The organism is Corynebacterium pyruviciproducens ATCC BAA-1742 (assembly GCF_000411375.1).
GTDB classification, from domain to species: Bacteria; Actinomycetota; Actinomycetes; order Mycobacteriales; family Mycobacteriaceae; genus Corynebacterium; species Corynebacterium pyruviciproducens.
Genome location: NZ_KE150446.1, coordinates 380,899 through 438,569, shown reverse-complemented (window position 1 = coordinate 438,569; position 57,671 = coordinate 380,899). Strand labels below are relative to the sequence as shown.

At 60.4% G+C, this 57,671-nt stretch carries 44 protein-coding genes, 2 tRNA genes and 1 pseudogene (1 of these 47 running past the window's edge); 12 read left to right on the top strand and 35 right to left on the bottom strand.

All coding sequences use genetic code 11. The annotated features are described in order from the left end of the window. From HMPREF1219_RS01955 to HMPREF1219_RS01935, 5 genes are all read right to left on the bottom strand, one after another. Positions 1 to 2,289, bottom strand: the 5' portion of a protein-coding gene (locus HMPREF1219_RS01955) for a DEAD/DEAH box helicase (RefSeq protein WP_040426764.1). The gene continues 459 nt to the left of window position 1, outside the view; 2,289 of the gene's 2,748 nt are visible here — the first part of the coding sequence; it begins with the start codon at positions 2,287 to 2,289; its stop codon lies beyond the left edge, outside the window. Positions 2,290 to 2,509: 220 nt separating this feature from the next. Beyond that, positions 2,510 to 3,670 carry an ABC transporter ATP-binding protein gene (locus HMPREF1219_RS01950; RefSeq protein WP_016457333.1) on the bottom strand — a complete coding sequence of 387 codons (1,161 nt, stop codon included), beginning with the start codon at positions 3,668 to 3,670 and terminating at the stop codon, positions 2,510 to 2,512. A gap of 33 nt (positions 3,671 to 3,703) precedes the next feature. Further along, positions 3,704 to 5,020 carry an ABC transporter substrate-binding protein gene (locus HMPREF1219_RS01945; protein ID WP_016457332.1) on the bottom strand — a complete coding sequence of 439 codons (1,317 nt, stop codon included), beginning with the start codon at positions 5,018 to 5,020 and terminating at the stop codon, positions 3,704 to 3,706. 58 nt (positions 5,021 to 5,078) lie between these two features. After that, positions 5,079 to 6,110: a carbohydrate ABC transporter permease gene (locus HMPREF1219_RS01940; protein WP_016457331.1), complete on the bottom strand. Its 1,032-nt coding sequence runs from the start codon at positions 6,108 to 6,110 to the stop codon at positions 5,079 to 5,081. After that, positions 6,111 to 7,058: a carbohydrate ABC transporter permease gene (locus HMPREF1219_RS01935; protein ID WP_016457330.1), complete on the bottom strand. Its 948-nt coding sequence runs from the start codon at positions 7,056 to 7,058 to the stop codon at positions 6,111 to 6,113. Positions 7,059 to 7,479: 421 nt separating this feature from the next. On the opposite strand from HMPREF1219_RS01935, the gene HMPREF1219_RS01930 reads away from it, so the two are divergent. Further along, entirely contained in the window at positions 7,480 to 7,680 is a 201-nt protein-coding gene (locus HMPREF1219_RS01930) for a hypothetical protein (RefSeq protein ID WP_016457329.1), read from the top strand. Between the two features lie 421 nt (positions 7,681 to 8,101). On the opposite strand, the gene HMPREF1219_RS01925 is transcribed toward HMPREF1219_RS01930, so the two are convergent. The 3 genes from HMPREF1219_RS01925 to gltX all read right to left on the bottom strand — a co-directional run bounded on the left by HMPREF1219_RS01925 (position 8,102) and on the right by gltX (position 9,937). Beyond that, positions 8,102 to 8,174: transfer RNA gene (locus tag HMPREF1219_RS01925), tRNA-Glu, on the bottom strand. Positions 8,175 to 8,231: 57 nt separating this feature from the next. Then, positions 8,232 to 8,303: transfer RNA gene (locus tag HMPREF1219_RS01920), tRNA-Gln, on the bottom strand. 152 nt (positions 8,304 to 8,455) lie between these two features. Further along, the gene (gltX, locus tag HMPREF1219_RS01915; protein WP_084594625.1) at positions 8,456 to 9,937 is read right to left on the bottom strand and encodes a glutamate--tRNA ligase; all 1,482 of its coding nucleotides are present in this window, start codon (positions 9,935 to 9,937) and stop codon (positions 8,456 to 8,458) included. A 33-nt stretch (positions 9,938 to 9,970) separates the two neighbouring features. Between gltX and HMPREF1219_RS01910 the strand changes: the two genes are divergently transcribed. Next, positions 9,971 to 11,071 (top strand): isochorismate synthase, encoded by a 1,101-nt coding sequence (locus HMPREF1219_RS01910; RefSeq protein ID WP_016457327.1) that lies wholly within the window; start codon positions 9,971 to 9,973, stop codon positions 11,069 to 11,071. A 14-nt stretch (positions 11,072 to 11,085) separates the two neighbouring features. On the opposite strand, the gene HMPREF1219_RS01905 is transcribed toward HMPREF1219_RS01910, so the two are convergent. From HMPREF1219_RS01905 to HMPREF1219_RS01860, 11 genes are all read right to left on the bottom strand, one after another. Beyond that, positions 11,086 to 11,883, bottom strand: a complete 798-nt coding sequence (locus HMPREF1219_RS01905; protein ID WP_040426762.1) for a fumarylacetoacetate hydrolase family protein — start codon at positions 11,881 to 11,883, stop codon at positions 11,086 to 11,088. A gap of 208 nt (positions 11,884 to 12,091) precedes the next feature. Continuing rightward, on the bottom strand, positions 12,092 to 13,117 hold the full coding sequence (locus HMPREF1219_RS01900) for a 3-isopropylmalate dehydrogenase (RefSeq protein WP_016457325.1): 1,026 nt from the start codon (positions 13,115 to 13,117) through the stop codon (positions 12,092 to 12,094). 285 nt (positions 13,118 to 13,402) lie between these two features. Next, positions 13,403 to 14,998: a phosphoglycerate dehydrogenase gene (gene serA / locus HMPREF1219_RS01895; RefSeq protein WP_016457324.1), complete on the bottom strand. Its 1,596-nt coding sequence runs from the start codon at positions 14,996 to 14,998 to the stop codon at positions 13,403 to 13,405. 122 nt (positions 14,999 to 15,120) lie between these two features. Beyond that, positions 15,121 to 16,587, bottom strand: a complete 1,467-nt coding sequence (locus HMPREF1219_RS01890) for a hypothetical protein (protein ID WP_040427093.1) — start codon at positions 16,585 to 16,587, stop codon at positions 15,121 to 15,123. A gap of 574 nt (positions 16,588 to 17,161) precedes the next feature. Further along, positions 17,162 to 18,967 carry a GmrSD restriction endonuclease domain-containing protein gene (locus HMPREF1219_RS01885; RefSeq protein WP_016457322.1) on the bottom strand — a complete coding sequence of 602 codons (1,806 nt, stop codon included), beginning with the start codon at positions 18,965 to 18,967 and terminating at the stop codon, positions 17,162 to 17,164. A gap of 24 nt (positions 18,968 to 18,991) precedes the next feature. Continuing rightward, positions 18,992 to 19,843 carry a cation diffusion facilitator family transporter gene (locus HMPREF1219_RS01880; protein ID WP_245554374.1) on the bottom strand — a complete coding sequence of 284 codons (852 nt, stop codon included), beginning with the start codon at positions 19,841 to 19,843 and terminating at the stop codon, positions 18,992 to 18,994. A 5-nt stretch (positions 19,844 to 19,848) separates the two neighbouring features. Next, a complete protein-coding gene (locus tag HMPREF1219_RS13350) occupies positions 19,849 to 19,971 on the bottom strand; it encodes a hypothetical protein (RefSeq protein WP_281166636.1) in 123 nt (40 codons plus the stop codon). Between the two features lie 333 nt (positions 19,972 to 20,304). Then, entirely contained in the window at positions 20,305 to 20,502 is a 198-nt protein-coding gene (locus HMPREF1219_RS13150) for a hypothetical protein (protein ID WP_245554373.1), read from the bottom strand. A gap of 528 nt (positions 20,503 to 21,030) precedes the next feature. Continuing rightward, positions 21,031 to 22,047: a ketol-acid reductoisomerase gene (gene ilvC / locus HMPREF1219_RS01870; RefSeq protein WP_016457319.1), complete on the bottom strand. Its 1,017-nt coding sequence runs from the start codon at positions 22,045 to 22,047 to the stop codon at positions 21,031 to 21,033. A 68-nt stretch (positions 22,048 to 22,115) separates the two neighbouring features. Beyond that, positions 22,116 to 22,643: an acetolactate synthase small subunit gene (gene ilvN, locus HMPREF1219_RS01865; protein WP_016457318.1), complete on the bottom strand. Its 528-nt coding sequence runs from the start codon at positions 22,641 to 22,643 to the stop codon at positions 22,116 to 22,118. Further along, positions 22,636 to 24,507 (bottom strand): acetolactate synthase large subunit, encoded by a 1,872-nt coding sequence (locus HMPREF1219_RS01860; protein ID WP_245554372.1) that lies wholly within the window; start codon positions 24,505 to 24,507, stop codon positions 22,636 to 22,638. Before HMPREF1219_RS01860 ends, ilvN begins: the two co-directional genes overlap by 8 nt. 587 nt (positions 24,508 to 25,094) lie before the next feature. On the opposite strand from HMPREF1219_RS01860, the gene HMPREF1219_RS01855 reads away from it, so the two are divergent. From HMPREF1219_RS01855 to HMPREF1219_RS01845, 3 genes are all read left to right on the top strand, one after another. After that, positions 25,095 to 25,646: a PH domain-containing protein gene (locus tag HMPREF1219_RS01855; protein WP_016457316.1), complete on the top strand. Its 552-nt coding sequence runs from the start codon at positions 25,095 to 25,097 to the stop codon at positions 25,644 to 25,646. 532 nt (positions 25,647 to 26,178) lie between these two features. After that, entirely contained in the window at positions 26,179 to 28,014 is a 1,836-nt protein-coding gene (ilvD, locus tag HMPREF1219_RS01850; RefSeq protein ID WP_016457315.1) for a dihydroxy-acid dehydratase, read from the top strand. Between the two features lie 214 nt (positions 28,015 to 28,228). Next, positions 28,229 to 29,572, top strand: a complete 1,344-nt coding sequence (locus tag HMPREF1219_RS01845) for a glycosyltransferase family 87 protein (protein ID WP_016457314.1) — start codon at positions 28,229 to 28,231, stop codon at positions 29,570 to 29,572. A 144-nt stretch (positions 29,573 to 29,716) separates the two neighbouring features. Here HMPREF1219_RS01845 and HMPREF1219_RS01840 read toward each other — a convergent pair whose 3' ends face one another. Next, positions 29,717 to 30,742 (bottom strand): DoxX family protein, encoded by a 1,026-nt coding sequence (locus HMPREF1219_RS01840; RefSeq protein WP_016457313.1) that lies wholly within the window; start codon positions 30,740 to 30,742, stop codon positions 29,717 to 29,719. Between the two features lie 129 nt (positions 30,743 to 30,871). Between HMPREF1219_RS01840 and HMPREF1219_RS01835 the strand changes: the two genes are divergently transcribed. Further along, positions 30,872 to 32,029: a glutathione S-transferase family protein gene (locus HMPREF1219_RS01835; protein WP_016457312.1), complete on the top strand. Its 1,158-nt coding sequence runs from the start codon at positions 30,872 to 30,874 to the stop codon at positions 32,027 to 32,029. Positions 32,030 to 32,322: 293 nt separating this feature from the next. Here HMPREF1219_RS01835 and HMPREF1219_RS01830 read toward each other — a convergent pair whose 3' ends face one another. Beyond that, a complete protein-coding gene (locus HMPREF1219_RS01830) occupies positions 32,323 to 33,222 on the bottom strand; it encodes a LysR family transcriptional regulator ArgP (RefSeq protein ID WP_016457311.1) in 900 nt (299 codons plus the stop codon). Between the two features lie 99 nt (positions 33,223 to 33,321). On the opposite strand from HMPREF1219_RS01830, the gene HMPREF1219_RS01825 reads away from it, so the two are divergent. Then, complete coding sequence (locus tag HMPREF1219_RS01825; RefSeq protein WP_245554371.1) at positions 33,322 to 34,062, top strand: LysE/ArgO family amino acid transporter; 741 nt, start codon at positions 33,322 to 33,324, stop codon at positions 34,060 to 34,062. Positions 34,063 to 34,277: 215 nt separating this feature from the next. Here HMPREF1219_RS01825 and mgrA read toward each other — a convergent pair whose 3' ends face one another. From mgrA to HMPREF1219_RS01800, 5 genes are all read right to left on the bottom strand, one after another. Then, the gene (gene mgrA / locus HMPREF1219_RS01820) at positions 34,278 to 35,351 is read right to left on the bottom strand and encodes an L-glyceraldehyde 3-phosphate reductase (protein WP_040426758.1); all 1,074 of its coding nucleotides are present in this window, start codon (positions 35,349 to 35,351) and stop codon (positions 34,278 to 34,280) included. A 74-nt stretch (positions 35,352 to 35,425) separates the two neighbouring features. Further along, positions 35,426 to 36,745, bottom strand: coding sequence for a YkvI family membrane protein (locus tag HMPREF1219_RS01815; protein WP_016457308.1), 1,320 nt, complete (start codon positions 36,743 to 36,745; stop codon positions 35,426 to 35,428). Positions 36,746 to 37,143: 398 nt separating this feature from the next. Continuing rightward, positions 37,144 to 38,649, bottom strand: coding sequence for an Asp-tRNA(Asn)/Glu-tRNA(Gln) amidotransferase subunit GatB (gatB, locus tag HMPREF1219_RS01810; RefSeq protein WP_016457307.1), 1,506 nt, complete (start codon positions 38,647 to 38,649; stop codon positions 37,144 to 37,146). A 241-nt stretch (positions 38,650 to 38,890) separates the two neighbouring features. Further along, on the bottom strand, positions 38,891 to 40,249 hold the full coding sequence (locus HMPREF1219_RS01805) for an MFS transporter (protein ID WP_016457306.1): 1,359 nt from the start codon (positions 40,247 to 40,249) through the stop codon (positions 38,891 to 38,893). Between the two features lie 12 nt (positions 40,250 to 40,261). Further along, positions 40,262 to 41,017 (bottom strand): glycerophosphoryl diester phosphodiesterase, encoded by a 756-nt coding sequence (locus HMPREF1219_RS01800; protein WP_016457305.1) that lies wholly within the window; start codon positions 41,015 to 41,017, stop codon positions 40,262 to 40,264. 388 nt (positions 41,018 to 41,405) lie between these two features. On the opposite strand from HMPREF1219_RS01800, the gene HMPREF1219_RS01795 reads away from it, so the two are divergent. After that, positions 41,406 to 41,924: a GNAT family N-acetyltransferase gene (locus HMPREF1219_RS01795; RefSeq protein ID WP_016457304.1), complete on the top strand. Its 519-nt coding sequence runs from the start codon at positions 41,406 to 41,408 to the stop codon at positions 41,922 to 41,924. Here the strand turns inward: HMPREF1219_RS01795 and HMPREF1219_RS01790 are convergent. Beyond that, complete coding sequence (locus tag HMPREF1219_RS01790; RefSeq protein ID WP_016457303.1) at positions 41,905 to 42,957, bottom strand: sialidase family protein; 1,053 nt, start codon at positions 42,955 to 42,957, stop codon at positions 41,905 to 41,907. The two genes, HMPREF1219_RS01795 and HMPREF1219_RS01790, sit on opposite strands and share 20 nt — an antisense overlap. A gap of 145 nt (positions 42,958 to 43,102) precedes the next feature. After that, on the bottom strand, positions 43,103 to 44,431 hold the full coding sequence (locus HMPREF1219_RS01785; RefSeq protein WP_051120501.1) for a YkvI family membrane protein: 1,329 nt from the start codon (positions 44,429 to 44,431) through the stop codon (positions 43,103 to 43,105). Between the two features lie 228 nt (positions 44,432 to 44,659). Between HMPREF1219_RS01785 and HMPREF1219_RS01780 the strand changes: the two genes are divergently transcribed. Next, positions 44,660 to 46,246, top strand: coding sequence for an aspartate:alanine exchanger family transporter (locus HMPREF1219_RS01780; protein ID WP_040426755.1), 1,587 nt, complete (start codon positions 44,660 to 44,662; stop codon positions 46,244 to 46,246). Positions 46,247 to 46,316: 70 nt separating this feature from the next. Next, on the top strand, positions 46,317 to 46,997 hold the full coding sequence (locus HMPREF1219_RS01775; RefSeq protein WP_040426753.1) for a 6-carboxyhexanoate--CoA ligase: 681 nt from the start codon (positions 46,317 to 46,319) through the stop codon (positions 46,995 to 46,997). Between the two features lie 126 nt (positions 46,998 to 47,123). Here HMPREF1219_RS01775 and HMPREF1219_RS01770 read toward each other — a convergent pair whose 3' ends face one another. The 5 genes from HMPREF1219_RS01770 to gatC form a co-directional block, all read right to left on the bottom strand. Beyond that, positions 47,124 to 48,155 carry a 6-phosphofructokinase gene (locus HMPREF1219_RS01770; protein WP_016457299.1) on the bottom strand — a complete coding sequence of 344 codons (1,032 nt, stop codon included), beginning with the start codon at positions 48,153 to 48,155 and terminating at the stop codon, positions 47,124 to 47,126. Positions 48,156 to 48,165: 10 nt separating this feature from the next. Further along, positions 48,166 to 48,804 carry an MFS transporter gene (locus HMPREF1219_RS13145; RefSeq protein ID WP_245554370.1) on the bottom strand — a complete coding sequence of 213 codons (639 nt, stop codon included), beginning with the start codon at positions 48,802 to 48,804 and terminating at the stop codon, positions 48,166 to 48,168. Between the two features lie 30 nt (positions 48,805 to 48,834). Beyond that, positions 48,835 to 49,086 (bottom strand): hypothetical protein, encoded by a 252-nt coding sequence (locus HMPREF1219_RS13140; protein ID WP_245554369.1) that lies wholly within the window; start codon positions 49,084 to 49,086, stop codon positions 48,835 to 48,837. A gap of 176 nt (positions 49,087 to 49,262) precedes the next feature. Next, positions 49,263 to 50,759 carry an Asp-tRNA(Asn)/Glu-tRNA(Gln) amidotransferase subunit GatA gene (gene gatA / locus HMPREF1219_RS01760; protein ID WP_016457296.1) on the bottom strand — a complete coding sequence of 499 codons (1,497 nt, stop codon included), beginning with the start codon at positions 50,757 to 50,759 and terminating at the stop codon, positions 49,263 to 49,265. 3 nt (positions 50,760 to 50,762) lie between these two features. Further along, positions 50,763 to 51,056: an Asp-tRNA(Asn)/Glu-tRNA(Gln) amidotransferase subunit GatC gene (gatC, locus tag HMPREF1219_RS01755; RefSeq protein ID WP_016457295.1), complete on the bottom strand. Its 294-nt coding sequence runs from the start codon at positions 51,054 to 51,056 to the stop codon at positions 50,763 to 50,765. Positions 51,057 to 51,357: 301 nt separating this feature from the next. Between gatC and HMPREF1219_RS01750 the strand changes: the two genes are divergently transcribed. Continuing rightward, positions 51,358 to 52,038, top strand: a complete 681-nt coding sequence (locus HMPREF1219_RS01750; protein WP_016457294.1) for an ACT domain-containing protein — start codon at positions 51,358 to 51,360, stop codon at positions 52,036 to 52,038. A gap of 152 nt (positions 52,039 to 52,190) precedes the next feature. Here HMPREF1219_RS01750 and ligA read toward each other — a convergent pair whose 3' ends face one another. Further along, entirely contained in the window at positions 52,191 to 54,263 is a 2,073-nt protein-coding gene (gene ligA, locus HMPREF1219_RS01745; protein WP_040427085.1) for an NAD-dependent DNA ligase LigA, read from the bottom strand. A gap of 227 nt (positions 54,264 to 54,490) precedes the next feature. On the opposite strand from ligA, the gene HMPREF1219_RS01740 reads away from it, so the two are divergent. Then, positions 54,491 to 55,162 (top strand): 3'-5' exonuclease, encoded by a 672-nt coding sequence (locus tag HMPREF1219_RS01740; RefSeq protein ID WP_016457292.1) that lies wholly within the window; start codon positions 54,491 to 54,493, stop codon positions 55,160 to 55,162. A 223-nt stretch (positions 55,163 to 55,385) separates the two neighbouring features. Here HMPREF1219_RS01740 and HMPREF1219_RS01735 read toward each other — a convergent pair. Further along, a pseudogene (locus tag HMPREF1219_RS01735) lies at positions 55,386 to 57,671 on the bottom strand (hypothetical protein); the annotation flags it as partial.

The window sequence follows — 57,671 nt, the reverse complement described above, 5'->3', positions numbered from 1 at the left end:
CAGGCCGGTGGCAACAATGTCGTCCACGTGGGCGCGGAACGAGGTGGCAGGGTTCGCCTCCTCACCATAGGCGAGGTAGAGGCCACGGAATTCCTCGGAAAGGAACCACCTGCCATCGCGTTCGACGATGAGAGGCGTGGTACCAAAGCTCGCACCCTGCTGCTTGGCGGAGTAAAACGCGAGCGTAAGCACCCGGAATACCGACCTTCTCGCCAGCGGTGAGTGGAGCAGAGCGGAAGGGTCGATGCCACCGCCCTCCGAGGCGCGGGCGAGCAGGGCCTGAAGCACCTCAAGTTCCTGGGGGCGGATGGAATCGAGAAGCTCCCTGGAAAGGAAGGTGAGGAAGTGATCCTCAGCCTCCGTGGGGGCGGTATCCACGGCGCCAAACGAGGAAAATAGGAGCCTCCAGTAGTTCTTCCTGCGTACCACCACGTCCGGGTCCATCGTGTCAAAGCGCAGAAAATCCATGAGCCGGGGGATGGTGCCCAGGCGGTGGCGCAGATCCGTAAACGCGGCGCGGATCTCCCGCATGCCGTCGATCGTGCTCGTAGAGATCGCGTCGAGGATCCGCCTGGTGGAGATCCGATCAAAACTCACCGACGAGCCCGCGGGCACGCCCTCGCCCGTCAGTACCTTCCTGCGCAGGCTTTCCTTGCTGCGCGACTGATCGCCCATGAGCGCCATGGGGATCATGTAGTTATTGCGGTAGTTGCCGATGAAATCGATGACCCGCAGGTGGTCCTTCCCCTTCGCCTTGCGCAACCCGCGCCCCAGCTGCTGGGTGAAGACAATGGGAGACTGCGTTTCGCGCATGAGCACGATCTGGTTGACGCAGGGAATATCGATGCCCTCGTTGAAGATGTCCACCGTGACGATGTAGTCGATCTCCCCCGCCTCCAGCCACGCCACGGTCTTCTCGCGGGTCTCGATGGAATCGCTGCCGCTGAGCGGCACAGCCGGGATACCGCGAGCGGTGAGCTCACCGGCGAGCGTGCGTGCCTCCTTCACCGTGGAGGAGAAGACCAGACCGTGGACATCCTCCACCCGCCCGTACTGGTGAAGCACCCGCACCACATCGTCCACCCTGCCGGTATCGGCAATGCCGTAGTAGTGAAACGGCACGAGCATGTTCTGGTCGAGCGCTTCGCCCAACCGAATCTCGTAGGGCACGTTGTAATCGAACAGTTCAAAGATGTTGAACCCGTCGGTGCGTTCCGGGGTGGCGGTGAGCCCGAGCAGAAACTCCGGCTCAAAGTAGTCGATGACCTGCTTGTACGTCGCCGCACCCGACTTGTGCACCTCGTCGATGACGATGTAATCGAACCTCCCGCGCGCCAGCCGGTGGAGGTTGCGTGACAGGGTCTGCACGGAGGCGAACAGGTAGTCGGCCTCCCATTCGGACTTTCCGCCCACGGCCATGCCGTACTTCTTCACCCCCAGGACCTGCTCGAACTCGGCCCGCGCCTTCACCAGGATCTGCTCCCTGTGCGCGACAAAGAGGAACCGCGCCGGGTTCTCCTGCCGCACGGCCAGGGCCGCGAGGATGGTCTTGCCCGTCCCCGTCGCCGAGATGACCACGGCGCGCCGCTCGCCCGACTCGCGGCACTCGGCAATATCCTCCAGCGCCACCTCTTGCATCGCGTTGGGCAGGATTTTCTCCCCGGCGCGCGGTTGGTTGCCATCAAAGACGATGGGCCGCCGGCGTCGCCGCTCGTACCGGGCGATCCACTCCTCCGTCAGCCGCACGCACCGGTTACTTTGCTTGTCGACGGCCCGTCGCAGCTGGTCTGCCACGTCACCGTCGCCTGTGGTGGAGAACTTGAAGTTCCACTCCTCGTTCTCAGCCAGCGCCGCGTTAGTGAGGTTGGAGCTTCCCACAATCGCCGTGGTCACGCCCTCAGCGTGCTCAAACACGTACCCTTTGGGGTGAAAGCCACGCTGTTCATCGTCGTGGACGTAGACGTCTACACCCCGAATGCGCAGGAGCTCGCGCAGCGCCTCCGGCTCGTTGAAATCGAGGTAACACGATGTGACGATGGTGTTCGTTGTCCCCGCTTCACACGCCCTGCGTCCAGCCTCCACCAGCGCCTGCTTGAGGGCAGCGATACCGCTGGTGTTGACAAAAGCGACGGAAAAGTGGAAGCTTGCGCACGTCTCGAGTTCGCCGCGCAGCACCTCGAGCATGGGGTGACTATCGTTTTCCACCAGCATGGGGTTGAGCGGTGAGGCGGATGCCGGATGCGCGGAGACGAACCCGTATCTCACAGCGGTAGCCAACTCACTTCGCATGGTTACCACACTACGGGCCCAGAAGGACCGGTGTGGGAACCGCGGCCGAAGCCTCTGACTCCGATATCGCGTGCACCCACACACAGTTGCCGTGGGAAACGTTGCAGGCCGGCATGAGATAACTTCCACCGGACGATGTATCCCTGAGAAGGCCCACGCGAGACTAACCTGACATGCCCCGGTGAGTGGGTGCTCACCGGGGCAGTCTCGTGTGAAGTAGCTAGCTTGCTACCGGCTGGTTCTCCACCGCGGGCAGGTAGTTGAGGTTGATCTCGCTCTCCGGCTCGAAGAACACGCAACCGTCCGGGATGGGGCGGACCCAGATCTGGTCGCCTTTTTCAATCACGTCATCCTTGCCAGCGCGCACGGTGACCATGTCGCCGCGCACGCTCACCGGTGAGTTCGGTGTCATGTGTGGGTGGCAGTAGGCGTACACCTCGGCGCCGAGGTGCTCGACGATTGCTACATCGAGTAGGAGGCAGAACTCCGCGGGCTCCTCGTTGACGGAAACAATCTCCCAGTTCTCGGGGCGTACACCGACGACGACGGTGTTCCCCGTTAACTTAAGCGCGTTTTCGCGGGTGAGGTTGAGATCCATGCGGTGGCCTTCGCCGATCACGGCGCGACCCTCTTCCACAGCGACGCCGTCGAGAAGCGTCATCGACGGGGAGCCGATGAACTGCGCCACAAACGTGTTGCCGGGGTTGTTGTACAGCACCTGAGGCACATCGACCTGCTGGAGGATGCCATCTTTGAGCACGCACACGCGGTCACCCATAGTCATCGCCTCAGTCTGATCGTGAGTGACGTACACCGTGGTGACGCCGAGTTCACGCTGCAGGGCAGCAATCTGAGCACGGGTGGAAACGCGCAGCTTCGCGTCAAGGTTACTCAGTGGCTCATCCATGAGGAACACCTTGGGCTCGCGCACGATGGCGCGCCCCATGGCGATGCGCTGGCGTTGTCCGCCGGACATCGCCGCTGGCTTTTTATCCAACAAATCCTCAAGCTGCAGCATCTTCGCCGCGAACGCCACGCGCTTCTCAATCTCCTGCTTGTCCATCTTCTGGTTTTCCAGCGCGAAAGAGATGTTCTGACGCGCGGTCATGTTGGGATAGAGGGCGTAGGACTGGAACACCATCGCCACGTCCCTGTCGCGGGCGCGGGATTCGCTCACGTCCGCACCATCGATGAAGATCTGTCCCTCATCCACCGGCTCGAGCCCCGCGAGCATGCGCAGGGTGGTGGATTTGCCACAGCCGGATGGCCCCACGAGCACGAGGAATTCCCCGTCGGCGATGGTGAGGTTCACCCGGCTCACCGCCGGTGGCCGGGCAGGATCGTAAATCCTGGAGGCTTGTCTAAACTCCACAGTTGCCATAAGTACACGCTTCCTTTCTTTTTCTACCGGGTGCTAGAGCAGCGGGGTGATCTGCTGGTCGATGGTCTTCTGCGTATCCTTTTGCAGATCCTCAAACACCGCGGTGACGTCCTCCTGGCCTACGGTGATTCGGTCCAGCGCACCACCGATGCGCTGCCCGCCACCGGGGACAAAGACGCGGGCGTAATCCTGGGGAGCGGTGTTTTCGGTGAGCTGCTCAATCGCAGTCTTGGCGTTCGGGTTCTCGCTCAGGTACTTCTGCTCATCCGGGTGGTCAATCGCGTCCTTACGCACGGGCATGTAGCCGGTGGCCTGCGAGAACTTGACGGTGTTCTCGGTGTTCGTCATGAAATCGATGAACTTAACGGCCTTTTCTTTCCGCTCGTCGGAGATGCCGTTGGCCACAGCGAGGCCAGCACCACCGGTGGGGCAGCCGGGCTTGGGCCCGGGAAGGTAGGTGGTGATGAACGGGATCGTCGCCGTCTTCTTCAGCCCGCCGAGCGAGCCCGTCGATTCCAGCAGGCCTGCGGCGTTGCCGGAGCCGAACTGAACCGTCGGGTCGGTGGCGATCTCGATGTACTTCTTCCCCACCATCTCCTTGAGGAACTCGCCGGCCTCGATGGACTTCGGATCCGTGAACGTGGGCTCCCACTCCTTAGAGTAGGCACCACCGAAGGTCCAGATCATGCCCTGGAAGTACCAGTCAAGGTAATTGGAACCATCCGGGACTACCAGTGCAGGCTTTCCACCTCCTGCTTCCACCAGCTTGGGTGCCCACTCCGCAAACTCCTGCCATGTCGCGGGCCCGCGGTCGGTGGGAAGGCCGGCCTTATCCAGAATGTCCGTGTTGAAGTACATGAGGCAGGTGGACCTGGAGTAAGGCACACCGTAATGCTTGCCGTCCAATGCGTAGTCCTCGCGCAGGGTATCGACGTAGCTGTCCGGATCCGTGCCTGCCTGCTTCCACAGGTCATCCAGGGGCGCGGTGGCCTCGTTGAAGGCGAAGTTGAACCAGGTGACGTCGGAGGCGACGATGACATCCGGGAGGTCGCCACCGGCCAGTGCGGCATTGAACTTCTGGGCCAGCTCTTCATAGTTTGAACCGGCGCTGACAAGTTCAACGGGGATATCGGGGTTTTCCTGCATGAAAGCATCGATCATCTCCTGCTCCAGGTCCTTGGAGCTACCCGGGTGGTTGGACCAGAACTGCAGCTTGCCGCTGCCTTCCTGGCCTCCGCCACTGGCACTGGTGCTGCCACCCGCGCACGAGGCAAGGCCCAGCGCGGTTGCAGAAACGACGCCCAATCCGAGGGCCTTGCGACGACTGATTTCGATGTTCAGTGGGTTCATGGTGATTGTCTCCTTTGTGAGTAGTTGGTGTTTGCGTTGGTGGAGGTAAATGCTGGGGTTAGCCCTTCACTGCTCCTGCGGTCAAGCCCTTGATCATCTTCTTCTGAAGGACAAGGAAGCACGCGAGCATGGGGATTGTTGCCAGGACTGTTCCCGCCATCACCGGACCCCAGTTGGTCAGGCCTTCAGCATCTTGCAAGCGAGTCAAGCCCACGGGCAACGGTGCCGTGGCCGGGGTGTCCGTGATGAGGAACGGCCACAGGTACTGGTTCCACTCGCCTACCACGGTGATGAGCACGAAGGCGGACAGCGTGGGCCAGCTCATGGGCAATACCACCTTGAACAGGGTGGTGAAGAAGCCGGCGCCATCCATTTCTGCGGCCTCCATGATCTCCTTGGGCAGGGACATGAAGTGGTTGCGCATGAGGAAGGCGCCGAAGGCCACGCCTGCAAGCGGAATGATGACGCCTGCGAAGGTATTCCTCCAACCGAGGGAAGCGACGAGCGCGTAGTTGGAAATGATGGTGATCTGGTTAGGCACCATGAGGGTGGCAATGACTAGCAAAAAAAGGACGTTGCGGCCAGGGAACTTGAGGAACGCGAAAGCGTAGGCGCTCATCACTCCGAGTGCCACCTCGATCACCGTGAGAATTGACGTGATAATAACCGAGTTACGCAGGTAGAGGTTGAAGCCCGAGGTCTCCATGACGTAGGAGTAGTTCTCCGGCGCGAAAGGGTTCGGCCAGAAGGTGATGGGGTCCGAGTACACATCCTGGAACGTCTTAAACGAGGTAACAACGATGAAGTACAGCGGCACAAGAATGACGAGCACTGTCGCTGTGAGGGCAAGGTAGCCGAAGACCTTGGCGATCACCGAGGTGTGCTCCACTCCGCCGCCACCCGCGGCTAAGCGCTTGCGCTGCGCGTCAGTGATGACTGGCTCGCCTTCGCCCTGCGAACCGGGAACCGGCGGCAGATCCTTGCGCGGTTGCACAGAAGTTTTCACAGGCCGGAAGCGGCCGCTGGTGAGCCGACGTTTCTTGCGTTGCGACCCCTTCTGGGCTTCATCGATGTTGATTGCACTGGACATCTATTTCTCCCCCTTTTCTTGGTAATAAACCTGGATCGCGGTGATGACAAGCACCACGAGGAACATGATCGTGGCCACGGCCGCGCCGTATCCCGCCCGGTTGTTGACGAATGTCTCCTGGTACACCTGGAACACCATGGTCGACGTGCCATATCCAAAAGGTCCGCCCTTGGTCATAGCGTTGATGATGTCGAACACTTGGAACGAGTTGAGCAGCACGGTGATGGACAAGAAGAAGGTTGTACCGCGCAACTGTGGCATGACCACGCGGAAGAAGCGACGCAGTGGCGGGGTCCCGTCGATCTCCGCCGCCTCGTCGAGATCCTTGCGCCTACCTTGCAACGCGGCTAGGTAAATGACGAAAACGTAGCCGACGTTCTTCCACACGTAGGTAATAGTGATCATGGACAGGGCCCACTTGGATTCCTGGTAGAAGTTCGGCGTTTCGATTCCGACCATGCCAAGGAAGTACTGGATAAGCCCGTAGTTGGGGTCAAAGACGAACTGGAACGCCACGCCGATGGCTGCGCCCGCGATGACGTAGGGGGCGAACACCATGGAGCGCACGGCTGCTCGGCCGAACAGCTTCTGGTCGAGCAACAAGGCAAGAGCTAGACCGATCACCATGGATCCTGCGACGGCAAAGAACGTGAATACGACGGTGTTGAAAACCACCGTCTTCGTCTCCGGTGCCGTGAACCACTCGATGTAGTTATCGAGCCCCACGAACTTCATTCGCGACGACGAGATATTCCAGTTGTAAAACGAAATACGGATGTTATCTAGTAGCGGCCTGTACGTAAATACCACGAGAAGCGCGAGGTTGGGCAACACCAGTGCTGCTGCGAGAAGCAGTTGCTTGGCGCTGTAGTGGACAGCCCGCTTCTTAGAAGCAAAACTCTCCGAAACCGTCGGCTTCTCGCTTACCGCGGGGATGAGCGTAACCATGGCTGAGACACTAAATGTCATACGTAAACGAGCAGTTACTTTTGGTGTCCTAGGAGGTGAACAGTCGGTAAATAATCAGTTTTCTCCCGAGGGCCTCACGGCTCATACCAGCGCGCTCTACCCCCGAAAAGAGGGAATCTGAAGACGTATTTGAAATTACACAAAAATTTTCTTGTTGCACTATCCACATTTTCGACTCACAGAAATCACCCCTATTTACCTGCAGAATTTCGGAGAAAAGTTAGTTTTCCGACAAAACTTATTAATTGCTAAGAAAGTCATGAGAACCGCTTAAGGGGGGCACTCACCAGAGTAGAGGTTCCGATACGACTAAGGAAAACGACCGTGCTCTGCTACTATCTGGAATCGCGCCACAAACCGTGGCACTGTACAAGTCTAAGAAGGAAAGAAGGACCAGAAAATGGATCTCTCCACTACCCTCAACATCGTCAAGTCCATCGTCAAGGCTCTCAAGGGCATCGCCAACGGCGACATCGACTTCGAGAACCTCTCCTCCGGCCTGGACAAGCTCAGCTCCATGTTCGACTCCGTCGAGGGCTCTTCCGAGAAGGAAGGCGCCGAGAAGGTTGCTGAGACCAAGGATGCTATCTCCGGTAAGTAAAAACTTACTTCTTTTCAGTGGCACGCACCTCCGCGGTGCGTGCCACTTTTTTGTTACTCCCCCTTGAGGCGGAACTCCCGAATGCCCTACAGAGCCTTGAAAGTCGTCGGAAGTATCGGCGGCAATGTGGAAGGTATGCGGTTTGCTTTGAGGCCCGTATTCCCGAGCGCCCTACACCACTACAACTGCGTAAAAGAACGATTTAGCGCACAGCCTTCACAGAGTCCGTCCGCACCACCTTTTCCACCTAACTTGCCAGACTCGCCTTTACCCCTTAACCCCCACAGCCCCCGATCAACCATCTGCCGAACCGACCACCCGTATTCTGCTAATAACCTAAACCGCAGGTGCGCCCCCAGGTTCGCCGCGACCACTCCACAGAAAAATAAAAGCGCCACCCTTATCAGGTGGCGCTTATCTGTACCCCGCACGGGATTTGAACCCGTGCCGCCGCCGTGAGAGGGCGGTGTCCTAGGCCGCTAGACGAGCGGGGCATATTTATATTTCACACGGAGCTTAACACCGTGATACTTCATCTATAAGACGAAGAGCTGGCCTACCAGGACTCGAACCTAGAATGGCGGTACCAGAAACCGCTGTGTTGCCAATTACACCATAGGCCATCTGTTGAACCGACTTCCTTGCCGGCAACGCAGATAACTATAACCATAACCACGTAGCTAGACAAATCGCCAGCTCATACACCCCTTTAATGAATCACAACGACGCAATTAGAGGGAGCTTCCCCCACGCAGGCGGGGGAAGCGAAAGAGCCCTACTGCTGGGGCTCAGCCTGCCACGGGGTGACCTTTTGGGCGGCTCGGATGCGTCCCAGGGTCCGCTCCCGTCCGAGGAGCTCCATGGACTCAAACAGCGGCGGGGACACGGCCTCGCCGGAGGTTGCTACGCGCAGCGCACCGTAGGCCTTGCGGGGCTTCATCTCCAGCTCGTCGATAAGCCGGGTTGACAGTGCCTTCTCAATGTTCTCGGTGGTCCACTCGTCCACGCCCTCCAGGACCGTGAGGCCCTCTTCGAGTGCCTGAACCGCGTCCTGCTTGAGGTTCTTGCGGGCAGCCTTCTCATCGAGGGTGAACTCGTCCTCGCTCACCACGAGGAACTTCAGCAGCCCGTAAGCCTCCGAGAGAGTCTTGATGCGCGTTTGCACGAGCGTTGCGGCGAACGCGAAGTCCTCATCCGGCAGGTGGAAATCGTAGTGCTCCGCCAGGAAGGTCTTGAGACGCTGCTCAAAGTCCTTCGGGTCGAGCATGCGGATGTGATCGGCGTTGATTGCCTCAAGCTTCTTCTGATCGAAGCGGGCGGGGTTACCCAACACGTCGTGCACGTCGAAGGCCTTGACAAACTCCTCTACAGAGAAGATGTCCTGGTCGCCCTTGAAAGACCAACCCAGAAGGGCCAGGTAGTTGAGCATGCCCTCGGGGATGATGCCAGCATCGCGGTGGTTGAAGAGGTTCGACTGCGGGTCGCGCTTGGAGAGCTTCTTGTTGCCCTCCCCCATGACGAACGGCAAGTGGCCGAACTCCGGGGTTTGCTTGGCAATACCGAGCTCGATGAGTGCCTCGTACAGAGCCAGCTGACGCGGGGTGGACGGCAGGATATCTTCGCCACGCAGCACGTGCGTGATGCCCATGAGGGCATCATCGATCGGGTTCACGAGCGTGTACAGCGGGGAGCCGTCGGAGCGGGCGACGACATAATCGGGCTGGGTCTCCGGGGCGAAGGAGATCTCGCCGCGAACCATATCGTTCCACGTCCAGGTGCGGTGCGGCATCTTGAAGCGCCACACAGGCTTGCGCCCCTCGGCCTCGAACTGCGCGATCTGCTCGTCGGTGAGGTCGCGGTCGTAGTTATCGTAGCCGAGGTGCGGGTCGCGTCCAGCCGCCTTGTGACGCTCCTGCACCTCCTCGTTGGTGGAGTACGCCGGGTACACGTAGCCGGCCTTCTTGAGCTTCTCTAGAGCGTCGAGGTAAATATCCCCGCGCTGGCTCTGGCGGTAGGGCTCGTGCGGGCCGCCCTTGACCACGCCCTCATCCCAATCGAGGCCGAGCCACGTGAGCGAATCAATGATCGCCTGGTAGCTCTCCTCAGAGTCGCGGGCCGCATCGGTATCCTCGATGCGGAAGATCAGCTTGCCGCCGGTGTGGCGGGCATATCCCCAGTTAAATAAAGCTGTGCGCACCATGCCGACATGGGGCGTGCCGGTTGGTGACGGACAGAAACGTACACGTACATCAGACATGGTGTAAAAGTCTACCCGCTACAATTTCTCACCATGCGACTAAGCAGACCCGTAAGACCTAGCACAGCACCCGACTTTCTTCTCTCGCGTTCGCACGGATCCGTCCGCACCCAGGGACGGCGCGCGTTTTATACGTCCATCGACGAGGCGATCAAGGCCTTGAAATCGACGGAACTCATCGTGGGAGCCATCCCCTTCGACCCGAGCGCACCCGCGGCGCTCACGGAACCGGAGTCGGTGATCTGGGAAGAATCGTCCCTCCACCCCCACCCGTACTACCTCACCGGAGAGGGGTCCACGCTTCACGCACGCATCGCGGGTTTTGATCCCTCACCGGAGGAGCACCTAAAGAGGGTGACCCGGGCCGTCGACAAGCTAATAAAGGGTGAGCTCAGCAAGGTAGTACTTGCGAGGGCCGTGGACATCAGCTTTGATGAGCCGGTGGATCCACGCCTGGTGGCGGCGCGACTCATCGCCACTTCGTCGGCCCACGACGGGTTCATCGTCGACCTGGGTGACTCGTGGCTCGTGGGCTGCTCCCCCGAGGTTCTCGTGCGCAAGCAGGGACGGGAGGTGACGTGCTTCCCACTGGCCGGCACGGCGCCCCGAAGCACCGACCCGGAAAAGGACGCGGAATCGGCCCGCTCGCTGGTGGAATCTGCCAAGGACCTGGCCGAGCACCGCTACGTGGTGGACAACATCCGCGAGTCGCTTGAGCCCCTGACCACAAAGCTCGATATCCCCTCCACCCCGCAGCTCATCAGCACCAACGAGGTGTGGCACCTGGCCACCCCGATCCGTGGCGAGCTGGCCAGTGACAGCCTCACCGCGCTCGATCTCGCACGCACCGTGCACCCCACACCGGCCATCTGTGGCACGCCCGAGGAGGCAGCGCGAAACATGATCCTGGAGGTGGAATCGGACCGCCGGTTCTACGCAGGCGCGGTCGGCTGGGCCGATAACAAGGGCAACGGCGAGTTCATGGTTGCCATCCGCTGTGCCGAAGTCTCCGGCGACGGAACGCACGCCCGCGCGTGGGCCGGCGGTGGCATTGTCGCTCAGTCCGATCCGCGCCAGGAGCTCGAGGAGACGACGGCGAAGCTCAAGACGATCCTCGGCTCCCTCGGGTTGTAGCGGTCGCAGTTTTCTTAAGCGTTGACCACCTTGTTGCGCAGCTGACCGAGGCCCTCGACCTCGATTGTGATGATATCGCCATCGACCATCTGCCGCGTGCCCGCCGGCGAACCGGTGGAGATGACGTCACCAGGCAGGAGGGTCATCGTCCGGGAAATGTACTCGAGAATCTCACCGAATCCCCAGATCATCTGGCTTGTCCGAGAATCCTGATACGTGGTGGTCGAGCCCTCGTGGGTGAGGTGCCCCTTGATGCCAAGATCCTCGAGATCGAAGCTGTCTAGGTCCGTATCAATCCACGGGCCCATGGGGCAGAAAGTATCGATTCCCTTGCCCACGGTCCATTGCCCCTCGGAGAACTGCAGGTCCCGGTCAGTAACGTCATTGATAATGGTGAGGCCCAACACGTAGGACTTCCACTCATCGCGCTTCACGTTCTTGCAGGGCTTGGAGATAACAAAAGCAAGCTCCCCCTCGAACTCCACGTTGTGGGCGAACTCGGGGATCCGGATGGGCGCACCGGGGCCGATCACGGATGTCGGCGGCTTCATGAACAAAGTGGGGGGCAGCGTGGACGCGGTTTTCTTGAACACCTCTTCCACGTGGTCGGCATAATTCCTGCCGATGAGCAGGATCTTGGAGGGAAGCATGGGAGCGAGCAGCTTAACCTCGTCCGGGCCGTACTCCTTACCCGTGTACACGGGCTCCTCAAAGGGGTGCCCCTTGATGGGCTTGAATGTGATATCGGCACCGTCGCCATCGACGACGCAGAAGCTCATGGATTCTTTTGTGGCAATTCGTGCAAAACGCATACGGAGAACTATAACCCGCCACCCCACGGGCTCGCGCAAAAAAGCTCCAAACGTAGCACCTAGGGCCAGCCCTCGACCCGTTTCCCGTGTTCACCGGCGCGCGGCGGCTGTGGGCTGCAGACACGAATGCCCCGGGGCTGTGGCCCCGGGGCGGCAACGCGGTGCTCCCGTACCCACGCTTCCTACGACGAGAGGCGGGACCTCCGCACTAGGATGCGGACGCGACCGCCGCCGCGATATCGTCGCCGATGGTGGCAGTGTGGATATCGTCCGCGGCGCGAGTCTCCACATCGTGTGCGACGGCGGAGCGGATCTTCTGCGCATTCTCCTCATCACCGAGGTGCTCGAGCAGCATGGCGGCAGACAAAATCGCGGCGCGGGGATCGGCAATTCCCTTTCCTGCGATGTCCGGCGCGGAGCCGTGTACCGGCTCGAACATAGACGGGTTCTTTCGGGTGGCGTCGATGTTGCCCGAGGCAGCAAGGCCAATTCCGCCGGTGATGGCACCCGCCAGGTCGGTGAGGATATCGCCGAACAGGTTGTCCGTCACGATGACGTCATAGCGGGAGGGATCGGTCACCATGTAGATGGTTGCGGCATCGATGTGGTTGTAGTCCACCTCCACCTGTGGGTACTCTTTGGCCACCTCGTCGACGGTGCGCTTCCACAGGCCACCGGCGTTGACCAGGACGTTCATCTTGTGCACGAGAGTGAGCTTCTTGCGGCGCTTCATCGCCCGCTCGAAAGCATCACGCACTACTCTCTCCACCCCGAAGCGGGTGTTCTGGGAAACCTCGGATGCGACCTCGTTGGCAGTGCCGTGGCGAAGCGAACCGCCGTTGCCACAATACAGGCCCTCAGTTCCCTCGCGGACGACGACAAAATCGATCTCCCCCGGATCCTTGAGGGGCGTGGGGGACGTGGGGTACAACTTTGCGGGGCGGAGGTTGACAAAGTGGTCCAGCTCAAAGCGCAGCTTCAGCAGCAGGCCGCGCTCCAGGACTCCGGGGGCCACGTCGCCGGGGGCGCCGACGGCACCGAGCAGGATGGCATCGTGCTCGCGCAGGCGTGCCAGATCCTCGTCGGTGAGGAGATCCCCCGTAGCCAGGTAGCGCCGCGCGCCGAGGTCAAAATCGGTCACCGCGATATCGTCCCGGACGGCACGCAGCACCTTGAGTGCCTCAGCGGTTACCTCGGACCCGATGCCGTCTCCACCAATAACTGCCAATCTCATAACATGAACTCCATTTCTCACTATGTGACTTCCTAGAGTGTAGCAGGAGAGGGCGAACAGACATACTCCGCTTCCCCCGTCGCACCTCAAAGCCACAACCCATTATCCGCAGCCACAGCGGGACTGGCACGTCCGTGCCACACAACCAGTAGTCCCACAACCTTGGACCCTTGCCACACAAAAAGGTCACGCACAAAAACGTGCGTGACCTGAGTGGTCCAAAGACTATCCGAGCGCCGGGTCCCGCTCAAACTGCTGTGCGGCAACCCGGCGACAGGGGCTTAACTATCTGCCGAGATCAATCTTGTACGCCTCGGCCTTGAGAGCCTCGGCACAATCCTCAAGCGTCTCGGGAGAGACATCCCCGTCGACGCGGAGCATCAACGTGGCCGCCGCCGAATCCCTATCAATAGACATCGCCGCAGCCAGGATGTTGATTCCCTTGGCACCCAGACGCGACCCTGCCTTGCCAATGGCACCGGGGTGATCCTGGTAGCGCAGGATAATGTTCTTGCCCACCGCGTGGAGGTCCAGCGGACGACGCCCCAGCGTGATGATGCGCTCCTCCTTATCAATGCCAGAGAGCGCGCCCTTGGCGGAGTACTTCGAGCCATCCGCGGCGATGACCGTCACCTCCAAGGTGGACCTGTACGACTGCGCCTGAGGCTCGGTATAGGTAGACACGGTGACACCGCGCTCCTTGGCGATCTGGGCAACATTGACAAAGCTCACTCCACCATCAACGTAGCGAGCAAAGATCCCGCGCAACGCGGAGAGCCCGAGGGGCTCGATGTTCTCGTGGGAGATCTCGCCCCTGGCAATGATCTCCACCGTGGCCGGAGCCTTGTTGAGCACGGCGGAAGCGATAAGCCCCAGCTTCCGAGACAGGTTGAGCCAATCCGAAACCTCACGGGACGGCCGCCCGCCGGGCACGTTCACGGCGTCCGGGACCAAATCGCCGTGGAGCGCCATGAGGACGGATCGAGCCACGTCCCGCCCGGCGCGATCTTGCGCCTCGAAAGTGGAGGCACCCAGGTGAGGGGTGACCACAGTCTCTGGTAGGGCGAACAGCGGCGAATCCGTGCACGGTTCGGTTGCATAGACATCGAAGCCCGCGCCACGGATGCGCCCCTCATTGATCGCGTCGGCCAACGCTTGCTCGTCAACAAGCCCGCCTCGCGCGGCATCGATAATTATCTGCCCCTGCTTGGCACAACTGAGCAGCTCCCGATCGAACATCCGCTCCGTCTCCGGAGTCTTAGGCAGGTGAATCGTGACAAAGTCCGAGCGCTCCATGAGATCCTTAATAGGAACAAGCTCCACGCCAAGTTGCGCGGCACGGGCCGGGTTAGCGTACGGATCATAAGCGATAATTTCATCCACGCCGAAGGCGGAAATGCGCTCGGCAAAAAGCTGCCCAATGTGTCCGAAGCCAACGATGCCTACAACCTTGCCGTAGATCTCTACACCCTTGAACTTGGACCGCTTCCATTGACCATCGCGCAAGGACTTATCCGCGCTAGGGATTTGGCGGGCGGTAGCCAGCATGAGTGCCAGAGCATGCTCACACGCCGAGTGAATATTCGACGTGGGAGCATTGGCCACCATAATACCCTTTTCAGTAGCCGTTTCCACGTCAACGTTATCGAGCCCAACACCTGCCCGGCCCACAATTTTGAGCTCGGCTCCCGCATCGAGCACCTCCTTGTCCACCTTGGTGGCAGACCGCACGAGGAGAGCATCCGCTTCGGACACAGCCGCAAGGAGAGCGGCCCGATCCGTACCGTCTACCCAGCGGACCTCTACCTCCGAGCCCAGGATGTCCACAGTCGACTGCGACAACTTATCTGCAATGAGAACTACTGGTTTACGCGTAGGCATATCTCTCCTTCAAATCACCACACCATGCGAATAAATCGCACGGTAATGCATATTTTATGCATATGATGGTTCAGATTGTAGCCCACTAGTTCCCCAATGTGAACCCGTTTCAGGCGAGGGTTTTACTGGTAGGACACAAACCACGGTTGGGGTTGGACGTCCACCATCGTCTGCTCAGGGGTGAAAGTTGGTATGTCTTCATCGATGAAATTCTTCCACGCCATGAAGTAGCGCGACCCGAGGTTTTGGCGGAGTACATTCCACGTATCAAATTTTTGCTCCGGGTACCCGTGGCCGTCAGCGTGCAAAACGAACGCTAGCTCCGGGTGCAGGGTGTCAATATTCTCCCGGTCAGGCAACATCGTCACCTGAAACTGGTGGATCACGAAGAGCTTTTGAGGAAGGTTCTCTTCCCGGACAAGCTCGGCTAACCACTCTGACACAACGTTGATTTCTTCCGCAGTGGCCGAGCCGATGCGCTGCATAGGCAGCTCGTCCGGGCCAATGTTCCACTCTGCATCGAGCGCTAAACCAACATTGGGGCGCTGCAGAAGCCCCTCATAGAGCTTCGCCTGCTCTAGGAAGCTCGCTCGACCAGGCTGGAGGTCGAGCACCGCGTACCCTCCTGCGGCAGTGATGGCGTCGATGTAGCCGACGAGCTCCTCGGGTTCTGATTCGTTGGAGTAGTTCCCATCGGGACCGGGTCCCCCAGAGGCCACCGTGGCGATGATCTCGAAGGCAGGGACGACAGGCTCCTTGGAAAACTGCTGGTACTGCGAGACCAGCTCGTTGACGCGATCGACTGACTCTTCAGGTGACTGCTCACCCATCACACCCAACACGGGCGTGAGCTGGTGCCCATACAAGGCAACCATCCGCTGACCGGGAAGAGCCAACGGCGTACCGGTGGCTAGGTGCGGACGTTCCTTTTCCCCAAACCGAATCTCCTCTGCTAGAAACTCGCCCGTACCAAACGCCTCGCCGAGGGCGATGAGCGGTCGATCCGCCAATCCGGCTACAAGCTCCATCGACTCCTTAGAGATGCGTGGGTCAGGGTAGTCAAGCACGTGCACATCCGCACCGTAGACTCGGGCGTTCGCAATGGCTGCCACCGCGGTACCCGGCCAGGCCAAGACAACCGGCGCCATTCCCCCGTCACGTGCGGATTGGATAGGAAAGGCGTGAAGCGGGGTTCGCTTCGCCGTGGTTGGCTTGTTATCCACCGTTGTCACCGGTGCTTCCGGTTTGACAAGGTGCTCGGGGATCGGTTCAAAATCAGGCACCAGCTGCGCCAACGATTCCGGTCCGAGGCTCGCCACCGCTGCGGCCACGTCCTGTGGTTCGGTCACCTTCTTCTTGTCTAGCTTCATGGCGATGAGTTCCTCCACCGCCCGGTCCGTGAAATCATCCGTGATGATAGTGGTCTCGGGGTTAATCCCCGTCAGATCCGCATCTCCTACCGCGAGGACGGTGTGCGCCTCCAGGCGGGCGAGCTCCTCGATGATGGACTCGCGGTTTTCGGGCGTCATCCGGAACATCGGCGCGTAGGAGGCAACGGACAAGGATGCGCCACGAAGTTGCTCGTTCATCGTCGGGCCGGTCACGATGGCCGTTTCGGACTTCTCCAGGAACATGCGCGAGGTACTCACACCCGAGTAGCTCTCGTCGGTGAGTACCTCGGGATGGGAGGGGAAACGCTCATCCACCGTGCGAGAAGTGTTGCGGGTTTTCGCGTCCGCGAACAGCCCATTCTCCTGGGTCTGAGTGGCCTCTGTCTCCACCGCGTCCTGCTCGCTATTCGCGCACGCGACAAGGGTCGCACCCGCCACACACAACGTGGACACAACGGCAGCTAGCTTCCTAGGGACCGACAAAACCCGGACCTTTCCCAATTCAACTGGTCACACCACACGTTCATGGCTGACTATAAAACGACAACAATGTTTCCACGGTGCCAAAAAACTGGGAAAATAGCAACTACAGCAACTAGCGCACGCGGATGTGACCTCTGTGGGGCACGAGTCCACGACCATCGCAGATCAATTTTCCCCGTGGACTACCTCAGCCGTGTCCAAGGCTTTGAAGCGTCACCCGCCAGACACAACATGAAAGCGGGGACACCACAGGCGTGGAGTCCCCGCAATGAGAGCAGTTTTCTGGCAGCTAGTTGAGGAAAGCGTCTGGCCCTTCGAAGCCACCGCGCAGATCATCCTCGTTCACATCGTGGATGACGGGCTTACCCATGGCCTCTTCCACCATCTTCACAAACCGCTCACGGCGATCCGCGAAGAACTTGAAGGGCTCACCTGCCTGCAGAAGCTCGGGATCCAGGAGGTGTGATGCCAGCACCTTGTTAAATTCCTGCTGATCCATGAGGGACTTACCCATGAGGCGTGCGAGGTACCGCGCTGGGGATGTCCCGGCACGGACCACCTCCGTGCGACGAGCCATGGGCGTGAGGTTGAGAACCGATTCCTCGAGCACGCGGTCAACGCCGTTGTCCTCACACCACGAGCCCGGGAAGATCGTGTGGAAGCCCGTCTTCATCTCAAAGAACGATTGCTCCGTGAACAGCTCTCCTGTGCGCCAATCGCGGGCACCACGGGCCATGAGGAGGGTGTAGATCGCCTTGTGCACCGGCGAATCGCGCCCCACCGAGAAGAGCCGAGACTCGTTGAAGGTGGCCGACTGCACCGTCGCCGGTTCCGGCACTGAGTCATCACCATCGGCACCCGCACGCACCCAGCGGGTCACCTCAGAGCAATCATGCGCAATGCGCGTTGTGAGCGAGTGGGAACTGTACAGCTCTCCGAACACGCCCGACCAGAACCAGCGGTTCATGCGATCAACCGCATCTTGGGATTCAAATACCTCGGGCGTATCCGCGAGCAGCGCAAGGATCACTGTGATTGGAATGAGCTGCTTGGGGAACGGGATCTGTTCAGCCGTGAACATGCCACGCACGGTGACAAACTCTGCTGCGGACTTGATGCCCTTGCGCACCGACTCCGCGGCCGGAATGTAATCGTCGAGGGTAAGACGGAGGATGTCCTCCCTGTGCCCGCGTGCGTGCCCCTTCTTTGCCGTCACGTACAGGGCAACGGCGGTGAGGAAGTCTGTGCGATCCAGCTCCTTGAATACGGGGTGGTTTCCAAGGATGACGCGGGTGCGGTCCCAATCGGCCTTGAGGTCGAACTCCGGGTCCTCCGCCGCAAACACTGCGGTGAGGAGCTCGAAAACATCCATCTGCAGGCCCGCCGAGTTGGCGTGGGCGAAGATGGAACCGACACCGGCCTGCGCGGTCTCCCGGTCGAGGCGGATGACGGGGATCTGGTAGCCCGCCAGTGGCTTTACCACCTTGTTGTTAAAGGCCTTTACTTCCTGCCTCTGCATGTTGCCTGTGGAGGCCATATCAAGAAGTAGGTCTGTCACCTTGTCGGAGAGCAGCGTGGAGACGGGGACAACGTTGGCTTTGAGGTATGCCTCGTAGTTATCGAGCGGGAAGTCGATCTGCGGACCGAAGTGGCTGCGGACCTTCCCGTTCTTGTCCACCGAGAACACTGCCTCGTCGGGAAGGATATCGGACTCCGCCACCTTGTTGAGGTCAACAAAGAAGCGACGCTTGATGGGTTTCGACCTTGAGTCAACGGTTTTGACAAACCCCTCACCCTTCAGCGTGTGGTACAGCGACGTGAGGCGCTGCTGACCGTCGAGAAGCAAGAGCCCAGGGTTGTCGTTGAGGTCGGGCGCACCATCGATGGGGCGCGGACGGAACCGGATCGGGACATGGCGAGTCTCCAGAGCCATGAGAGCGCCGACGGGGTACCCGCGAAGCACCGTGACGATTAATTCACGGATGGCATCGAGGTTCCACTTATAACCTCGCTGAAAATCAGGGAGCTGAAGATCTCCTCTATCTATACGCGCAAACAGATCATGCAAACCGTAGCTTGGTGTTGAAAAACCCATGGCCCCTAATCTATCTTCTTTCCGTTAAGGATGCAGCTCGCCTTCGCACAATGCATGGTCAGGCGTTTCCATTTGGATGGTCGAGTGGGCGATCCCGAGGTGATCGAGTTCCTCATGTGCCGAGTCAAGAACCGGGTGGTGAGGGGCGTGGGCAACGAGGTGGCACGTGGCCAACAGCGACTCGCCGTCCAGGCTCCACACATGGAGATCATGCACTGCGATGACGGAGGGAATTGCCTCGAGTGCCTCCCGCACGTCGTCCACAGAGACTGTGTCCGGTGCCCCTTCCGTGAGTACCCGTGACGAGCTCACCACGAGGCTCACGGCGCGGGGCACGATTATGACGGCGATCAGTAGCGACGCAATGGAATCGGCGGCGGTAAAGCCCGTAAACTTGATTATCAAACCGGCGATGATCACCGCGACTGACCCGAGCAAGTCTGAGAGCACGTGGAGGAACGCGCCACGAACGTTCATCGATTCACCTGCTGAATGGTTGAGAACCACCGCGGAGGCGATGTTGGCCACCAGGCCCACAACTGCCACCACGAGCATGATGTCCGTATGCACCTCGCGGCTCGGGGCGAGGAACCGGACGATGGCACGAACAATAATCCACACGCTGATCGCGAGCACCACTGCCGCGTTGATGAAAGCAGCGAGGACCTCGTAGCGCTTGTTCCCGTAGGTTGCCTTGCTGGAGGCGGCTTTTTGCCCGTACCAGCTCGCCGCGAGGGCGAGGATCAACCCAGCGGCATCGGAGAGCATGTGTGCTGCGTCGGAAAGCAACGCAAGCGACCCCGACACGAAGCCACCGATCACCTCAGCAATCAAGATGGTGACCGTCATCGCGCAGGCGATGCTCAACGCCTGCACAGACGCTACCCCGTGCACGTGCGAGTGTCCGTGTTCATGCTCGTGCCCATGTAAACGGGCACCTCCAGCACCATGGTCATGACTGTGCCCGTGTGGGTGCGTGGGTGAGTGGTCAATCTCAGCCTCATCGTCGCACCGTGACGGGGTATCGTGCGGTTGGTGATCATGCGCTAGGCGGCAGCCGTGCGCTTCGTCGGCAGTATCACGCGGGTCATCATGCTGGTGTGCCACGACTCCTCCACAACTTCCAAAACCGGGATTTCGTAACAGAACTAAGGTTACCCTTTCTAATTTGAAATCCAAGGGCCTGCGGTCCCCTGCTCCAGAGCCTGCGGCCCCCCGCCCCTGGGCCTGCGGTCCCCCACCTCTGGCCGATCCTTACGCAAGGCGCTCCGCCAGCACGCCGCGGGGCAGGTACGCGTCTTCCCGGAACTACCGCTTCTGTGCTTGTGCGGTTGCTTCTACTCCGGCGGGTTCGTGGCCGTGTGAAAGATTGTCTCCCCGAGCAGGTTCGACCCATCGACCTCGTCATCGGCGCGCAGCCAGGGGCGATTGTTCTCAATAAACGGCAGCTCTTCTACCTGCCAATCGTCGTAAAAATTGGGGTCTTCCCCGCGCTCAATGCACCGCGCCCGCAGGGCCTCAAGGTCGCCTGCCACCACACCCCCGTGTCCCACTCCAACTCGGGGCGGAGCAGCCCGGTTCCCTCGATTATGACTAGCGGGCAACGCCCGGGAACCCGGATCGACCCGGGGCGGTTGTGCGTCACCCAGCCAGGCGGACGGTAGTCCACCGCTTCCCCCGCGTTAACCGGGGCGACGATGTTTTCTTTGAGCTCTTCGGCCCAGCCGAAGCGCGAAAAGTTCCACGAAACATCATCAACGTGGACTACGGGTGCGCAGGTCACATCACTCATCCTTGCGGCAAGGGTGCTTTTGCCCGCACCGCCCCGGCCGTCGATGGCAATCCACCGCGGGTGGCAAGCAACCAGTGCGCGCAGCCACTGGTCAAACGGCTGCGAGCGCCAGTGAAAGGACGGTTCGTGGGAGATCATGCCTCCACGGTACCAATTCGCGAGGTGCACGCTACACGCAGACAACAAGCAGGAGAAACACCAAAACCGCACCCCGGCGGGAGTGCGGTTACATGGAGCGTGCGACGCTTACCGGCACCACAACGTGGCTTACTTAGTGAGCGGTCTCATCCAGCGGGTTCTTCACCCAGCTCATGAGGTCGCGCAGCTCGGCGCCAGTCTTTTCAATCTGGTGGTCAGCAACCTCGGCGCGCAGGGACTCCAGCTCCTTGTTGCCACCCTCGATGTTCTTGAGCAGGTGCTTAACAAAGTTGCCGTTCTGGATGTCATCCAGAACGTCCTTCATCTTCTGCTTCACCGATGCGTCGATGATGCGCGGCCCGGAGACGTAGCCACCGAGCTCGGCGGTATCGGAGATGGAGTAGTTCATGTTGCCAATGCCACCCTCGTAGATGAGGTCGACGATGAGCTTCATCTCGTGCAGCACCTCGAAGTAGGCCATCTCCGGCTCGTAGCCGGCCTCGGTGAGCACCTCGAAGCCGGTCATGATGAGGCCTTCCAGGCCACCGCACAGAACGGCCTGCTCGCCGAACAGGTCGGTTTCGGTCTCGTCCTTGAAGGTGGTGGGGATAACGCCGGCACGTGCACCACCGATGGCGGCGGCGTAGCTCAGTGCCAGGTCGCGCCCGTTGCCCTCAGGATCCTGGTCGACGGCGATGAGGCAGGGAACGCCCTTGCCGTCGACGAACTGGCGGCGCACAAGGTGGCCAGGCCCCTTGGGAGCAACCATGCCCACGACGATGGACGGATCCGGCTTGATGAGTTCGAAGTGGATGTTGAGGCCATGTCCGAAGAAGATCGCGTCGCCGGGGTTGAGGTTGGGAGCGATGTCCTTCTCATAGATGGCTGCCTGGGAGGTATCAGGGGCGAGGATCGCCACGAGGTCTGCCCACTTGGCGGCCTCCGCATTGGTCATCACCGTAAAGCCAGCCTCTTTAGCCTTCACCGCAGACTTGGAGCCTTCGCGTAAACCGACAACTACCTCGACGCCGGAGTCGCGCAGGCACTGTGCGTGCGCGTGGCCCTGGGAGCCGTAGCCGATAACTGCGACCTTGCGGCCCTGGATGATGGAGAGGTCCGCGTCGTCGTCGTACAGTACTTCGATTGCCATTGTGTGTCAGTTCCTTTCAGGATGTGATGGTGGTCTAACCACCATCAGTATGTAGTAGTGAGTGAGTGTTATTTAGTGTGCAACGCCGGTGGCAACATCGTCTTCGGCCCGCGACCGAGGGCCACTGCCCCAGATTGCATGAGCTCGAGAATGCCGAATGGCTCGAGCACATCGAGGAGAGCCTGCAGCTTGGCGGCGCCGCCGGTTGCCTCGATGATGACGGATTCGCGCGCCACGTCGATGACCCGGGCGCGGAACAACTTCGCCGCATCCACCACCTGTGGCCGGTTGGAGGTATCCGCGGCCACCTTGACCACGAGCAGAGCCCGCGAGATGGAGGTTTCCTCTTCCAACCGAACCACCTTGATCACGTTAATGAGCTTGTTGAGCTGCTTGGTGATCTGCTCGATGTGGATGTCGTCCGCCCACACCACGATGGTGATGCGGTTATAGCCGGGCTCTTCGGTGGAGGCAGTGTTGACGGAGTGGATGTTGTACCCACGCCTGGTGAACATGCCAGTAACCCGAGACAGGATGCCATCAACATCTTCTACGAGCACGGACAGCGTATGCATGGATTTTTCGCGGTTAGCCATTATTTTCCTCCTCATCGTAGGCAAAATTCCTCACCTTTGGGGCAGGACCTGGTGCGGCCTGGTCCGAGTGATCGGAATTCCGCTCCGATTTGTGAGCCTCCAGAGCCGCGTCAATAGCGGTGAGCCGCGCGGTGGCCGCGTCTTCGTCGAATAGCGGACGCAACCCACGCGCGTACTCGATGTCACTGTTGGAGGCACCAGCAGCGACCATCGGCCACACCTGCGCGTTTTCGGAAACGATGAAGTCGATGACCACGGGGCGGTCCGTGATCTCACGCGCCTTGCGCAGCGCCGGCGCGACATCTTCTTCCTTCTCCACCCGTAGCCCCACGCACCCCAGCGCCTGCGCAAGAAGCACGAAGTCCGGGATGTACGAGTCCTTATCACCAAGGTGGGTGTTGGAGTACCGCTCCTCGTAGAACAGCGTCTGCCACTGCCGCACCATGCCCAGGTTGCCGTTGTTGATGATCGCCACCTTGAGGGGCAACCCCTCGATGGCGGCCGTCGCCAGCTCCTGGTTGGTCATCTGGAAGCAACCGTCGCCGTCGATCGCCCATACCTCTTTATCGGGGCAGGCGGCCTTCGCGCCGAGGGCAGCGGGGATACAGTACCCCATGGTTCCCAGCCCGCCGGAGTTGAGCCACGTGCGTGGCTTATCAAACTCCAGGAACTGTGCGGACCACATCTGATGCTGTCCCACACCCGCCGCATAGATGGCATCGGGGCCGACTTCCTCGGCGATCTTCTCCAAAACAAACTGCGGATCGAGCTCGCCAGCGGCCGATTTCTCGTAGCCGAGGGGGAATTTCCGCTGCAGGTTGGTGAGATACGTCATCCACTTTTCCACGTGGAGAGCCGAATGTCCGGCACCCTTGTAGGCGGCGAGCAACGCATCGAGCACCTGGGCGGCGTCGCCCACGATGGGGACATCCACCTCCTTGATCTTGGAGATTTCGGCCGGGTCAATATCGGCGTGGATAATCTTCGCGTGTGGGGCGAAGGAATCCACATCGCCGGTGACACGATCGTCAAACCGTGTGCCGATGGCCACGATCAAATCCGACCGCTGCAGGGCGGCGTTGGCGGGTACTGTGCCGTGCATACCGGGCATCCCCATGTTCAACGGGTGGTGCTTCGGCATGGATCCCAGCGCCATCAGGGTGGTGACGACGGGGATACCGGTGTACTCCGCAAATGTCCGCAGCTGGCGGTGGGCGTTCGCCTTGATCACGCCACCACCGATGTACAGCACGGGTTGCGAGGACTGGGCGATGAGCTCCACGGCCTCGGCGATCTGCCTCTTATGAGGCTCGGTCACGGGGTGGTAGCCGGGCAGGTTCATCTGCGGTGGCCAGGAGAATTCCACGGTGGCGTTTTGGACATCCTTGGGGATATCCACCAGCACGGGCCCGGGTCGACCGCTCGCCGCGATGTGGAACGCCTCGGCGAGCAGGCGGGGAATATCCTCAGCGTTTTGTGCCATCATGTTGTGTTTTGTCACAGGCATCGTGATGCCGCGGGTATCGGCCTCCTGGAAGGCATCGGTACCCAACAGCCCCGTGCCCACCTGGCCGGTGATGGCGACGATGGGAACCGAGTCGAGGTTCGCGTCGGCAAGCGCCGTCACGATGTTGGTTGCGCCGGGGCCGGACGTTGCGATGCACACGCCGACCTTTCCGCTCGCCGTGGCGTAACCCTCGGCTGCGTGGCCGGCGCCCTGCTCGTGGCGAACCAGGATGTGGCGGATCGAGGTGGAGCTGTAGAGCGGATCGTAGAGGGGAAGGACAGCACCTCCCGGGATACCGAAGATGGTGTCCACTCCAAGTTCTTCGAGGGACCGCACCACGGCTTCAGCGCCGGTCATGGTTACTGGTTTTGTGGTTTCCTCCTTCCCTGCCACAAATTTCTTCAATTTATGCGGCAGGCTGGACGGAGTTGGGGCTTGACCATTCGTCACAACTTTTTCCTTTCCCTTAGGGCTTGCGACCCTTCGAGCCTGTGCGGGTAATTCTGGTTGCTTTTGTCTGCGGACTGTGTCATCGGGGTGGTGGACACTGCGTTCGCGGTGGTTGGGGCGTGACGTGGTGTTAGGTGAACCATGTCAGATATGACAACGCCCCCGCCTTCAGGAACCGTGGTGCGGTGCGAAGACGGGGGCTACTAAGCCTGATGGGGCTTAACTCGACAACGAAGTTGGTAGCGCCTGCGGTCTACACCGCCCGGTAATCACTACCACGAGAAGTCGAAGATTTGTCATGCTCATGACTTTATAGCCGGGTTCTACCAACCGCAACCGCGATACCCCCGAAAATGGGATACGAGTTCCACATAGTGAAACATTACCGCGCCTCAGCTTGGCTTTTCCTTCCTCGCCCACGATGCCCGACAACCCACCGCCGACCCCATATCCTGCTGCCCGCCACGCTGGGGCGATGCCATAGAATAAGCCCCATGCCTACTCAGAACGCACCGACGAATCCCGCACCACACCGGTTCACCCCGTCCAGGGGGCACCTCGCAGCCGCCGCTTTCTTTTGCTTCTTCACCTTCATCGCTGCAGGCCGTGACCTGTGGGTGTACATTTTCCTCGTCATCCCCGCTGTCCTCGTATGGTGGGCGCTGCGTTCTTCCACCACGGTCCACCCCACAAAAGGAATTGCCGCCCGTTACGCCTTTAGCAAGCCGCAGTCCATGACGTGGGAGGAGTTTGACAAGCTCCGGTTTGAAAAGTCAAAGACTTTCGCGGTTGCCCACGACGGCCACGATTTCGCCCTCCCCGCCGTCACATTCAATTGCATTCCCCAGTTCGCCGCCGCCTCGGGTGGCCACGTCCCCGACGCCTACACCGAGGGCTACGAGGCCGCCAAGGACAAAGTCCGCATCGTCACCAAGGACGGCAGGCAGGTCCTCGTGTCCAAGGAAGAGGCCGCCGAGCGAGAGAAGAAGGAAGCCGCCCGCCTCGAAGCCCAGATCGAGGCCTCCCGCACCAAGAAGCACCACTAGTTGCTGTCGGCCCGATTCGCAAGGTACGGGCCCGACCCCTTAGCCACGGGCCCGACTTTTCAAGGAAGGTCCCGACTGCCAAAGATGGGCCCGATCCGTTAGTTACGGGCTCCCTTAAGGGCGAGCCTCCGCAGGCCCCCTCCCCCTCACTTCCTCGCCAAGTGGTCGGTTTCGCTTGTCGACGCCCACTGGTCGTTGTTCTACATCAAGTCACCGTTTCTTCTCGCACTTCTCGCCAGCTTGTCGACAGGCAGCTGCACAGCGTCTCCACCACACTCTCCCAACGCGTCGGCACTTCGCTCAATGTATGCCCGAAAATAGACCACATTTACCAGCTGTTTCTCAAATAATAGGAAACAGGTGTCCGTGAAATGGGAATTATTGGGCGTCAGCGACTAAGGTACTTCTCTACACAGTGACCGTGTCTCATCACACGTCGCTGGAAGTGGTTCACCCGCGAACGGTACGTCCGCGGAAACCCAAGGCATGACAAGCATCACATGAATAACGGACAAAGGAGGAGTTCAGGCCAATGAAGAACCTATGGTCTAGGGTCACAACAATGGGCAGGCAGGCCGCCGGCGCGCGTGCACTATGGCGCGCAACTGGCACAGCCATGGAAGATTTCGGGAAACCCATTATTGCCATCGTGAACTCCTACACGCAGTTCGTGCCCGGCCACGTGCACCTAAAGAACGTGGGCGAGATCGTCGCGGAGGCCGTCCGCGCCGCGGGCGGAGTGCCCAAGGAATTCAACACCATCGCCGTGGACGACGGCATCGCCATGGGACACGGTGGCATGCTTTACTCCCTGCCCAGCCGCGAGATCATCGCCGATTCGGTGGAATACATGGTCAACGCCCACACCGCGGACGCAATGGTGTGCATCTCCAACTGCGACAAGATCACCCCCGGTATGCTCAACGCCGCAATGCGGCTCAACATCCCCGCGGTGTTTGTCTCGGGCGGCCCGATGGAGGCCGGCAAAGCGATCGTTGTCGATGGCCAGGCGAAGTCCCACTCCAACTTGATCGACGCCATCCAGTACTCCGCCGATGACAATGTCTCCGACGATGAGCTGGAAAACATCGTCGAGTCGGCCTGCCCCACGTGCGGGTCGTGTTCGGGAATGTTCACCGCGAACTCCATGAACTGCCTCACCGAGGCGCTGGGTCTATCGCTTCCCGGCAACGGCACCACCTTGGCTACCCACACCGCTAGGCGTGACCTCTTTGTCAAGGCCGGGCGCACTGTCGTCGAACTGTGCCGTCGCTTCTACGACGAGGGCGACGATTCTGTCCTCCCCCGCTCCATCGCCACCCGCGACGCGTTCCGCAACGCGATGGCCCTGGATATGGCGATGGGTGGCTCGTCCAACACGATTTTGCATACCCTCGCCGCCGCCCAGGAGGGCGAGGTGGACTTCACGCTCCACGATATCGATGAGCTCAGCTACCGCATCCCCTGCATCGCCAAGATCGCCCCTAACGGCTCTGCGCACGTGGAAGACGTTCACCGCGCCGGTGGCATCCCCGCCATCCTTGGCGAGCTGCATCGCGCAGGACTCCTCAACGACGACGTCCATTCGGTCGCCTACGAGGACCTCTCCACCTGGCTCAATGACTGGGACATCCGTGGCGGACACGCCCGCGACGAGGCCGTCGAGCTGTTCCACGCGGCGCCCGGTGGCACCCGCTCGACCCAACCATTTTCACAGTCCGCAACGTGGGACGAGCTGGATACCGATCCTGTTTCCGGCGTCATCCACGATGTTGACCACCCGTTCACCTCGGACGGCGGACTTGTCGTCCTGCGCGGCAACCTGGCTCCTGACGGCGCCGTCCTGAAATCCGCCGGCGTGGAGGAAGAACTGTGGGAGTTCACCGGCCCGGCGCGCGTGGTGGACAGCCAGGAGGCCGCCGTGTCAATGATCTTGAACCACGAGGTCTCCCCCGGTGACTGTGTGGTGATCCGCTACGAAGGCCCTGCTGGTGGCCCCGGCATGCAGGAGATGCTACACCCGACGAGCTTCCTCAAGGGAGCAGGTTTGGGCAAGTCCTGTGCGCTCATCACCGATGGCCGCTTCTCCGGCGGAACCTCGGGCCTGTCTATCGGTCACATCTCTCCGGAGGCCGCCCACGGTGGTCTCATCGGTTTGATCGAGGATGGCGACCCGATCTCTATCTCCGTGCACAATCGAACTCTGACTCTCGATGTGGATGAAGAGGAGCTCAACTGGCGGCGGCAGGCGATGGAGAACTCCGATGCCCCGTGGACGCCGAAGCGTAACCGCGTCGTGTCGAAGGCCCTCCAGGCCTACGCCAATCTCGCCACATCGGCCGATAAGGGTGCGGTCCGCGCTCTGTAACTAACCGCCGGCTTCTCGGCGAGAACCGGATGGGTGTCCCGCGTCAGCATGCTGACGCGGGATTTTTCTGTTCAGCTGCCAGAAACAACCGCGCGATTTCGGGTTGGCCCCGCTTTCTTCGAGTGGGGAATTTTCGGGAATCACTGTGCAGGTGGTGCGCAGTGTGCTGGCACGCGTATGGGATTATAAAGTGGAACACCACAAGGAGGCGCGTATGAGTGGTAAATCAGTTCCCACGTCGAACTCGATCAGTCGAGATGGTGGCACCACTGGAGTCACCGTCGGGACCGTTGGTAATTCCATCGGGACCGGTGGTAATTCCATCTGGACGGCGATCACTGTCGTCGGACTTGTCATGGGGTTGGCGGTCACATGGCAGCAAATTCGGATGAACGAAGAGCCCATCGACATGGCCATTTACCTCGAAGGAGTGCGGACGTTCCTTCAGGGTGGCGAGGTGTACTCGCAACCCATGCAGGTGGGAACCGTGCTGCTGCCTTTCATCTACCCGCCGTTTGGTGCCCTGGTCATGGTTCCGCTGGCCCACCTCAGCGTGAAACTCGCCGGCGACATCATGATCGCGGTCTCGTCTCTTCTGTTGCTCGCCTGCTTGCACTTTGTCACGCGGGCGGTGATGGGATCCCCCGATCCTACGGTCACGGCCGTCCCCGAGCGCGCCTGCCACGCGCTCGTCGCCATCGTTTGGCCGGCTGCGATGCTCCTCGAGCCGGTTGTGCTTAACTCCTCGTTCGCGCAGATCAACATCATCATTATGGGGCTGGTGGTGCTCGATCTGGTCCCCCGCCGACGATTCCTCCCCCAAGGGTGGCTCATCGGCATAGCCGTGGCCATCAAACTCACCCCCCTGGTGATGCTCTACTACTTCCTGCTCAAGAAGGACATCAAGGCGATCGCGGTGAGTGCCGGAAGTGCTATCGCAGCCACCGCCCTCGCGGCCGTTGTGCGCTGGGATGTGACGGTGGAGTATTTTTCCACCACCCTCCTTGGCCTCGGCGGTGGAAAGAATATGGGCGTCAACACCGCCTACCAGTCCAATTCCTCTCTCAAGGGAATGATTATGCGGTGGTTTACCTCAGAGGATGCCCTCAACGCGCATACAGGGCTTGTCAATATCGTGTGGCTCGTCGCCTCGTTCATTGCCATTGGCCTTGCCGGTTGGCTCATGGTGTGGCTTTTACGCCGCGGCTTTGACACGGATGCCTGGCTGGTCAACAGCATCCTCATGCTGCTGATCTCCCCGATCTCGTGGTCACACCACTGGGTTTGGGTCGCACTTATCGTCCCCGTGTTCGCATGGAGGTGGTTCACCTCGAGCCCCCGTTCTGCATGGTTCGGAGGGACCTTGGCCCTGTGGACGGTACTCATGGTCACCCGTCCTCCCAAGTGGTGGTTCGGCGACGCCATCGATATATATGCCCTGCCTTGGTGGAAGACCTTCCTCGTCTCCGATTACGTGTGGCTGGCCATCGCTTTGCTCGCTTTGTATCCCCTTATTTGTAAGCGCCTCAGCTCTCCTGCACCCGTATCAGCTCGGTAGCCCAGTCCGCTATCTGTTCAGCCATCTACATCGTTGCTGTATCTGTTCGGCTGTGTGCAACGGTCACCCCAGCCGAAAGAGAAAACCGGCCCTGCGAGCAAACAACTCGCAGGGCCGGTTTTCCAATGATGCTACGCAGTGGTGTTATCCCAGAGGGTTGATCCCCGTTCCGAACCACCACATGGCCCCCGCGGCGACGATACCCACGATGCACCAAATCCAGCTCGAGGCGAGCGGGCGCTTCGCCCAGCTGCGCGAGAAGTCCAACGCAATCGTGCCAGGCCCCGTGAACTGCACGACGAGCGCCAAACCAAGCAGAATGAGAGCCAGAATAACCGCGTTATCCACTGCAAAAAGGCTCGTCGTATCGTACTGAATCAGGGCATGGAGAGCACCGAATCCGGTCGCGATGACTGCAACCGCTGCTGCTACAGGCGTGAGCAACCCGAGCAGAATAAACACTCCGGCTGTCAGCGCCAACGTGGGAACCACAATCGCCAAGGCTGTGGGGTACGCATACGCAGCAAAGGCCTCCTTTACCCCTGCGAGCCCCTCGCTACCACCAAGATTGAAGAACACCTTGAGAGCCTCAAAGATGAGGTAGCCACCAAGAACGATTCTGAGCAGCAACAGACCGAAATCCATAGTGCCCCTGCGGGGATCTTCGGGTTCTTCCACTGCGACGGCATCTGCGCCAGGCGCTTCGGCCACGGTTGCGTAACCCGGCTCGGGAGCACCCACAAGTGGCACGCCTGGTGACACGGTAGTGGCCGCTGCTGAAGTTCCGGCAAATGAGGACACCGGCGAGAAACGGGTCTCTGTATCCGCTTGAGCAGGCTGGGACGTGAATACGGCCTCCGTCTGCGCGGTTGGAGCGAAATCGGCATCGTCATAGGACGTGCCGGTGCTATCCAAGACTTCCGTCTGAGCGCTATCCTGCTTCGGGCTGATTACCTGAGGCTTTGCTCTTCCTGCCAGTCCGGCGAGACCAGACTTATTGGGGGTAGAAAAAACCTCCGTTTTCAAGTCGCTAGCGACGGCATCCGCCTTCGGAGTGGTTGAAAAAACCTCTGTTCGTGCATCCTTGGAGGCATCGTAAGTAGGGACTTCCGCACCGAAGTCGACGCTTGATGCCTTATCAGGTTTGGTGTTCTTCTCGTTGGTATCCACGTCACCAGCCTAGGGGAAGTTCCACCCGTGGTGGTGCTCTTCCCCTGCGGCGCGCCGCTACCTCACCAACTCCTTTGTTGACATGTACACTAAATGGTAAGGAAACACAATACTGAAGGAGTGACCACCATGGCAGAGAACACCACCAGCAACGCAAATGCTGCTGCAGCCGCAAAGGCTAAGGGCGCAGACTGGGCGGGAGACGCAGAAAACAGGACGAATGATGAATCGGGTGCTTTCGTTCGGGACACCAATTACATCGATGACCGAATCGTCCCCTCCGTCGAGCCAGGAAGCGGCCCCCAGCAGCGTGACGACGGCACCATGTGGTGGCCCGTAGAGCCGCATCGCTACCGCCTCATTGCCGCGAGAGCCTGCCCGTGGGCGCACCGCACCATCATCGCACGCCGGATTTATGGTCTCGAAGATGTCATTTCCCTCGGGCTCGCCGGCCCCACTCACGATAAGCGGTCCTGGACATTCGACCTTGACCCCGACGGTGTCGACCCCGTTCTCAAAATTCCTCGTCTACAGGATGCATACTTCGCTCGCTTCCCTGACTACCCACGCGGAATTACCGTTCCCGCGATCGTCGAGGAAAAATCCGGCAAGGTGGTCACCAACAAGTACTCTGACATCACGATTGACTTTGGTGAGCAGTGGAAAAAATTCCACCGTGAGGGAGCACCGGACCTCTACCCCGAGGAATTGCGGGAGGATATGCGCCCAGTTATGAAGCGGATTCTCACCGAAGTGAATAACGGCGTATACCGCTGCGGTTTCGCTACCTCCCAAAAGGCCTACGAGGAAGCTTACGACCGCCTGTGGGTTGCCCTCGATTGGCTCGAGGAGCGCCTCACCCACACCCGCTACCTCATGGGTGACCACATCACCGAGGCAGACGTGCGCCTGTTCACCACACTCATTCGCTTCGACGCCGTGTACCACTCCCACTTCAAGGCGAGCTGCAACAAGATCACAGAGATGCCCAGCCTGTGGGGCTACCTCCGCGACCTCTTCCAGACTCCCGGATTCGGCGACACGTGCGATTTCACTGAGATAAAACAGCACTACTACAACGTGCACAAAGAAATTAACCCCACCCAGATCGTTCCCGTCGGACCCGATCTTTCTGGGCTCGTAACCCCGCACGGCCGCGAGAAACTAGGCGGCTCTCCATTCGCCCCGGGAACCACACTGCCCGGGCCGATCGCAGAGGTAGAGCGCGTGAAGAATCCGGAGCCTTGGCAAGCCGAGTTCTTCGGCTGGAACGAAGCACAGTTTTAGAGCCCAGGCTCCCCGGCCAGCACTGTGTACTCTACGGCACAACCTCTCTGTGAGAACGGTGGTACCCGGAACCGTCGTCACGAACGAGCCCGTCGTTGCGCACGGGCTCGACGTCACGTACGGGACCGCCGTTGCGCGCGGGACCGCCGAAAGTTCACTGTCCTAGTGGTTGGAGTATGTGCGCAGGAGATATGGCTCAGCCACTGCAGTATGCCGCTGGAAGATGACTGCTCCTCCATCTGTAGCTCAATAGCTGAGGAGGAGCATTCAACATGTGGCCGGGGCCACAAAAACTACCGCCGAGGTTGAGAAAATGCGCAGTGCGCGGGGATGTTCTTGCGGGCCGCGCGGGTTACGGCGCTGGTCAAAAGCTCAAGCAGAGGGGACTCGAGCCGCCAATGCTGCCAATACAAGTCGGTGGACACGATCTTGTCATCCAGCTGCACGGCAACGCCCCGCCTGATCAGCTCCTTCGCCTGGGTATCCACTACAATTGCCCATCCCAGTCCGGCCTCAATCGACTGGAGGAACGCTCCCATTGAGGGGACGATGGACACGCGACGATGCTTCGGGGGATTATCAAGCCTTCCAACAAGGTCCCGGTCTTGCAGATAATCGCGGGGGCCGAAACGTAAGGCCGGCATCCGCGCCCAATCAATCTGCTTATTGAGGGTGTACTTCTCTACCAGCCACGGCGCGGCCACCGCCACGTAGTGCAGCGTTCCAAGCAACACCGAGTCACAGCCGGAAACCGGCTTGGATTCCCGGGTCACCGCGCCCAAGCAGTCACCGCTGCGCAGCAGCTCAAGCGAGTGAGACTCGTCCTCAATCCGCATAAGGATCGAGGCAGAATCCCACGTGGCAACTTCGCGGAGCACCGGAGGGAACCAGGTAGCTAGCGAATCGGCGTTGATGGCAACGTTTAGTGGCACGCTCGCGAGACGGCGGTCGAGGGCCGCTTCGGTTTCGGCTTGCAACAACGCAACCCGGCGCGCGGCCTGTGCGATTACCTCGCCAGCTTCAGTTGCGGTAACAGGAGATTCCCTGCGTACAAGGACTCTCCCCGTGGAGTGCTCTAGCGCCTTAATACGCTGACTCACCGCGGGAGCGCTGATTCCTAGTGCGGCAGCAGCACGCTCGAAGCTTCCCTCGTCGATGATCGCGAGGAGGGTTTCCATTTGCTCAAGTTTCATTTTCTCCAGTACCACATCTTCCAGTACGCTTAAGACACTTTTATGATACCCGAGAATTTATCATTTTACTTATTCACCCCCCGGGTTCACAATGGAGACGTGAACGTTTTCTTTGCTGGATTGATCTTTAATCTGTCCCTCATCTTGGGACTGGGGCCTCAGAACGCGCTCATTTTGAAGTACGGTCTTAGGCGCCAACACATCACGCTCGTGATTATTATCTGCGCGCTCTGCGATATCTCGCTCCTCGTCCTCAGTGGCGTGGGGGTCGGCTTGATCCTTGAGAAAGCACCTATTGTTCTCGAGGTTCTTCGCTACGGCGGGTTCCTCTTCCTGCTGTGGTTCGCTTTCACGTGTTTTAGAGATGCAGTACACCCCAAGACCATTGACGTTCACACAACCACAGAGGCTGCCCCTCAGCACCATGACGATGGCGGGCGACGGGTTGAAGACTCTCCCGTTACAGCCGGTGTTGCTGGCGACGAGGATGCCGTTTCCCACCGCGGATCCGCCGTTATCACAAAGACCCGTCCCCACCCTGTCCACATTCCGGAAGAAATCAAAGGTCCCGCGCTCGCGGCGTTCATGGTGAGCGTGGTTAACCCCGCTGCGTGGGTGGATCTCTTCGTGGTGATCGGTTCGAGCTCGGCCAGCTACGGGGCAGGAAAATGGATGTTCCTCCTGGGAACCATCGCCGCTTCCCTCGTCTGGTTCCCAGCTTTCGGCTACGGCGCCGCAGCACTGTCTAAGCCTCTGTCCAGCACCAAGGTGTGGCGTGGCATCAACACCGTGATTGGACTGTTCATGGTGTTCATGGCTTTCCGCGTGCTCCTGATGTAGTCGCACCAGCCTGACATTCCCAGTCACAAGCACGCCCGGCGTTTTCCGCCCGGGCGTGCTTTATATCGGCGTGTAGGAGGTGAGCCCATGCTCGTGGCCGACCTCGGAAGTATGGGGCGGAATCAAGGTCAGCTCGCATGGTCTCTCCCCCACACACACGACGTCCCTGCACGCCACTCAGCGTGCAGGGACGTAGATGAAAGACAAGCGAAAAGCTACTCGCCGACGTGCTTCGACCTGGTCGCAGCACCCCAAATGTTGATTCCGGCATCGCTTGTCACGCGATCAATGGTGGCAAGCTCATCATCGGTGAATTCGAGATTCTCAAGCGTGTCGAGGTTCTGATCGAGCTGCTCTACCGACGAGGCTCCCACCAGTGCGCTGGTGACAGTTTTCTCGCCGTACTCGCCCTGCCGGCGAAGCACCCACGCTAGCGCCAGTTGGGCAACGGTCTGGCCGCGCGAATCGGCAAGCTTCTTCAGCTCCCGCACCATGCCCAGGTTGCGGTCGCTCAGCATCTCCTTGCTCAGTGATTTATCGCTGGCTGCACGAGACCCTTCCGGGATGCCGTCGAGGTAGCGGTCGGTGAGGAGCCCCTGGGCAAGCGGCGAGAAAGCGATGACCCCCAAGCCGTTATCAGCAGCAGAAGTGAGCAGGTTATCCCCCGAATCATCGGGTTCTTCCACCCACCGGTTGACAATGGAGTAGCTCGGCTGATGGATAAGGAGCGGGCAGCCCTCCTCGCGCATGATCTCCGCAGCCTCCGCCGTGAGATCGGCTGAATAGGACGAAATGCCCACGTAGAGCGCCTTGCCCGAGGCTACGATGTCTCGCAGTGCGTACATCGTCTCCTCCAGCGGGGTATCCGGGTCCGGACGGTGGTGATAAAAAATATCCACATAGTCGAGTCCAAGGTGCTCCAACGAGGCATCGAGCGAAGCCATCAGGTACTTGCGACTACCGCCGAAGCCGTACGGCCCCGGTTGCATCCGCCAACCGGCCTTGGATGAGATGATCAACTCGTCGCGCAGCCCACGGAAATCCTCCCTGAGGATGGTTCCTACGTTGCGCTCGGCTGAACCAGCTGGCGGGCCATAGTTATTCGCCAGATCGAAATGCGTCACGCCGCGATCAAAAGCGCGACGCATGATGGCCCGCTGGTTTTCCAGTGGCTTATCATCACCAAAGTTGTGCCAAAATCCTAGGGAGATGGCGGGCAAGAAGAGTCCGGAGTCACCTACACGTCGGTACTCCATGGAATCGTATCTATCTGATCGTGGAGTGTACATAATCCCGAGTGTAGCTATCGTCGCGGCAGCATGTTTGCCACACGTGAGCTAGGCAGCGACATGCCTTCTCGGCGCTAACCGCGGGACTCATTATCGTCCTGCTCGTCCGGGTACCGTTCGCGGAAATAGTCCTCTGCGGAAAACTCCACCTCTTCATCCGAATCCAGCCTCTCGGCTTCCTCCTCCTCGATGGTGCGGAAAAGTTCCCGCGACTCTACGTTTGATTCCCGCACCTCGCTGCGAAGCTTCCAGCGCTGCTTAGACGTGAAGCGGAGCCGCGGATCAAGGCGCCTGGCCACCAGCCTTCGGATCTTTTCCCTCCTGCTGGATTCTTCAGTGATTTCCGGACGCGTCGCCACCCACGAGACGATGAGCGTGAGAATAAGCAGGATCCCCACGTAGCCCACGATGGGGTACAGCCAGGCCACGAGCGTGGAAAAAGGAACGAAAGAGAAGACGAATCCCACGAGCGTGCTCCCCACCATGTAGCGACGGAACCGCTCGGGCTTGTCAGCACTTAGCCGTTTAGACAGCGCATAAAACATGGCGATGGCTGTGTTGAAGATCATCGCATAGATGACCACCGCCATGATGGTACCCAACACCGGGTGGATTTGTGACACGAGCGCGAGGGTGGGCATATCAATGTCCGCCACCGTTGCGATGTTGAAGTACAGGGAGAGGACAAGCCCCACAAGGCACACCCCGTACAGCGCTCCGCCGATAATTCCGCCGAGCCCAGCGGCCTTGGGGTCGGCGCTGTTGCCACCCATGATGAGCGCCATGGAAATCCCCACCATGAGGCACATTCCCACGTAGTTTGCCGAGGAGACCCACCAGTTGGGGACGAGGTGACCCGCTTGTACTGGCTCCGCCTGAACGTCGAGCGCCGCGAAGGTATCGGTGGGCTGCGTGGCGTAGCGGGCGAAGATGATCACCATGAACACGAGGAGGAAAGGAGTGATCATGCCGATGACGTTGGACACTTTATCCACATCAAGGAATCCGGCGGCGATGACGAGGATCACCATGAGGATCGAGCCGGCCAGGGTGGGGATGCCGAACTGCTGGTTGAGGTTGCTCCCGGCTCCGGCAAGCATGACGAATCCGGTGGCGAACAATGTGAGCATGATGGCGTAATCGAAGAACTTAGCCAGCACTGGGCTGGCGATGTAGGACACCACCGGCATGTGTTCCTTGCTTTGGAAATAGGACCCGAACTGTAGCGTGACCATGCCGGTGACCATCATGATGAGGCCCGAAATGATGCTTGCCCAGATGCCCATGTGCCCAAAGGCGCCAAAGTACTGGAGAATTTCCTGGCCTGACGCAAAGCCCGCCCCGACCAGGACACCGAGGAAAGCCATCGAGATTCCTAGTGCACGTTTCAACATAGCTACTCCTTTGTGGTGTTCCTATGCTTTGAATAATATGCACTCGCATTGCATCTATGTGACTGATTGACCGTGCTGCCAGCGAATTGGAACCGAAACGTAATACTCGTGGAGAAAGTCGCGCTCCCCTCATAGCCATCCCGTGGAAGCCGTGCCCTCGTATACACCACGGGATAACCTGCATCGCCGTTGTAAGCATGCGAAGTGGCAGCCAAATTCTGCTCACACCTCACATTCCCTACAAAAAAGTCACAGCCAAAAGTTCCCCCATGCACAAGCTGCCCCAAACAAGATGTCCCCACGAAAAGACGCCCCACGAAAAAGACGCCCCACGCCTTGGCGTGGGGCAGGTAGTGACGGTTCGGAGCAGCTTCACGGGAACGCTGCTGTCCGACGGGTTAGCTCAGCTTCTTGGCAATGAGCTGGTTCACCGTCTTCGGGTCGGCTTTGCCTCGGGTCGCCTTCATCACGGCACCGACGATAGCACCGGTGACCTTCTTGTTTCCGGCACGGTACTTCTCCACGATGTCCGGGTTGGCAGCCAGGGCGTCGTCCACGGCCTTCTCGATCGCGGCATCGTCACGCACGACTTCCAGTCCGCGCTTGTCGACGACCTCGTCCACGTCGCCTTCACCGGCCAGCACGCCGTCAATTGCGGTACGGCCCAGCTTGTTGGTGAGCTTGTCCTCGCGCACGAGCTCAGCCACGCGGGCGACCTGTGCAGGGGTGATTGCGAGGTCCTCGAGCTCAACCTCGGACTCCTTGGCCTTCTGTGCCAGGTAGGAGGTCCACCAGGAGCGAGCCTCATCGGGCTTCGCGCCCGCCTCGGTGGTGGCGATGATGAGGTCAAGCGCGCCGGCGTTGACCAGGTCACGCATTTCAGCGTCGGATACGCCCCACTCCTTTTGCAAGCGGTCCCGCTTCACCCACGGAAGCTCCGGAAGCGTCGCGCGGATCTCCTCCACACGCTCCCTAGACACGATGACCGGGGGCAGGTCGGGATCGTTGAAGTAACGGTAATCGGAGGACGTCTCCTTCGGGCGCCCCTTCTTGGTGGAGCCGTCGGTCTCCTGGTAGTGGCGGGTTTCCTGAATGATCTCCTCGCCGGCCTCGAGGGCGGCCGCCTGGCGCATCATCTCGTAGCGCACGGCCTGCTCCACGGAGCGCACCGAGTTAATGTTCTTCGTTTCCGTGCGAGTGCCGAACTCGGTGGCACCTTTGCGCATGAGCGACAGGTTCGCGTCGCAACGCATCGAGCCCTGATCCATGCGGGCATCGGACACGCCGAGGGCCTTCACCAGGTCGCGGAGAGCGGCGACGTAGCAACGCGCGACCTCCGGGGCACGCTTGCCGGCACCCTCGATCGGCTTGGTGACGATCTCAATGAGGGGAACACCGGCGCGGTTAACGTCGACGAGCGAGTGGGTGGCACCGGCAATGCGGCCATCGGCACCGCCGATGTGCGTGAGCTTCGCAGTGTCCTCCTCCATGTGTGCTCGTTCAATCTCCACACGCCAGGTCGTGCCGTCGTCGAGCTGCACGTCGAGGTAGCCGTCGTAGGCGATGGGCTCGTCGTACTGCGAAATCTGATAATTCTTCGGCTGGTCCGGGTAGAAGTAGTTCTTCCGGGCGAAGCGGGAGTACTCGGCAATCTTGCAGTTGAGAGCGAGGCCGATCTTGATAGCCCACTCAACGCCCGTCTCATTAACTACCGGCAATGCACCGGGGAGCCCCAAGCAGGTGGGGTCCGTGTGAGAGTTCGGCGGTGCACCGAAATCGGTGGAGCTAGCGGAGAACATCTTCGTCTCCGTCTGCAGCTCCACGTGCACCTCGAGGCCCATCACCGGGTCGAAGCGCTCCAACACCTCGTCGTAGTCCATGAGATCAGTATCCTGGTAGGTCATAAGCACCTAGTTTATAGCGTTGACATGATTCTGGTTGCGTCGGCTACCTCTTTGCAGCTGACCGCTCGGCACTGGCATCCCGGCTCCAGTTCCCCGAGGGTGTGCAACCGGCCTGTGACGTCCGCGTAATCCGGCCAAGTGGCACGTCTGCCGCGTGCCGAATAAGGCAAAAGCCCGTCCGCGCAGGCGCGGGCGGGCGTTCCGGGCTGTGTCCCTCTTGCAGGGGACACCGTAACACCGGCTACTGGGTGACGGGGGCGTCGGCCGGGGCGTCGACAAGCCCCTCGGACTGCTCACGGGTAAGGACGCGAGCGTTGATGCGATCCAACAGCAGGGCGCACACGGCACCAACAACCGCAACACACAGGGTGATGAGGAAGATTTGCTCGTACCCCACGTGCGGGTTATCACGGTGTGCCTCTACAATCCCGGCGGTCATCGGGTTCGCCCAGAAGATCGAGGCGTAGACGAGGAAGGAGCCGACGGCCATGGCGGAGCCATTGATCTCCTCGGGCAGGTGCAGCTCGGCGATGGGCGCGAGGATCACGGCCTTGCCCATGAAGATTCCCATGGCCATGACGATGAGGAGCCCCATCGCCACCCAGATGCTGCCTCCCTGCGGAAGGATGTACACGAGCCCCACTCCCACGGCGGTGAGCGCGAGGGCAAAGGCCATCATGCGGGTGGAGGAATTAAACAGGTAATCCGCAACCAACCCGGAGATGACCCCGGCGAAGATGCCAACCAGACCCGTGTTGAAGATGCCGAAGGCGCCGGACTGGGCATCCGTGGCGTGGAAAACCAGGGACAGGTACGGGGCCGACGAGTAGATGAGGTTGACGTAGCACCAGTACACGCACAGCCCGGCGATGCCGGCGAGCCACACACGCGGCAACAGCAGCACCTTGATGAGCCCTTTAAGCGCGGCGATGCTATCGGAATCCCCCGGATCCTCCGCCTTCGCCGTCGCGTTTTTGGGCACGAACTTCAAGATGCAGAAGATGAGCGGAATGATGATGAGCGAGTACAGCACGCCCATGATCGTCATGACGGTGTTCGCCTGCTCAGCAAACACGGCGAGGAGCCCCACGACGATCAAGTTCATGGTGAACTCCACGGCGCGGCGGGTGGATTCCAGAAGCCCCATGGCGAGGCCCCTGCCCTGCTTGTTCGCGTCCTGCGACATGAAGCTCACGCCGTTGACCACGGCGGGCCAGCCGATGGCATCCCACACGCCCCACGAAATCGCGATCGCCACCATGACGGAAAAGCTGAGGTGCGGGACGAGGAAGAGAATGAGCGCGGTCACCATGCGCCACGCCGCCCACACGATGAGGATGGAGCGGATGGTGAAACGGTTGTTCACCCAGCCGCCGGGCAGGTAGAGGAACATGGCGATCCCCAGCCAGCCCATGAGGATACCGAACTGGTCGATGCCAATCCCCAGGGCGTTGGTCAGTGGGATCATGAGGGAGCCCTTGAACGCCTCAAAGGCAGAATAGGTCAGCTGACCGGCGAGGACGATGGTGAGGAAGCCACCAATACGGCCTTTGCGGAGGAAAACGGGCAGCTCTGAGTGCTTACTGAACGGATTAAACATGAAGATGAGTTTCTATTTCTCGCTCACTGCACCGGCGATGCCCTTCAACCGCTCCGGGCAGTTGGAGATCACCCCATCAACACCCCAGTTGGCCAGCTGGTTCGCCCGGCCCGGGTCATCCACAGTCCACGCGTTAATGCCAAAACCGGCAGCGTGGAACGCGTCGACGCGCTGTTTGGTGAGGTACGAGTCCTCCGGGTGAATGTAGTCCGCACCGACGAGTTCCAGCATGGACTTCCAATCGTCGTAGAGTGCCACGGTCTCGTACAGGCAGCCGACGGGAAGTTTCGGTGCCCGCTGCTTAAAGATGGACAGGAGCACGTGGTTGAACGAACTCACGATGACCTTGCGGGCGGGGTCAAGGTGCTCCAGCTCCGCGATGACGTTATCAATAAGCGTGAGGGTTTGCTTCTTGCCCTGCTCGTTCGACTTGATCTCGATATTCGCGTTGAGTTCGTGTTCGTTCATGAACCGAATGAGCTCGGCAAACGTGGGCACCTTTTCGCCGGCGAAATCCGTGGAGAACCAGCTGCCCGCGTCGATATCGTCGAGGTCCTCCGCGGTGAGGTCGTAGTAGCTACCCGGATGGTTGGTCGTGCGATCGAGCGCCGTGTCATGCATGATGATGGGGGTGCCATCGCCGAGGATATCGACATCCGTTTCAATCCAATTGATCCCGTGATCGAGGGCGGCTTGGAATGCACTGAGCGTGTTTTCCGGGGCGAGGGTCTTAGAACCGCGGTGTGCGAAGAGAGTGCAGCGAGTCACAATGTTTCTCCTTAAAAAATGAATAATGCTTCGAAGATTACACCCTAAGATTTCGCACCGAAGACCGGATTTTAGCGGTTCCTTCCTGCCTAAACGCTAACCTACGGTAGTGACCACCTACGATACCGTAGGCGACGGTACCGTTCAGTAATTCGTGTGGGAGAGGTCACACAAAGAATCCACCATTACGGGGGTGAAGAACACAACACTTCCCCGCCTGATGCGTGGGCTTTCCATGGCGCTGCCCCGGGGTCGCCCCGGCGCGTGAACACCGGGATTCGGCACACACGCCGGCGAAAGGATTTTAACGGGTGACTGCCACGCGCGCCGAGGCTGCAGAGTACCGTGCCAAACAAAACCCACCGCAAACTCCTGGTGAGAAAGGCACATGATGAACCACGCACACATCGACATTCGGCCAGCAACGGTCCACGACGTGGACGCGCTTCAGCAGCTGTCCATCGACACCTTCACCGAGACGTTTGGCCACCTGTACCGCCCGGAGGACCTGGCAGAGTTCCTCACCAACTACTCAACTGAGGCTCTCACCAAGCTTCTCACCAGCCCCCACCATCACACGTGGCTTGCCTGGGACGGCGGGACGGCGATCGGATACGTGCTCATGGGGCCGTGCGGGCTGCCGCACCCGGACGTGGCGGAGGGCGACGGCGAGATCAAGCGGCTATACCTGCGCGGTGACTACCAGAACTCTGGAACCGGAAGCACGCTCATGCGCCTCGGCGTGGATTGGCTGGATGAGCACTGCCGCACTGTGTGGCTCGGGGTGTGGTCGCGCAACTTTGCCGCCCAGCGGTTTTACCGCCGCTTCGGCTTTGACAAGGCTGGCGAGTACCGGTTCAAGGTGGGCGAGCACTACGACCACGAATTTATTTTCCGGAAGGGTTAACCACAGGCGGCTTCGCCCACGTTCCTGCGCCGTGGCGAACGGTGATCTCTTCGCCTCGTGACACGGTGGCAAACTGGATGGACTCGTAATCGTCGGCCTCCCAGGCCAGCGCGAGCGTGTCTTCATCAATGGGTGCGATGACCGAGTACGCCGTCGCCCCGTCGTCGATAAGCACGGGAGGACCCCACGTTGCACCCTCGTCGCGAGAAAAGTGCAGGCTGAGCCTCCCCCTCTCTAAGGGATGGTCGCACATGCTGGCCACGAGCACATCACCCCAGGACGCCAGCCCCCCGTTACAGGCGGGATCCGTAAGCCCAGGCATGGGTACCGGCGCGGTAAAGGACAGGCCGTCGGCCGAACGCGCTTGCCGGCGAACCGGCGTATCGCGGGCGTGCAGGAGAAATTCCCCCGAGTTCAGATAGACGATCTTGTTCTCGTCACAGTCCGGCCCCACGAGTTCGCCGGTGCGCCACGTCTTTCCGCCATCATCGCTGCGCGCGCTGAGCGCGTAATTCTTGCCCTCCACGCGTGCAACAAAGGGCTGCACGAGGATGCCGTCAGGGGTGGCGACACCGTTGCCGGACGCGGCAAACATGCCACCCACCTCGGCTGGGCGAAGAGTGCTGAGATCCCTGTGGTGCCACGTAATACCGTTATCGGTGGAGCACGATAGCCACAATTCAAGCCCCGGACCACCGGGGGAAGCGCTGAAGAAGGACTCCCCTGTTGATCCCACATACCAGCACCATACCGTGCCGTCGGGGGCGCAGATAAACGATGCATCGCCGAAACCATGGCCCGGCTCGTGGCGACGCAGGGCGCGGGGCGCGGACCATGTCTTGCCCCCGTCGTCGCTGTGGCGCACGGCAATATCGAAATCCGCCGGCAGATCGCGCCAATCCGCGCGCACGTCGTAGGCGATGAGGATGCGCCCGGATGCAGTCACCCCCAGAGCGGGAATGCGATAGATGGGGGACGAGAACGCCGACCCGGGAAACACCGTTCCGGTCTGTGCAATTGTCACGCTAGGCATCGCTCACCTCACACTCGAATTTGGTTACACCTTTCTCACTGTGGCAGACGGCGGGGTGAAAGTCTAAAAAAACGGCCCTCGAAATGAAGGCCGTCAGCTGGTTGCGCGCGTGCGCGGTGTGCGCGCTCATCGCGGCTGTAAGGAGTTAGTTGGTGCCTGCGCGGTTGTTGATGGTGGAAATATCATCAAAGGAGGCTCTCTTCCCCTCTTCGTCTGCTGAATATTCCACATCCGAGTCACTATCCAGCGCCTGGACTACTTCCTCGGTGACGGTATCCTGCAGGTCCTCGTTTTCCACAGGAGACTGTTCCACCAATGTCGCGAGCTCGCGCTCCTCTTTCTCGGTGAGGTCGCCCTTGTCCGGGTGCTCGTGCTTGTAGAACAGCTGACGGATGCGCACGCGCCGCTGCGATTCGGCTGAAATCTTCGGGCGCTCCCGCAAATACGCGATGACAAGGGTGGACACCAGAACCACACCGAGGTAGCCGAGCGCCGGGTACACAACCCCCATGAGATCCTGGAAGCCGATGAAGCTCACCGCCCACCCGACAACCGCCGTGATGGTGAAGTACATCCGGAACTTCGACTGCTTGCCTGCCGCGAGCCTGCGGCCCAGGGCGTAGAACATGCCGATGCACGTGTTGTAAATCATCGCGAAAACGATGAACACGATGATGTAGCCGGTCCATCCCTGCATTTGCTGGAAGAGGGCGAGCATGGGAACATCCGCGCCCACCACGTCATCAATGTTGATGTAAATGGAGACGGCCGCCATGAGGAGCAGCACCATGTACACCACGCCACCGGCTAGGCCACCGACGCCCGCCTCACGCGGGTCGAGGTAGTTGCCGCCAATGACGAGAACCATGGACACGCCCAGGATGAGGGCGAGCCCGGCGTAGTTGACCGCGGACAGCCACCACGGGGTGACGGGCATCTCAGCAGTAGCGGCGGCCTGGCTGAGAGCCTCCGTATCGATGGGCAGCTGCGTCATGGAATAGCCAAAAGCCACTATGACCATGATGATGACAAGCGGCGTGAGTGCGCCGATGACGTCGGTGATCTTTTCCACGTCCAGAAGGCCGGAGATGAGAACCAACCCCAACATCACAGTCGAGCCGATCCAGGCGGGCCAGCCGAACTGTTGCGTCAGCGTGGAGCCGGCCCCAGCGAGCATGACGAACCCGAAAGCGAACAGCGTGATGATGACCGCGATATCGAGGAACCGAGCAACCACGGCGTGCGAGATAGACGTGAACACCTTGTTGTGCTCGTCTGCCTGGAAGTAGCTTCCCAGCTGCAGGATAACGAGTCCCGCGCCGGCGATGATGGCACCTGCGACGGCGGCCCCGATGAGCCCCTTGGACCCGGCGGCAACGAAGTACTGGATCACCTCCTGGCCGGTGGCGAAGCCCGCACCGACCAAGAGGCCGATAAAGGCGAGAGCGATGGACAGTGTTCGTCTAAAAGACACACATACCTCCATGGTGGACAATAGTTCTCGGCCGATTGTACACACCATGCGCATAATTTTTAGCGCTGTATGCTGCAAATTCTTGTGTTTTGAGATGGTTTTATGCCAAATGTGTCATTGTTTTCAGTGCGTATCGGGGGTGCTCATCGGTTTTCACAGTGGCAGAAAAAATCTTGCAAACCCCTCGCCCGTTTTCAGATTTCACCTTTATCTGAGAACATAAAGGGCGTGATTGACATTCTTGCGGAAACTCCTATCCTCACACTTTTCGTAGTGATCGCATTGGGCACCGTGCTCGGCTCGATCCCGTTCGGACCATTGCGTTTCGGCCCCGCCGGGGCGCTCTTCGTGGGGCTTTTCGTCGGCGCGCTCGACCCGCGCCTCGGTGAAGGCATGGGGCTAGTCCAAACCGTCGGGTTGGCGCTCTTCGTCTACACCATCGGCTTGGCGGCCGGGCCGTCGTTCGTCCGCGAGTTCAAACGCCAGTACAAGCTGTACATCGGCGCCACAGTCATCCTGATCCTCATGGCCGGATGCGCCGTTGCCACGGGTAAGTTCCTGGGTATTGAGCCCGGCATGGTCGGCGGCATGTATGCCGGCGTGCTCACAGCCACCCCCGCCCTCGCGGCGGCCCAGGACGCACTCGACGGCGCCATGAGCCCCGCCGTGGGTTACTCCATCGCCTACCCCGTCGGTGTCATCGTGACCATGATCGCGCTGACGATCCTCGCCCGCTTCACCTTCCCCGGCAAGAACGACCCAGCGCACGCCGCTTCCGAGGGCCTGGTGAACACGACCGTCGTGGTGGATAACCCGATGCGGGTGTCGGAGATTCCGGGCATCGCCTCGGTCCCCGGCACGTACGGGGGTTCGGTGCGCGTATCGTACCTGCGCCGAGGCCCGCACACCTTTGTCGCGCACCCTGCCCAGGAGCTGCTGGAGGGCGATGCGATTGTGATTGTCGGCTACCCGCAGGCGGTGGACACCGCCGTGGAGGCCGTCGGCCACGTTGCGGATCTCAATCTCACCGAAGACCGCTCAGAGGTCGATTTCCAGTGGATTTTGGTGTCCGATTCACACCTGGCTGGCCGGACTATCGCTGACCTCTATATCCCGCTGCGTTACGGTGCCATCATCACCCGCATCCGCCGTGGCGACGAGGTCATGCTCGCCGAGGCCGAGACCGAGGTGCAGCTGGGCGACCGTGTGCTGGTGGTGTCCCCCGTCGGGATGCTCAGCAAGGTGAAGAGCTACCTGGGCAACTCGGAAAAGGAAAACACAGAGGTTGATTACATGACGGCGGGCATGGGCATCGCCCTCGGCGTCGCCCTGGGGCTGATCACCCTGCCACTGGGCGGGGCCGCCGTCGCGCTGGGAAGCGCCGCCGGCCCGATGGTCGTGGGTATTTGGCTCGGCTACCTGGAACGCACGGGGCCGTTCGTGTGGGGAATGCCTGCCTCCGCCAACCTCACCATCCGGCAGTTCGGGTTGGTCATCTTCCTCGCCACGGTGGGGCTCTCGTCCGGGCAGAAGTTCGCCTCCACGGCCTTCAGCGCCGAGGGCCTCAAGGTGGGGCTCGTCGCCGGTGTGCTCCTCAGCGTCATGCTCGTGCTCGTCGGGTTTGTCGGGCGCACGCTCGGCCTTTCCATGCCCCGCACGGCGGGCGCGATGGCGGGCTTCGTGGGCCAGCCGGCGCTGCTCACCCATGCTCAATCGCTTGTCGACGATCCCCGCACAAACTCGGGCTACTCCGCACTGTTTGCCATCGCCATGATTGTGAAGATCATCGCGGTTCAGGCGGTCGTCATCCTTTAGGGTGTTAGCTCCGGCACATTGCCACCGATTGGTCACGGTGTTGAACAAATAGGCCCTACACTGGTGAGGTGTGAGCGATGATTATTTTTCCGTCCGCATGCGTGCCTCCCGCGGTGGGACGCACGTCTCCGGCGCTGAACGAATTACCAAGCAGGTCTACATTCCGACGATCACATCGGCGTTGACATCCCGCGCGCTGAACCACTCCTTCGGCGTGCCCGATGAGATCCACATCACCGTGGACCAGGTCCGCACCACTCCTCTCATCGTCGATCAGCTCCCCGTGAAGAACATGAGCGAGGTGGGCGACCTCCTCGATGGCCTCCCAGAGATCGGCTACCATATTGCGGCGAGCGAGATCCGGATGCGCGGGGCGACCCTCATCGATGTCCACACCGGGGCCCGCCTCGAGCCGGACCCGGAGCGCGGTGTGCGCGTATCGATGATGGACTGGGAGTTCACCCCCATCACAGAGGAAGAGGATCACTTCCGTGAATCCGTCGCATTGGCCACCAAGGTGCACCACTGCCCGGGAATGGTGGCTGAGCTCGCGATCAGCAACGATCCTGGCTTCACCAGCGGCTACGTGGTGCGTAACGGGGTCTTCCACCGGATCCCCAAGATGAAGGAGCTGGGCCAGCACGGCGGCGGCCGGGCTTTCTACCTGGACACAACGGTGACGACCCCGCAGGAGGCCATCGCTTTCTTGGAGCATCGTCCGGTTCTTGTTCGCTCTGAAACGCCGATGTAAATCTTCTGCCCCTTGTCCCCGTACCTCTACGTGGCTTCCTCCCGTCCGCAGGGAGCCCACGAACTCCTCACAAAAAGCCTCTGCTCCGGCTAGTGCCGGAACAGAGGCTTCACTTGTGCAGGCGTATCAGCCGAACAGTGCTTGCGCGGTGGCGTAACGGGACAAGGGCACGGACTTCAGTGTGCCCACTGCCTCCTCCAGGTCAATGAGCTCGATGTGCTCACCGTGCAGGGCCACGCACTTGCCGGACTCGCCCCGGTGGGCAGCACGCGCTGCTGCGACACCGTAGCGGGTGGCGAGGACGCGGTCGAAGGCCGTCGGGGTGCCGCCACGCTGGATGTGCCCGAGAACCATGGTGCGCACGTCGTGCCCCAGGCGCTTGTGGATCTCGTCGCCGATCACCTGGCCGATGCCGTTGAACGTCTTGTGGCCGAACTCGTCCTCTTCGCCCTCCTTGAAGTCCATGGTGCCCTCCTTGGGCAGGGCTCCTTCCGCCACGCAGATGATGCCATACTTTTCGCCCATCTGGAAGCGGCGCTCCATGGCCTTGCAGATCTGGTTGATATCGAAGGGGAACTCGGGGATCACGGTGTAGTGAGCACCGCCAGCCATGCCCGCGTGCAGCGCAATCCACCCCACGTGGCGGCCCATGACCTCCATGATCATCACGCGGTTGTGGGATTCAGCGGTGGTGTGGAGGCGATCGATGGCATCCGTGGCCACGGAAACGGCGGTGTCGAAGCCGAAGGTGTAGTCCGTGCCGTTCACGTCGTTGTCAATGGTTTTTGGCACGCCGATGACGGGGATTCCGTTATCGGCCAGGAACTTCGCGCCTTTAAGGGTGCCCTCGCCGCCGATCGGGATGAGAGCGTCAACTTCCGCCTCGCGGAGGTTCTCCTTGATCTGGTCGATTCCCGCCTTGAACTTGTCTGGGTGCAGGCGGCCGGTACCGAGGATGGTGCCACCGCGCAGGAGGATCTTGTCAATCGCTGCGTCGTCGTAAAGCTGAACCCGGCGGTCCTCCATGAGGCCTACCCAACCGTCCTGGTAGCCCACCACCGTCGAGCCGAACTCGGAGCTCGCAGTACGGACAATTCCTCGGATCACGGCGTTGAGGCCGGGACAGTCACCACCGGAAGTTAATGTAGCAATACGCATAGACCCGATATTAGCGAACGTTTCCCGGTTTAGAGAGTTGAGACCGCAAGGCCTCGTTTCCTCGCAGGTCACACCTACGGCCACGCGCCCGGAACACCATGGTCGTTCGCACGAGATTCGTGGGATGGTAGGTGAGGGCGTACACGCACGCACGGGGAACCGGAACCGAAGAACATGGCGGGGCAGATTCTCCCGGTGGGACCGCGCCTAGGCACCGCATCCCTAGCAATTCCCTGCGGGGTGGGGCGCACACGTGTACGCCCCACTCGGCGCGAGTGCCAAGAAACGTCACCAAGCGCCTACCAACGCCAGCTGGCTTTTGCGCTGACGCGTCCGCTCGATCAGGCAGAACAGCCCAGCCGCGCGTGGCACCCCACGTCCCCACGCCGAGGAAGGCCACCGATAAGACGATGCACACCTGGTAAATGTTGAGCGCCTGGAGCAAACCTGTCACGATGACGAGCCCGATGGGAGAGGCGAACAGCCCGATGGCGTTGTACAGAGAAAAGGCACGACCACGGATCTCGTTGGGCACTGTCTGCGTGACGATCACCATGATGAGTGGGCCGAACAGGCCCCCACCGATGCCGGCGAGGATCATGCCTACGATGGGCGTCCAATTCAGCTGGACGGCAACAAAGAAAGCCATGCCGACGATTTCAAAGCTCGCCGCCACAACCTACACCCAGCGCCTGCGCGTCGTACCCCGCCAGGCGATGACCGCTCCGCCAACAAATTGCCCCACGGCGTAACAACTCTTGGTAATTCCTAGCAGCCCCGGCCGGTCTATCGCCTGGAAGTGTGCGGGCAGCAGGACAGAAATGAGTGGTGCCACGCACACCGTGGAAGCAAGCGAAACGATCGCGATCAACCGGATGGATGGGGCCTCCAACACGCGCTTCCACGAGGCAATGCGATTGCACAGTGACAAATTTCACAAAAAGGGGCCTTCGAGCACACACTGCTCGAAGGCCCCTCACGGTGAAAAGACGCACCGCGGTCACTAGCGCTAGTGACCGCGCCCGCACACGCCGGCGATGCCATGGCCGCCGTGGAATCTACACGGCACGGAGTACAAAACTGGCCATGCGGTGTGACATTGTCTGGCTAGGAACGCGCCGCCTCAAATGCTGCCCCCACCTTGTACAGGCGATCATCCTTGAATGCAGGAGCCATGATTTGCAGCCCAACAGGAAGGTTTGTATCGCTTGCAAGTCCCGCCGGAACGCTCATGCCACCTAGGCCTGCCAGGTTGAGCGGCAACGTGAACAGGTCGAAGTTGTACATGGCCAGCGGGTCGTTGACCTTCTCCCCCAGCTCGAAAGCCGTGGTGGGGGTGACGGGACCAACGAGGACGTCGGCGGATTCGTAGGCCTTGGCAAAATCCTGTGCGATGAGCGCACGGACGCGCTGCGCCTTGAGGTAGTAGGCATCATAGTAGCCCACGGACAAGGTGTACGTTCCGGCGAGGATACGGCGCTTCACCTCCGGGCCGAAGCCTGCGGCACGCGACATGCTCATGACCTCGGCGGCGGAGTGCGACCCGTCATCGCCCTCGCGCAGGCCATACCTCATGCCGTCAAAGCGGGCGAGGTTGGAGGAAATCTCGGAGAACTGAATGAGGTAGTACGTGCCGATGGCATCGTCGAAGTGCGGGCAATCAACCTCAACGATTTCCGCGCCGAGTCCACGCAGAGTCTCGATGGACTGGCGGAAGTTCTCCAGCACGCCGGGCTGATAGCCGTCACGCACGAACTGCTTCACCACGCCGACCTTCACGCCACTGAGGTCGGCCTTGGCACCCTCCTTGGCAGCGGCGACCACGTCCGGGATCGTCACATCAACGCTCGTGGCATCGTGCGGGTCTGCGCCACCGATGACGGTGTGCAGAAGTGCCGCGTCCAGCACGGTGCGGGCACACGGACCGCCCTGGTCGAGGGAGGATGCGCACGCAACGAGCCCGTAGCGGGAGACTCCACCGTAGGTTGGCTTTACGCCGACGGTGCCCGTCAGCGCGGCAGGCTGGCGGATAGATCCGCCGGTATCGGTGCCGATGCCGATGGGGGCCTCGCCAGAGGCGAGCGCCGCCGCAGTGCCGCCGCCGGAGCCACCCGGCGTCCGGTTGAGGTCCCACGGGTTCTTGGTCACGTGATAAGCCGAGTTCTCGGTGGAGGAGCCCATCGCGAACTCGTCCATGTTGGTCTTGCCCAGGATCGGAATGCCCGCCTCGCGGATCTTCCGTACCACCGTCGCATCGTAGGGGCTCATGTACCCCTCGAGGATCTTAGAGGCGCAGGTGGTGGGCGCATCGGTGGTGACAAACACGTCCTTCAAGGCCAGCGGCACACCAGCCAGCGGCGAGGCCGGCTCTTCCCCCGCAGCAATCGACTCATCCACGGACTGTGCCGCGGCGAGTGCCGCGTCAGCACCGACGTGGAGGAAAGCGCCGAGCTCACCATCGACGGCCTCGATGCGATCGAGGTGGGCCTTGGTCACCTCGACGGAGGACACCTCTTTGTTACGGATCTTTTCGGCCAGCTCCGCGCCGCTGAGAGACGTCAGTCCCTCGGTGGATTCTGCGAGAAAAGTATTGTTCGTGCTCATGAGTTACTCCCCCAAAATCTGCGGTACGACGAACTTGTCATCTTCGGCCTCTGGCGCCTGGTCCAGGGCCTGTTCCTGTGTCAGCGAAGGAGCCACGGTATCCTTGCGCATCGCAGTGTGGGTGGCGTGTGGGTGGCTCATCGGCTCGACACCCTCGGTATCCACGTTCTGTACCGCCGATACGTGACCGATAATGCCATCGATCTGGCTAGCGAAGGTAGTGATCTCTTCTTCGCTCAGCGCCAACCTCGCCAGTGTTGCAAGGTGAGCGACCTCATCGCGAGAAATTTGAGGCACGCGAGCATCCCCTTTTCTTTACTCTTCTTATATTTTGACTTATATCCTGAACACGGTGACAAAAGTTGTGACGACGGTTCCGGCGATGATGTCGAACCCGTGCCTAAAAAGTCATCTTCTTTGTGTCACTTTACTGTCATTTTACTTTGCCACTCTACTGTACCGGTGCGCACTCCAGCGGTCGCCTTTGCAGCCCCTGTTCACACCCACCAAACATACCAAGCTGTCTAGTTCTTCCGGGCGTGGGGTACAATGCCTATGTTGAACCGCAATCAATAACTAGTTAAAGGCAGTGAGAGCGATGGTGACCTCTTATCTCATCCGTGTACTCCTCCCCGACGAGCCCGGGGCCCTGGGTCGGCTCGCAAGCTCCGTGGGACTCACCGACGGCAACATCCAATCCGTCGATGTTGTCGAGCAGTTCCCGGATGGCACGGTCATGGATGACATCGTCATCACGCTGCCCCAGGGGGCACTTCCCGATACCCTGGTAACGGCTATCCAAGAGGGCGAGATTGCGGTTGTTGATTCCATCCGCCCATTTTCTGGGCGCGTGGATAGGCGCGGGCAGGTACGGATGCTGGCAACCTTCGCCGAGCACTCGCAAAATCAGGCCACAGCGCTGGGCGAGCTGGCCAGAGTCATGCCACAGACGATGACTGCCGGCTGGTGCATCATCCTCAAGAAGTCTCCAGTGCTCACGCGCGTGGCGGCCTCGTCGGCCGCCCCTTCTGAAGACGGTACGTCCCCCAAGGGCGTGAAGATTGGCACGTGCAGGATGCTCGATCCTCAGACCGAGGCCTGGATCCCAGAGTCGTGGGCGCTTCTCGACGCCTCCCTGGCAGCCACCCCTCTCACCGGCACCGACCTCGTCATGGTGATCGGCAGGCCGGGTGGGCCCGATTTCCTCGGTTCGGAAATCACCCACCTCGGGGACCTCGGCGTCATCATTGGTGCGATGATCGCCTCGCACAATTTCTAGGAAAGTAGGCTCCCGCCGCCTGTGGCACTGCCCGCTGTCACGAGCGGGCACAGTGAGATCCAGCTGCCGCCTCCGCGTGGACACATCCCCGGCGCGGCAGAGTGAGCCCGCGGACTCGCACTAGCGGTCCGCGTGGCCCACGGCACGGAAATCTAGAGAAGAGTCGCCACAGTGCCGGTTTCCAGGAGCTCCTCAAATTGCTGCTCGTTGAGGATCGGCCGCCCGAGCTCCTCGGCCTTCGCCGCCTTGGAACCCGCGTTCGCTCCGACGACCACGTAATCCGTCTTCTTGGACACGCTCCCCGCAGCCTTCCCGCCACGGGAGACGATGGCTTCTTTCGCGCCGTCACGGGTGAAGTTCTCCAGGGATCCGGTAACCACCACGGTGAGCCCGGCGAGAGTCTGTGGCTGTTCCTCGCCCTGTTCTTCCTCCATTGTGACGCCGGAGGCCGCCCACGAATCCACGATGTGACGGTGCCACTCCACCCCGAACCACTGGGTGATCGAATCCGCAATAATCTGCCCAACACCATCGGTGGCTGCTAGCTCTTCCTCACTGGCACTGCGGATGGCTTCCATAGAGCCGAATTTTTGGCCGAGCGCCCGCGCCGCCGTTGGTCCCACGTGCCGGATGGACAGTCCCGTGAGGACCCGCCACAGATCCGTGTCGCGCTGCGACTTCAGCCCCTCAATGAGCTTCTTCCCCGCCGCGTTCACCGCCCCCTTGGAGTTGGTGTACACGTTGGAATCCAGAAGGTCTTCCTCCGTGAGGTTGAACAGTTCAGCCTCATCGGTGAGGATGCCCGTGCGCACCAGATCCCACGCGGCCTTCTCCCCCAGTGCCTCGATATCAAAAACACCACGGCCGGCGATGTACTCGAGCCTTCCTGCGAGCTGGCCGGGGCAGCTTTGGGTGTTGGGGCAGCGCCAATCGGCATCTTCTTCCTTTGCGGGCGCCAACCGGGTCCCGCACATGGGGCACAGGGTGGGGAAAACAAACGGCCGCTCCGAGCCATCGCGGCGATCAGCGAGTGGCCCGAGCACCTCGGGGATCACCTCACCAGCTTTGCGGATCACGACATCGTCGCCGATGAGCACTCCCTTGCGCTTCACCTCGGATTGGTTGTGCAGGGTGGCCATTTCCACGGTAGACCCGGCGACGGTGACGGGTTTCATGACTGCGAACGGGGTGACCCGGCCAGTCCGGCCAACGCCCACCCGAACGTCGAGAAGCGTCGTCACAGCCTCCTCGGGAGGATACTTGTACGCGATCGCCCACCGTGGGGCCCGGGAGGTAGCACCCAGTGCCCGTTGCTGCTCCCTGTTATCCACCTTGACCACCATGCCGTCCATCTCAAAGACGGCGTCGTGGCGGTGATCGGCCCATTTCGCCACCATCTCGTGGATCTCATCGTGCGTGTGCAAAACCTGCGTGTACTCGGAAACGGGAAGCCCAAAGGCCGCCAGCGCTTCGTAGGCCTGCGATTGGGACTCGAAGGTGATGCCCTCCGCCACCCCAACACCGTGGCACACGAGGGTGAGGCGACGCTTCTTTACCGCCTGCGGATCTTTCTGACGCATCGAGCCGGCAGCGGCGTTGCGGGGGTTAGCAAACGGCTTCTTGTTTTCCTTCTGTCGCTGCTCGTTGACGAGCGGGAAATCCTCAATGGCGATGTACACCTCGCCGCGCACCTCGAGTACCGAGGGAATGGGGAACTTCTCGTTTTTCTTGAGGGTATCGGGGATGCCGGCGATCATCCGGGCGTTTGCGGTGATCTCCTCCCCCACGCGACCATCCCCTCGCGTGGCTGCGGAAACAAGTTCCCCATCCCGGTACACCAGGTCGATGGACACCCCATCAATTTTCAGCTCCACCGAGTAAGAATCCGAGGGCGTGCGGATGAGCCACTGCTCCAACTCTTCCTTGCTGAACACGTTGTCCAGGGAGTACATGGGTTCGAGGTGCTCCAGATCCGCAAAACCAGACCCCTCCTCTACCGGCGCACCGACCTCCAGCGTCGGGCTCGAGGGGACCCGCAGCTCGGGGTGTTCCTCCTCCAGGTGCTGGAGCTTGCGGTACAACGCATCGAACTCAGCGTCGGTGATTTCCGGCGTGGCGTTGTAATACCGCTGACGGTGGTAGCGCACCTGAGCGGCAAGATCCTCCCACGCTGCACGGAGGGCGGAATCGGTGGTGGTGGAAGCGGGCGAGTTCTTTTCTGGCACGCCCACAAGTGTACTCACTGCGCACTCGCGCACCGCCTGCCCAATCTGTCACCAACATCCTTCGCCGTGACGCGACCCCACCACGGTTCTGCCAAGAAGTGTGGAACGTGGCAACAAAGCCAACGGAAAAAGGATCACCACCTGCTCCCCGTTCTACGTGGATACCGGGTGGTAGCCTGATTTTATACTTTTTCACCAGCCTGCAGCGTTTTGTGGAGGATTGACACGTGTACTCCTTTAACCCATCAAAAATGGTCGCTTTCGACCTCGAGACGACCACGAATGACCCGTTCAAGGCCCATGTGGTGACTTCCTCCGTCATTCGCATCGAGGGGTCGAACGTGGAAGAGACCTACCTCCTCGCCGACCCCGGGGTACCCATCACCCCTGAGGCGGAGAAGGTCCATGGCATCTCCAATGAGTACGCCAAACAGAATGGCGAGCCGCATGACTCCGTCATTGCCAAGACGATCGAACTCATCCGGAAGGGCTGGGAGGACGAGTGCACGCTGATCGTGTTTAACGGCTGCTTCGACCTCACCATCCTGCACTGCTTTGATCCCTCCTTCACCATCGACGGTCTGGTACTCGACCCGTACGTCATTGACAAGAAGAAGGACCACTACCGCTCGGGCCGGCGAACCTTGACAGCGCTTTCTGAGTATTACGAGATTCGGTTGGATAACGCCCACAATTCAAGCGCCGATTCCCTTGCTGCTGCACGGATCGCCTGGAAGCAGGCCCGCAAGTGGCCGGAGATCACCTCGATGGATGGCGATACCCTCATGGAAAACCAGACCGTGTGGTACTACGAGATGCAGTCCGATCTGGCCAAGTACTTTAAGGGTCAGGGCAAGAACGTTAATGTCAACCTTGCCTGGCCCCTGCAGGTGCGTTAAGGAGAAGCACCGAACAAGCGCCGAACACGCGTCAAACAACCACTGTCTACCCCACCACTACGCCTGAGGCCCGCCGGCTGCCCCCTGTTCCGTTCCGCGCGCTACACGGTGAGTGCGGGCGTGGATATACAGCAACGCATGTGTCTCCGTTTTTCCAGACACGACAAACCGCCCCCAGCAACAGTGTTGCCGGGGGCGGTCCGCCTAGTTGAACGGGAAGAGGTTACTTTTCTTCCTTGTTCTCGTTAGTACCTTCTGCGGTGTTCTCGTCGGTGGGCTCGACGGACGAACCATTGACGGGAACCATCTTGTCCTCGGAGGACAGGTTGGCGTTCTCTGCATCGGAGACCTTGGAGAAGTCCCAGCCCACGCCGGTGGTGCACTTGGAGGCGTAGTACGCACCCGTAGCCGCGATGAATGCGGCCGCACCGAGGAGGGCGAGGATGCCCGGGATGTTGATCTGCGCACCGATGGAAGCGAGCCACGCGTTACCGTCACGGACCCACTGCGGCTGCTCGTACCCGTTGTTGCCAAACGGGTTCAGGCGGCGGAGCTCATCCTGAACGGATGCCGGCAGAGCCGGGATCTCAATCTGGGTGAGAGCGCCGATCGCTGCGAGCGGGAAGCCCCACAAAAGCGGGTTGGACCAGGAGTTGGTGGCCAGCTGGAAGCACTTGCCGGCGCTGGAGCCTTCAGCACTGCCAGCGTTGGTGTTGTCCGCAGGATCAGTCCCATTTTCGCCCTTGCCGATTTCGCCTGGGTTGATGTCAGACTTGTTCGGGTCGGTTTGCTTGGAGCCATCCTTCGGGTTGAGCTCCGCACCGTCGGTGCGACCGTCATGATCCGTATCCGGGTCAAGCGGGTTGGTGTTCCCGGGCTTGCCGGAAGGATTGTACTTGTTGCCCTTGAACGGGTTCTGGGTTCCGTTGACCTCGTCACCATCGTTGATGCCGTCACCGTCGGTGTCGGCCTTATTCGGGTCGGTGCCGAGAGCCTTTTCCTCGTCGTTGGTCAGGCCATCGTTATCGGGATCGGCGGTGCCGTCGTAGGACGGGTTCTCACCAGGCGTGGAGTTGTCGTCCTTGCTGTTGGTGGGATCGGTGCCGTTTTCAACCTCGGTGCCGTCGTTAACGCCACCCTTGTCCGTATCCTTCTGGTTCGGGTTCGTGATCTTATCGCTGCCTTCTGCAGGATTGACCTCGTCGCCGTCCTTCAGGCCGTCGCCGTCGGTGTCAGGGTTCTTCGGGTCGGTGTTGCCCGGCTTGCCCTTGGGATCGAAGCGGTCGCCCTTGTAAGGGTTGCTGGTTCCGTTGACCTCGTCACCGTCTTCCAGGCCATCGCCATCGGAGTCGGGGTTCATCGGATCGGTCTTGGTCTTGTTGACTTCGTCGCCGTCCTTGAGACCGTCACCATCGGTGTCAGCCTTGGTCGGATCGGTGCCAAGCTTTTCTTCCTCATCGTCGGTCAGGCCATCGTTATCGGAGTCTTTATTGCCGTCGTCGGCAGGCTTCTTGGTGTCATCAGCAGGATCATTCGGGTCCGTGCCATTGTTCACCTCAACGCCGTCCTTGACGCCACCCTTATCCGTGTCAGGATCGTTCGGGTTCGTGTTACCCGGCTTGCCGCTCGGATCGAACTTATTATCCTTGTTCGGATTCTTGGTGCCGTTGACCTCGTCACCATCGTTGATGCCGTCACCATCAGTATCCGGGTTCTTCGGATTCGTCTTGTGGTTGTTGACCTCGTCGCCGTCGGTGAGACCGTCGTTATCAGAGTCAGGGTTCTTCGGATCAGTACCGAGCTTTTCCTCCTCCTCGTCGGTCAGACCGTCGTTATCGGAGTCTTTATTGCCGTCGTCGGCAGGCTTCTTGGTGTCATCAGCAGGATCATTCGGGTCCGTGCCATTGTTCACCTCAACGCCGTCCTTGACGCCACCCTTATCCGTGTCAGGATCGTTCGGGTTCGTGTTACCCGGCTTGCCGCTCGGATCGAACTTATTATCCTTGTTCGGATTCTTGGTGCCGTTGACCTCGTCACCATCGTTGATGCCGTCACCATCAGTATCCGGGTTCTTCGGATTCGTCTTGTGGTTGTTGACCTCGTCGCCGTCGGTGAGACCGTCGTTATCAGAGTCAGGGTTCTTCGGATCAGTACCGAGCTTTTCCTCCTCCTCGTCGGTCAGACCGTCGTTATCGGAGTCCTTGTTGCCTTCGTCGGCAGGCTTCTTGTGGTCGTCGGACGGATCCAGCGGATTCGTGCCGTTCTTCACCTCGTCGCCGTCGTCGACACCGCCATCGTCGGTATCCCGGTCCTTCGGATCGGTCTGGGTCTTATTCACTTCGCGGCCATCGGTGAGGCCGTCGCCATCGGTGTCTTTGTCCTTCGGATCGGTCTTGTGGTTGTTGACCTCGTCGCCATCCTTGAGACCGTCACCATCGGTATCCGGGTTATTCGGCTCCGTCTTGGTCTTGTTAACCTCGTCGCCATCCTTGAGACCGTCACCATCGGT

What these genes read in the sequence shown, in the direction of transcription:
- gatA (WP_016457296.1), bottom strand. Translation starts at nt 50,759, where the DNA reads ATGAGCACGAACAATACTTTTCTCGCAGAATCCACCGAGGGACTGACG.
- mgrA (WP_040426758.1), bottom strand. Translation starts at nt 35,351, where the DNA reads ATGTACACTCCACGATCAGATAGATACGATTCCATGGAGTACCGACGT.
- gatB (WP_016457307.1), bottom strand. Translation starts at nt 38,649, where the DNA reads ATGACCTACCAGGATACTGATCTCATGGACTACGACGAGGTGTTGGAG.
- HMPREF1219_RS13350 (WP_281166636.1), bottom strand. Translation starts at nt 19,971, where the DNA reads ATGAGGCTGAGATTGACCACTCACCCACGCACCCACACGGGCACAGTC.
- HMPREF1219_RS01885 (WP_016457322.1), bottom strand. Translation starts at nt 18,967, where the DNA reads ATGGGTTTTTCAACACCAAGCTACGGTTTGCATGATCTGTTTGCGCGT.
- HMPREF1219_RS01900 (WP_016457325.1), bottom strand. Translation starts at nt 13,117, where the DNA reads ATGAGATTGGCAGTTATTGGTGGAGACGGCATCGGGTCCGAGGTAACC.
- HMPREF1219_RS13145 (WP_245554370.1), bottom strand. Translation starts at nt 48,804, where the DNA reads ATGGCTTTCTTTGTTGCCGTCCAGCTGAATTGGACGCCCATCGTAGGC.
- HMPREF1219_RS01815 (WP_016457308.1), bottom strand. Translation starts at nt 36,745, where the DNA reads ATGTTGAAACGTGCACTAGGAATCTCGATGGCTTTCCTCGGTGTCCTG.
- HMPREF1219_RS01805 (WP_016457306.1), bottom strand. Translation starts at nt 40,249, where the DNA reads ATGTTTAATCCGTTCAGTAAGCACTCAGAGCTGCCCGTTTTCCTCCGC.
- serA (WP_016457324.1), bottom strand. Translation starts at nt 14,998, where the DNA reads ATGCCTACGCGTAAACCAGTAGTTCTCATTGCAGATAAGTTGTCGCAG.
- HMPREF1219_RS01945 (WP_016457332.1), bottom strand. Translation starts at nt 5,020, where the DNA reads ATGAACCCACTGAACATCGAAATCAGTCGTCGCAAGGCCCTCGGATTG.
- HMPREF1219_RS01830 (WP_016457311.1), bottom strand. Translation starts at nt 33,222, where the DNA reads ATGAAACTTGAGCAAATGGAAACCCTCCTCGCGATCATCGACGAGGGA.
- HMPREF1219_RS01795 (WP_016457304.1), top strand. Translation starts at nt 41,406, where the DNA reads ATGATGAACCACGCACACATCGACATTCGGCCAGCAACGGTCCACGAC.
- gltX (WP_084594625.1), bottom strand. Translation starts at nt 9,937, where the DNA reads ATGTCTGATGTACGTGTACGTTTCTGTCCGTCACCAACCGGCACGCCC.
- HMPREF1219_RS01930 (WP_016457329.1), top strand. Translation starts at nt 7,480, where the DNA reads ATGGATCTCTCCACTACCCTCAACATCGTCAAGTCCATCGTCAAGGCT.
- HMPREF1219_RS01910 (WP_016457327.1), top strand. Translation starts at nt 9,971, where the DNA reads ATGCGACTAAGCAGACCCGTAAGACCTAGCACAGCACCCGACTTTCTT.
- HMPREF1219_RS01750 (WP_016457294.1), top strand. Translation starts at nt 51,358, where the DNA reads ATGGTGACCTCTTATCTCATCCGTGTACTCCTCCCCGACGAGCCCGGG.
- HMPREF1219_RS01770 (WP_016457299.1), bottom strand. Translation starts at nt 48,155, where the DNA reads ATGCGTATTGCTACATTAACTTCCGGTGGTGACTGTCCCGGCCTCAAC.
- HMPREF1219_RS01855 (WP_016457316.1), top strand. Translation starts at nt 25,095, where the DNA reads ATGCCTACTCAGAACGCACCGACGAATCCCGCACCACACCGGTTCACC.
- HMPREF1219_RS01950 (WP_016457333.1), bottom strand. Translation starts at nt 3,670, where the DNA reads ATGGCAACTGTGGAGTTTAGACAAGCCTCCAGGATTTACGATCCTGCC.
- ilvC (WP_016457319.1), bottom strand. Translation starts at nt 22,047, where the DNA reads ATGGCAATCGAAGTACTGTACGACGACGACGCGGACCTCTCCATCATC.
- HMPREF1219_RS01790 (WP_016457303.1), bottom strand. Translation starts at nt 42,957, where the DNA reads ATGCCTAGCGTGACAATTGCACAGACCGGAACGGTGTTTCCCGGGTCG.
- HMPREF1219_RS01935 (WP_016457330.1), bottom strand. Translation starts at nt 7,058, where the DNA reads ATGGTTACGCTCATCCCCGCGGTAAGCGAGAAGCCGACGGTTTCGGAG.
- HMPREF1219_RS01860 (WP_245554372.1), bottom strand. Translation starts at nt 24,507, where the DNA reads ATGACCGGCGCTGAAGCCGTGGTGCGGTCCCTCGAAGAACTTGGAGTG.
- ilvD (WP_016457315.1), top strand. Translation starts at nt 26,179, where the DNA reads ATGAAGAACCTATGGTCTAGGGTCACAACAATGGGCAGGCAGGCCGCC.
- HMPREF1219_RS01940 (WP_016457331.1), bottom strand. Translation starts at nt 6,110, where the DNA reads ATGTCCAGTGCAATCAACATCGATGAAGCCCAGAAGGGGTCGCAACGC.
- HMPREF1219_RS01835 (WP_016457312.1), top strand. Translation starts at nt 30,872, where the DNA reads ATGGCAGAGAACACCACCAGCAACGCAAATGCTGCTGCAGCCGCAAAG.
- HMPREF1219_RS01845 (WP_016457314.1), top strand. Translation starts at nt 28,229, where the DNA reads ATGAGTGGTAAATCAGTTCCCACGTCGAACTCGATCAGTCGAGATGGT.
- ilvN (WP_016457318.1), bottom strand. Translation starts at nt 22,643, where the DNA reads ATGGCTAACCGCGAAAAATCCATGCATACGCTGTCCGTGCTCGTAGAA.
- HMPREF1219_RS01905 (WP_040426762.1), bottom strand. Translation starts at nt 11,883, where the DNA reads ATGCGTTTTGCACGAATTGCCACAAAAGAATCCATGAGCTTCTGCGTC.
- HMPREF1219_RS01890 (WP_040427093.1), bottom strand. Translation starts at nt 16,587, where the DNA reads ATGAACGAGCAACTTCGTGGCGCATCCTTGTCCGTTGCCTCCTACGCG.